This is a genomic window from Paraburkholderia sp. RCC_158 (genome assembly GCF_041355255.1).
GTDB lineage: Bacteria > Pseudomonadota > Gammaproteobacteria > Burkholderiales > Burkholderiaceae > Paraburkholderia > Paraburkholderia graminis.
The window spans coordinates 1-47477 of sequence record NZ_JBFUPM010000032.1 but is presented as its reverse complement, the minus strand read 5'-3'; the positions used below and the strand labels follow the sequence as shown (position 1 = coordinate 47477).

At 60.7% G+C, this 47477-nt stretch carries 43 protein-coding genes and 3 pseudogenes; 31 read left to right on the top strand and 15 right to left on the bottom strand.

The window, feature by feature from the left end; genetic code table 11:
* The 6 genes and pseudogenes from AB6809_RS33610 to AB6809_RS33585 all read left to right on the top strand — a co-directional run.
* Positions 1 to 1495, top strand: a 1495-nt coding sequence (locus AB6809_RS33610; protein ID WP_371028212.1) for a DUF637 domain-containing protein, incomplete at its 5' end; no start/stop codon positions are given.
* A 1-nt stretch (position 1496) separates the two neighbouring features.
* The gene (locus AB6809_RS33605; RefSeq protein WP_371028211.1) at positions 1497 to 1943 is read left to right on the top strand and encodes a hypothetical protein; all 447 of its coding nucleotides are present in this window, start codon (positions 1497 to 1499) and stop codon (positions 1941 to 1943) included.
* 112 nt (positions 1944 to 2055) lie between these two features.
* Positions 2056 to 5200, top strand: a pseudogene (locus tag AB6809_RS33600) (DUF637 domain-containing protein); the annotation flags it as partial.
* Positions 5201 to 5214: 14 nt separating this feature from the next.
* Complete coding sequence (locus AB6809_RS33595) at positions 5215 to 5622, top strand: hypothetical protein (RefSeq protein WP_371028210.1); 408 nt, start codon at positions 5215 to 5217, stop codon at positions 5620 to 5622.
* 301 nt (positions 5623 to 5923) lie between these two features.
* Positions 5924 to 6443, top strand: a pseudogene (locus AB6809_RS33590) (hypothetical protein); the annotation flags it as partial.
* A gap of 278 nt (positions 6444 to 6721) precedes the next feature.
* The gene (locus AB6809_RS33585) at positions 6722 to 7129 is read left to right on the top strand and encodes a hypothetical protein (RefSeq protein WP_371028209.1); all 408 of its coding nucleotides are present in this window, start codon (positions 6722 to 6724) and stop codon (positions 7127 to 7129) included.
* Between the two features lie 162 nt (positions 7130 to 7291).
* Here AB6809_RS33585 and AB6809_RS33580 read toward each other — a convergent pair whose 3' ends face one another.
* Complete coding sequence (locus AB6809_RS33580; RefSeq protein ID WP_371028208.1) at positions 7292 to 7510, bottom strand: hypothetical protein; 219 nt, start codon at positions 7508 to 7510, stop codon at positions 7292 to 7294.
* Positions 7511 to 7669: 159 nt separating this feature from the next.
* Positions 7670 to 8185, bottom strand: coding sequence for a hypothetical protein (locus tag AB6809_RS33575; RefSeq protein ID WP_371028207.1), 516 nt, complete (start codon positions 8183 to 8185; stop codon positions 7670 to 7672).
* A 915-nt stretch (positions 8186 to 9100) separates the two neighbouring features.
* Here AB6809_RS33575 and AB6809_RS33570 point away from each other — a divergent pair.
* Genes AB6809_RS33570 through AB6809_RS33560 form a run of 3 tightly spaced genes read left to right on the top strand, consistent with a single transcriptional unit; the run spans position 9101 to position 10991 of the window.
* Complete coding sequence (locus tag AB6809_RS33570) at positions 9101 to 9553, top strand: hypothetical protein (protein ID WP_371028206.1); 453 nt, start codon at positions 9101 to 9103, stop codon at positions 9551 to 9553.
* Positions 9554 to 9562: 9 nt separating this feature from the next.
* Positions 9563 to 10267: a P-loop NTPase gene (locus tag AB6809_RS33565; RefSeq protein ID WP_371028205.1), complete on the top strand. Its 705-nt coding sequence runs from the start codon at positions 9563 to 9565 to the stop codon at positions 10265 to 10267.
* Complete coding sequence (locus tag AB6809_RS33560) at positions 10260 to 10991, top strand: hypothetical protein (protein WP_371028204.1); 732 nt, start codon at positions 10260 to 10262, stop codon at positions 10989 to 10991. The genes AB6809_RS33565 and AB6809_RS33560 overlap by 8 nt, the downstream gene beginning before the upstream one ends.
* A 327-nt stretch (positions 10992 to 11318) precedes the next feature.
* Here AB6809_RS33560 and AB6809_RS33555 read toward each other — a convergent pair whose 3' ends face one another.
* Together AB6809_RS33555 and AB6809_RS33550 are read right to left on the bottom strand one after the other, a co-directional pair.
* Entirely contained in the window at positions 11319 to 13580 is a 2262-nt protein-coding gene (locus AB6809_RS33555; RefSeq protein WP_371028203.1) for a ParB/RepB/Spo0J family partition protein, read from the bottom strand.
* A 125-nt stretch (positions 13581 to 13705) separates the two neighbouring features.
* A complete protein-coding gene (locus AB6809_RS33550; RefSeq protein WP_371028202.1) occupies positions 13706 to 14539 on the bottom strand; it encodes a DUF932 domain-containing protein in 834 nt (277 codons plus the stop codon).
* Between the two features lie 873 nt (positions 14540 to 15412).
* On the opposite strand from AB6809_RS33550, the gene AB6809_RS33545 reads away from it, so the two are divergent.
* Positions 15413 to 15550, top strand: a complete 138-nt coding sequence (locus AB6809_RS33545; RefSeq protein ID WP_371028201.1) for a hypothetical protein — start codon at positions 15413 to 15415, stop codon at positions 15548 to 15550.
* Positions 15551 to 15997: 447 nt separating this feature from the next.
* Here the strand turns inward: AB6809_RS33545 and AB6809_RS33540 are convergent, their stop codons facing one another.
* The 3 genes from AB6809_RS33540 to AB6809_RS33530 all read right to left on the bottom strand — a co-directional run bounded on the left by AB6809_RS33540 (position 15998) and on the right by AB6809_RS33530 (position 17834).
* The gene (locus AB6809_RS33540) at positions 15998 to 16618 is read right to left on the bottom strand and encodes an SET domain-containing protein (RefSeq protein WP_371028200.1); all 621 of its coding nucleotides are present in this window, start codon (positions 16616 to 16618) and stop codon (positions 15998 to 16000) included.
* Positions 16619 to 16804: 186 nt separating this feature from the next.
* Positions 16805 to 16996, bottom strand: a complete 192-nt coding sequence (locus AB6809_RS33535; protein ID WP_371028199.1) for a hypothetical protein — start codon at positions 16994 to 16996, stop codon at positions 16805 to 16807.
* Positions 16997 to 17579: 583 nt separating this feature from the next.
* Positions 17580 to 17834 carry a hypothetical protein gene (locus tag AB6809_RS33530; protein WP_371028198.1) on the bottom strand — a complete coding sequence of 85 codons (255 nt, stop codon included), beginning with the start codon at positions 17832 to 17834 and terminating at the stop codon, positions 17580 to 17582.
* A gap of 507 nt (positions 17835 to 18341) precedes the next feature.
* On the opposite strand from AB6809_RS33530, the gene AB6809_RS33525 reads away from it, so the two are divergent.
* The gene (locus tag AB6809_RS33525) at positions 18342 to 18593 is read left to right on the top strand and encodes a hypothetical protein (RefSeq protein WP_006053135.1); all 252 of its coding nucleotides are present in this window, start codon (positions 18342 to 18344) and stop codon (positions 18591 to 18593) included.
* A complete protein-coding gene (locus AB6809_RS33520; protein ID WP_371028197.1) occupies positions 18590 to 19012 on the top strand; it encodes a type II toxin-antitoxin system VapC family toxin in 423 nt (140 codons plus the stop codon). Before AB6809_RS33525 ends, AB6809_RS33520 begins: the two co-directional genes overlap by 4 nt.
* A 243-nt stretch (positions 19013 to 19255) precedes the next feature.
* Here AB6809_RS33520 and AB6809_RS33515 read toward each other — a convergent pair whose 3' ends face one another.
* The 3 genes from AB6809_RS33515 to AB6809_RS33505 form a co-directional block, all read right to left on the bottom strand.
* A complete protein-coding gene (locus tag AB6809_RS33515; protein WP_371028196.1) occupies positions 19256 to 19435 on the bottom strand; it encodes a hypothetical protein in 180 nt (59 codons plus the stop codon).
* A gap of 524 nt (positions 19436 to 19959) precedes the next feature.
* A complete protein-coding gene (locus tag AB6809_RS33510) occupies positions 19960 to 21207 on the bottom strand; it encodes an ATP-binding protein (RefSeq protein ID WP_371028195.1) in 1248 nt (415 codons plus the stop codon).
* Positions 21191 to 21931, bottom strand: a complete 741-nt coding sequence (locus tag AB6809_RS33505) for a response regulator (RefSeq protein ID WP_371028194.1) — start codon at positions 21929 to 21931, stop codon at positions 21191 to 21193. The genes AB6809_RS33510 and AB6809_RS33505 overlap by 17 nt, the downstream gene beginning before the upstream one ends.
* 336 nt (positions 21932 to 22267) lie before the next feature.
* Between AB6809_RS33505 and AB6809_RS33500 the strand changes: the two genes are divergently transcribed.
* Genes AB6809_RS33500 through AB6809_RS33490 form a run of 3 tightly spaced genes read left to right on the top strand, consistent with a single transcriptional unit; the run spans position 22268 to position 28203 of the window.
* The gene (locus AB6809_RS33500; RefSeq protein WP_371028193.1) at positions 22268 to 23524 is read left to right on the top strand and encodes an efflux RND transporter periplasmic adaptor subunit; all 1257 of its coding nucleotides are present in this window, start codon (positions 22268 to 22270) and stop codon (positions 23522 to 23524) included.
* Between the two features lie 12 nt (positions 23525 to 23536).
* Entirely contained in the window at positions 23537 to 26737 is a 3201-nt protein-coding gene (locus AB6809_RS33495; RefSeq protein WP_371028192.1) for an efflux RND transporter permease subunit, read from the top strand.
* On the top strand, positions 26737 to 28203 hold the full coding sequence (locus AB6809_RS33490) for an efflux transporter outer membrane subunit (RefSeq protein ID WP_371028213.1): 1467 nt from the start codon (positions 26737 to 26739) through the stop codon (positions 28201 to 28203). The genes AB6809_RS33495 and AB6809_RS33490 overlap by 1 nt, the downstream gene beginning before the upstream one ends.
* A 586-nt stretch (positions 28204 to 28789) precedes the next feature.
* Here AB6809_RS33490 and AB6809_RS33485 read toward each other — a convergent pair.
* On the bottom strand, positions 28790 to 29431 hold the full coding sequence (locus tag AB6809_RS33485) for a TetR/AcrR family transcriptional regulator (protein WP_371028191.1): 642 nt from the start codon (positions 29429 to 29431) through the stop codon (positions 28790 to 28792).
* A 40-nt stretch (positions 29432 to 29471) separates the two neighbouring features.
* Here AB6809_RS33485 and AB6809_RS33480 point away from each other — a divergent pair, with 40 nt between their 5' ends.
* The 4 genes and pseudogenes from AB6809_RS33480 to AB6809_RS33465 all read left to right on the top strand — a co-directional run.
* Positions 29472 to 30392 (top strand): NmrA family NAD(P)-binding protein, encoded by a 921-nt coding sequence (locus tag AB6809_RS33480; protein WP_371028190.1) that lies wholly within the window; start codon positions 29472 to 29474, stop codon positions 30390 to 30392.
* A 152-nt stretch (positions 30393 to 30544) separates the two neighbouring features.
* A complete protein-coding gene (locus AB6809_RS33475; RefSeq protein ID WP_371028189.1) occupies positions 30545 to 31024 on the top strand; it encodes a nuclear transport factor 2 family protein in 480 nt (159 codons plus the stop codon).
* Positions 31025 to 31036: 12 nt separating this feature from the next.
* Positions 31037 to 31522 (top strand): nuclear transport factor 2 family protein, encoded by a 486-nt coding sequence (locus AB6809_RS33470; RefSeq protein WP_371028188.1) that lies wholly within the window; start codon positions 31037 to 31039, stop codon positions 31520 to 31522.
* 685 nt (positions 31523 to 32207) lie between these two features.
* Positions 32208 to 32705, top strand: a pseudogene (locus AB6809_RS33465) (tyrosine-type recombinase/integrase); the annotation flags it as partial.
* A gap of 336 nt (positions 32706 to 33041) precedes the next feature.
* Here the strand turns inward: AB6809_RS33465 and AB6809_RS33460 are convergent.
* Positions 33042 to 34022 carry a GlxA family transcriptional regulator gene (locus tag AB6809_RS33460; RefSeq protein WP_371028187.1) on the bottom strand — a complete coding sequence of 327 codons (981 nt, stop codon included), beginning with the start codon at positions 34020 to 34022 and terminating at the stop codon, positions 33042 to 33044.
* Positions 34023 to 34126: 104 nt separating this feature from the next.
* On the opposite strand from AB6809_RS33460, the gene AB6809_RS33455 reads away from it, so the two are divergent.
* The 4 genes from AB6809_RS33455 (at position 34127) to AB6809_RS33440 (ending at position 37838) form a co-directional block, all read left to right on the top strand.
* Positions 34127 to 34690, top strand: coding sequence for a DUF1326 domain-containing protein (locus tag AB6809_RS33455; protein ID WP_371028186.1), 564 nt, complete (start codon positions 34127 to 34129; stop codon positions 34688 to 34690).
* A 182-nt stretch (positions 34691 to 34872) separates the two neighbouring features.
* A complete protein-coding gene (locus tag AB6809_RS33450) occupies positions 34873 to 35625 on the top strand; it encodes a DUF2182 domain-containing protein (protein ID WP_371028185.1) in 753 nt (250 codons plus the stop codon).
* A 416-nt stretch (positions 35626 to 36041) separates the two neighbouring features.
* A complete protein-coding gene (locus AB6809_RS33445; RefSeq protein WP_371028184.1) occupies positions 36042 to 36650 on the top strand; it encodes a carbonic anhydrase in 609 nt (202 codons plus the stop codon).
* A gap of 450 nt (positions 36651 to 37100) precedes the next feature.
* Positions 37101 to 37838, top strand: a complete 738-nt coding sequence (locus tag AB6809_RS33440) for a GNAT family N-acetyltransferase (RefSeq protein ID WP_371028183.1) — start codon at positions 37101 to 37103, stop codon at positions 37836 to 37838.
* Positions 37839 to 38252: 414 nt separating this feature from the next.
* Here AB6809_RS33440 and AB6809_RS33435 read toward each other — a convergent pair whose 3' ends face one another.
* The gene (locus AB6809_RS33435) at positions 38253 to 39290 is read right to left on the bottom strand and encodes a GlxA family transcriptional regulator (protein WP_371028182.1); all 1038 of its coding nucleotides are present in this window, start codon (positions 39288 to 39290) and stop codon (positions 38253 to 38255) included.
* Positions 39291 to 39421: 131 nt separating this feature from the next.
* On the opposite strand from AB6809_RS33435, the gene AB6809_RS33430 reads away from it, so the two are divergent.
* The 7 genes from AB6809_RS33430 to AB6809_RS33400 all read left to right on the top strand — a co-directional run bounded on the left by AB6809_RS33430 (position 39422) and on the right by AB6809_RS33400 (position 44364).
* Positions 39422 to 40063 carry an HD domain-containing protein gene (locus tag AB6809_RS33430; RefSeq protein ID WP_371028181.1) on the top strand — a complete coding sequence of 214 codons (642 nt, stop codon included), beginning with the start codon at positions 39422 to 39424 and terminating at the stop codon, positions 40061 to 40063.
* Positions 40064 to 40229: 166 nt separating this feature from the next.
* Positions 40230 to 40718, top strand: a complete 489-nt coding sequence (locus AB6809_RS33425) for a glutathione S-transferase family protein (protein WP_132384635.1) — start codon at positions 40230 to 40232, stop codon at positions 40716 to 40718.
* Positions 40719 to 40870: 152 nt separating this feature from the next.
* The gene (locus AB6809_RS33420; RefSeq protein WP_107708010.1) at positions 40871 to 41752 is read left to right on the top strand and encodes an NmrA family NAD(P)-binding protein; all 882 of its coding nucleotides are present in this window, start codon (positions 40871 to 40873) and stop codon (positions 41750 to 41752) included.
* Positions 41753 to 41803: 51 nt separating this feature from the next.
* On the top strand, positions 41804 to 42262 hold the full coding sequence (locus AB6809_RS33415) for a MarR family winged helix-turn-helix transcriptional regulator (protein ID WP_006047415.1): 459 nt from the start codon (positions 41804 to 41806) through the stop codon (positions 42260 to 42262).
* Positions 42263 to 42406: 144 nt separating this feature from the next.
* Positions 42407 to 42874: an SDR family NAD(P)-dependent oxidoreductase gene (locus tag AB6809_RS33410; RefSeq protein ID WP_371028180.1), complete on the top strand. Its 468-nt coding sequence runs from the start codon at positions 42407 to 42409 to the stop codon at positions 42872 to 42874.
* Positions 42840 to 43256, top strand: a complete 417-nt coding sequence (locus tag AB6809_RS33405) for an SDR family NAD(P)-dependent oxidoreductase (RefSeq protein WP_371028179.1) — start codon at positions 42840 to 42842, stop codon at positions 43254 to 43256. The genes AB6809_RS33410 and AB6809_RS33405 overlap by 35 nt, the downstream gene beginning before the upstream one ends.
* 628 nt (positions 43257 to 43884) lie before the next feature.
* A complete protein-coding gene (locus tag AB6809_RS33400; RefSeq protein WP_371028178.1) occupies positions 43885 to 44364 on the top strand; it encodes an ASCH domain-containing protein in 480 nt (159 codons plus the stop codon).
* Positions 44365 to 44942: 578 nt separating this feature from the next.
* On the opposite strand, the gene AB6809_RS33395 is transcribed toward AB6809_RS33400, so the two are convergent.
* Positions 44943 to 45644, bottom strand: a complete 702-nt coding sequence (locus AB6809_RS33395) for a glutathione S-transferase family protein (protein ID WP_371028177.1) — start codon at positions 45642 to 45644, stop codon at positions 44943 to 44945.
* Between the two features lie 199 nt (positions 45645 to 45843).
* On the opposite strand from AB6809_RS33395, the gene AB6809_RS33390 reads away from it, so the two are divergent.
* A complete protein-coding gene (locus tag AB6809_RS33390) occupies positions 45844 to 46419 on the top strand; it encodes a TetR/AcrR family transcriptional regulator (RefSeq protein WP_371028176.1) in 576 nt (191 codons plus the stop codon).
* Between the two features lie 699 nt (positions 46420 to 47118).
* Here AB6809_RS33390 and AB6809_RS33385 read toward each other — a convergent pair.
* Positions 47119 to 47310: a hypothetical protein gene (locus tag AB6809_RS33385; protein WP_371028175.1), complete on the bottom strand. Its 192-nt coding sequence runs from the start codon at positions 47308 to 47310 to the stop codon at positions 47119 to 47121.
* Positions 47311 to 47477 lie beyond the last annotated feature (167 nt).

The window sequence follows — 47477 nt, the reverse complement described above, 5'->3', positions numbered from 1 at the left end:
CTCAGCGCTCTCATTGTCGTTCACATCATTCTGCAAGGTCCCGCAGCATACCAGCCTCCGCTATTGCAACAGAACCCAGCTTGCCTCCGGAAACGGGCTCAGCTTCGGCAGCATGCTCGAGGCAGGCGTGGTTGGGGCGCTGACCGCAGGGGCTTTTTCGGCGTTGGGCGCAGGCTCGCAAGGGCTCCAGCAGATCGGCAGCAAAATTGCCAACGGCACGGCCACTATGGCTGATGTAGGGCAGGCTCTAGTGTCAATTGGAGAGCGAGGGCTCGTGAATGCTGGCGTTAGCACTGCTGTCTATGGTGGGAGCTTCGGAAATGCTCTCGAAAATAGCGTGATCAGCGACGTGGGCGCCATCGGTGCTGCTGTGATTGGTGCAGCATCAACTGATAAGGATTCGGTCCTTGCGGAGAAGAGTCCAGGCTACGTGCTGGCGCATGCCGGGCTCGGGTGCGCGCTGTCGGCTGCCGAGGGCAACGGATGCGCTGGTGGGGCGATCGGTGGGGCTGCAAGCGCCATTATCGCTCCCGTTGTGCGAGACGCATTGTATGACGGGTCGGAAAAAATCATGTCGACCCAGTACTTTGATGGATCGACTGCTCAGACGACTATCTATGACAACTCTGTACTTAACGCGTTGACGGCAGGCGCTGCCACCCTTCTTGGCGGCGCCGCCGCAGGTATGGCGGGGCAAAATGTTTTGGGCGCGGTTTCAGGTGCTGAGAACGAGGTGTTGAACAACACCATGGCCGACAAGACTCGGAACCTGATGAATCATGGTTATGATTTTGTGACGCAACTGGCCAATGGCACACCTCTTAACAAGCAAGACCTCGTCGATACGCTCGCCGGACTCACGGTCGCGGAAAACGATCCTAATCTGTCGCCGACTGAACGCTTAAACATCACCGGTGCGAAACTCGCCGCCTACAATGCTGGTATTAACGCTGGCGTACAGTCGTCGAATAACGTCGGTGCGTTGATATCGGCAGCGATCGGTTCGATGGCGTTTAGTGGCGGTGGCGATGGGCCGATGCTGGGCGCAGGTAGGCCGAGCAACGTATTGCCGACGACGACAGGAAGCCGTACAGCAGTTCCTATTGGGGCTGCAACCAGTGCGACGAACAGTCTCGGCATGCCAATTGGTGAAACGTCGCTGACGATTTCAGGAAAAACAGGTACGTTCGAGTTCGCGGGTACCCAATATCCGCTGCAGATCAATCCTTCCGGCTCCACTGCAGCGACAAATGTGGACGACCCCCAAACATCGGCTTTCTCGTTGCTACAAAATTTGAGTGGGGGGGCAGCAGTTGTTGCACGAGAAGTCTCCGGAGGTACACTCTATCAAGCAACAAACGCAGTTGGTCAAACGTACACATTGCGACCGTTCTCCACGACCTCGGCTCAGACCGGAATACCCGAATGGACATTGCAGGGGCCGAGTGGTTCTTTGCCGGGAGGGGTAAAAGAAATTAAGCTTAGAGGCTTATGACATGTTGATAACGAACGAAGAACTTCATTTGATCGCATCTCGATGCGAGGGCCTGCAATCGATAGCCCACCTCTACGAAGAAGTGTGTGCTCGTCGACCGACTTGCAACGCGGCAGAAGCAAAGGAACTGTTTCTATGTTGTATCCACACTTTGATGCAACAAGGCCGTTTGCGGTTTTTGGGTGAAGGATGGGTGCGGGACGGGGTCGATGAAAATTCCCCCCTTATGTTCGGAGACGAACCCTTCGGTCCATGCGACGTGGTGGTCAATGGACTTCGACAGCCGACTGATCCCAGTCCTAATGGGGTGGTGCAAATGATCGATGCGAAGTGGCCCAGCGAAACTGTTCCAGCCTTCAACACAAAAGAGCAAGGATTCGATCCTGTCTGGTTCGAAAAATGGTATTTCGTTTGGTGCGATGAGACAGGCAGGACAGTCACGTTTTAGCGGAAGTCCTGAAAAGAGGGTCCGGGAGTGGCCCTCTCTTCCTTGTATTTGTCATCGAACAGCGCGGATTGCACCGTTCACCTGGTAGTCCGGCAATTCGCCAATCACCAACGCCGGCGACAATCTGCTTGATCAATCAAAGAAACGTCGAGTGCATCAGTAGCCTGATCGCGGCCGGGAATAGCGCGACCATTTCTGTGGCCCGACCAGTTATCAACTAAGCCCAAACGCTGAACGCCTACTGGCATTCTCACTGGGTGCAGGAGACCGGCGACTTTAGCCCGGACAAGCGTCACGATGTCTGGGCGTGTGGTAGTCCCGAAGAATGCACGGCGCTGTACGGTAGTGCCTACACAAACACGGGCGGCACGATTGATCCGCCAACGCCGGTCGGCAATATCGCTGCGACGATCGAGGCGCCAAATCTCTCCATCACGTCGAACGGCGTCATCCAGAACGTCGGCAATGTCATCGGAACGTCGGTGACGCTGACCGGCCAGAAGCTCATCAACGGCATCACGACCGCGAACACCTACACACCGCGCGTGAATGCGCCGTCCCAGGTAATTTCGCTGAGCCCGGTGAATATGCCGGGTCTGAATCTGTCGACGCCGCGTCAGGTTGGTGCCGCGATTCCGAAACCCGTGGCTGGCCAGGCGTCATATGTTGACCAGTCGCTGGGCGCATCGGCGGTCGGCGGTCTCAGCCCTCAGGCGCTGCTCGACAATCTGCCTGCGAACCTGCAGCCGGGCTCGGCACTGTTCTACTACAACCCGCAAGAAGAAGACCTGGTGCTGCAACAGGCGGCGTTGCAGCAGACTGGCAAGGCCAGCTTCATCGATGGACTGAGCTACGACAGCAAGACGGGCACGTCGGTGACGGAGCAGGAGAAGGCCTATCTGTACCAGAACGCGCTGGATTACGCGAAGGCGAACAATCTGCAACTGGGCGACGCGCTGACGCAGACGCAGGTCAGTGAACTCGACAAGCCGATGCTGTGGTACGTCGAGCAGACTGTGCCCGATCCGTCGTGCACGGCGGTTGGTCATGTGACTTGTCCGGCCATTACAGCGCTGATGCCGCAGCTCTATCTGCCGAGTGACACGAGCGCGATGTCGGCGGGCGGCAATATCCAGGGCACAAACGTCACGCTCAATTTCAACCAGGATGGTAACGGCAGCATCCTGAACACCGGAAGCATCACCGCCTCCGACACGCTGACGGTTAACACGAACACGCTCACGAACCAGGCGAACCAGGTCGACATTGGCCAAATCTGGAGCAAGGTGAAGGGCGGATACATCGACGAAACAGGAACAACGGTTCAGCCGGGCGGCTTCATGAGCGCGGCGAACATGGACCTGAACGTTCAGACGCTCAACCAGATCGGTGGCGCGCTGCAGCAACTCAATGCGGACGGTACGGTAGACCAGGCAGGCACGCAGGCGCTGCTCGCGCAGTTGCAGGTGCAACTCGGCACCAACTTCACGCAGACCACGGTTAGCGACAACATCCATACCGACTTCGTGAAAGACGGTGGTGGGCTACCGACGTTTGTGGTTGCGGCGATTGCGATTGCTGCGTCGATTGTGACGGCGGGCGCCGCTGCTGCGGCAATGGGGGTCGCACTGGCCAGCATGACGCTGGGCGAGTCGATGGTTGTTGGCGCTCTGTCCGCCATGGCGGGAAGTGCTGCAAGCCAACTGGCCTCCGGGCAAGGTTTGAATTTTGGTTCGATCCTGGAAGCGGGGGCGGTCGGCGCGCTCACTGCCGGTATCACGAATGGCATTACCTACAACAGCGCGACCGGTGAGTTTGGGCTCAATGACTTGGGTCAAGGCTTGAACACGCTACCGAAGGGCGTGAGTACGCTGGGTCAACTGGCAGGCATCAGCAATATCGGTAATTCACTGGGACAGGTCACGCAAGCTGGCTCGGTCGCAGCTACCAATCTCCCTGGGCAACTTGCAGCACTGGGGGCGACGGCTACGATCAATGCGGGTGTCGAGACTGCAATCGAAGGGGGCAGCTTTCTCAACAATTTGCAAAGCAGCGCAGTAAGTGATTTGTCTGCAGCAGGTGCATACGCGATTGGTGATCTGAATAACGCGAATTTCTTCGGGACTGGCACGTCTGCAGAGTTGGCTTACATCGCTGCACACGCGGCATTGGGGTGTGCAGGCTCAGCCGCGCTGGGGACGGGGTGTGGCGGTGGTGCCATCGGCGCAGCCGCAAGCGCGGCGTTGAGCCCGGACTTCATCAAGGCGATTGATCCCACAGGTGCAGCCCTGGATTCGGGGCAATTGGCGGCATTGGCGGCATTCGGGACACTTGCTGGCGGTGGGCTCGCAGGCATGGCCGGGCAAAACGCGTTAGGTGGCGCGACGGCTGGCCAAAACGAAGCGCTGAACAACGACGCAGGAAGCGCGGCCCATACGGCAACAGCCGTGAAGAACGGCGGGCTGGCTGGACAGACGCTGCTCCTCCTGTACACCCTTGCGCCCTGGCTGCCGGGAAATCCGATGGGCCAAGCGGTCACTTTCACAGCAACTTCGACGGCGCAGGGTGTTCTTGGGCAGATTCAGTCGCAGAACGGCCGGACACCCCCTGCCGATGCGAATCCTCTAGTGGATGCGAGCAACGGCGGGCATCCTCCGGCGACCGGCGGTGCGGTGGTAACCCCGCCTGCTTATGCTATGACACCAGAAGGCCCAGTGCCTGTAGGGCCCGGCGTCGCGATGCCAGGCGGTTCGCCGGGTAATGCCATTCAATCAAGCGGCAATAACACTGACAGCGCTGGTACGTCGGGTACGAACCAGTTTCCCGCGACAGATGCTGTTTCGGTAACGGGAAATCGTTCTATCGACAAGGCACAGAGTTATGAGAGCGCCGTGCAGGATATGTACAACAACACCCCGTTCGCGGATCGGCAATACACGGCTATCGTGAATGGTCAGCGCGTTAGCGGTGTAGCTGACGACGTAACGATGCTCAACGGGAAGCTTACTGCAGTAGAAGCCAAATTCGCAGACAATTGGTCCACGTCCCTGCGCAATCCAAACAGTCCCAATGGAGCGACCCCATGGGCTCAAGCGGAGCAACAGAATATGGTTGCCCAAGCGCAGAAATATTCTGCTGGCTTCGATGGCGGCGTGGTCTACCATACCAACAGTCCCCAACTCGCGGCTTACTACACCACGGTATTCAACGATGCCGGGATCAAGAATTTCAAGTTCGTGATTACACCGGTCAAATGATCAGGAAGGAAATTATGACCAGCCAGTTGGAGAGGCTAGAGCAAATCTTGGGCGGCAAGTTGGAGAGAGATGACGCGCGAGTGATTCCGGGAACCGTGGCCGTAGACGGCACGGAGTTCATTTACTTCTCGGATGACGGAAAAAATAATTTCCGGAAACAGTTTAGAAATCTTACTGAATTCACCACTCCACCTTACGCCCAGAGCGGTGGCGTTAATGAGCGAGGCTGTGCGATTGCGCTGCCGGACGGGCAATTGTTTCATGCAATCGCTTACCACGGCGATACTGAGGGCTGGCGTAAGGACATCCACGCAGGTGCAAAAGCATTGAGTGTGCTCCTCGCTAAAATTGAAGGTGATAAGTTGGTGGTGTCCGATGGGCGCACGTTTTCGCTGAACGAGTGCAAGATCGCGTTTGATTGACGCTAGAAGTAGTCTCCGCCGCCGTACGGGCTGCTACGCGTCAAATGGCGGGCTTGCTGAAGGGCTACCGAGCCGCCAACCGGACTCGTCGTGCAAAAACCCCATCGCGGGAGTGGCCGCACCCGGTAGCTGTGGCGGCGTGCTGCGACGATTCAGATCAAGGTATTTCACATAGATCGCAGCCGATCGAGGCAATTAAGGCCCTTAATACGATGCTCGTGGACACGCAGAGCGTTCATGGCTTCACAGGCGATATTCGTCTACGACGCGACGCTCGGCCATCTCCGTAAGGCGTCACGTCAACATCATCGCGGGCAACAACATCAGGCTCAATGTATCGGGCGCGATCACCGACAATCTGCCCCCACCAATGCCGGTCACGAGAACTACGGTTCCAAGAACAGTATTTGGGCTGTATGACGGCAGGCGGCTGCAAAGAAAGCTACTGCGAAGGCTACGTCGATCAGCAGTCAGGCAGCTCGTCAGTCATTAGCGCTGGCAACAATCTGCAGATCAACGCTGGCAGCCTGACGAACATCGGGGGCCTCATTGCAGCGGGAAATACGGCGACGATTGCAGTGGCAGGCCCGGTGGTCAACGAAGCGCAGACGCTCAACGCTTACTGGCATTCGCATTGGGTGCAGGAAACGGGGATGTTCAGCAGCGACAAGCGTCACGACGTTTGGGCGTGTGGATCGCCAGCTGAATGTACGGCGCTGTACGGCAGCGCGTATACCAGCACCGGCGGCACCATCGATCCGCCGCAGCCCGTCGGCAATATCGCGGCGACGATTCAGGCGCCCAATCTGTCAATGGTTACGCGCTGGGTATCGCCTGATGAGGCGAGTCAGTGGCTTGCGACCCAGGGCACTGCGATCCCAAGTGGAATTGGGGCGGGCGGTCGTGTGTACGTGACGACACCGGGGGCTCCGCAACATGGGGCACAGGCCCGGTGCAGATCAATTTGGCGGTTCCTCAATCCGCGATCAGCACGGCTGGCAACGCACAATGGGGGCAGATATTCCAACCGATAACGAGCATGCCGATCTACAACACGACGATTGTTGTCCCGAAAGGCGTGACGATTCCAGGGCATTGAATGATGGGCTTTATTGACGTTACGCCTGAGTATGGTTTGGTGATCAGGAAAGACGCGCTGCGGGAGCGCAATGTGTCGCTTGAAGCAGTGCTGGCTGCCTTGAAGGCGGATGCTCCTTTGGACAGTGACGATCGGTTGATCTCGTTTGGGCCGTCGTTTGGCCAGGAAGCTCTTGATGGATTGATCAAAGAGCTTGCGGGCTTAGGGTTGCAGTATTTCGACGACTTCGTTGAGGTAGTGGGCACCTATCCTGAGTGGTGTCGGTTCAGGGTGGGCTACGCAAAAAATAGGAATGGCAAACGCGGCTTGCAGGATAAACGTCCACTCGCGACGAGATCAAGGCCGCCCATCATGATGACGCCTGTATCGACTACGGCGCCGGCGTCGCACAGTTACAAAACTCGTTGATGCAATAGCCCCTGCCTTCGAGACAGTGCGGGAGATCAGAATCGTAATCACATAATCTTGGAAATACGAACGATCAGCGAATTACGAAGTATGCGAAATAGATAATTTGAAGGCGGCTCATGATTTCTCCGCTCCTAAGTCGAAGTTGTAATGAAAGCGTAATTAAAAATATTTGGGTAGCTGTATCGGCCCCTCTCGCCTTCGTCTCGCATCCGCAGCTACTTCCCTGAGTGCTTCGATGCCGGCGTCGGTGAAAGCGGTTATTGCGACCACTTCATTCGGGCCACCACCCAGACTGTCGATTACACCGAGACATCCGTCTTCCGGCCCCAGATTCACCAGAGCAAGTTCCTGCAGCCAGTCCTCGGGTTCTTCAAGCATCCTCGCGACACATGAGATGGTGTAGACGTAAGAGGGTGCGGCCATCAGGCATACCCCCGGGTCGATCCTAGAAACATCGTGGTGGTGGTCGCGTCGACCAGTGGTTGTAGTGTCGGTCAGTTGGGCCTGCGGCTGGGACCAACCCAGGTGCAGCCGCGCTCAGCCCTTGTGGCGTCGGGTCGGCGCGCACCGCGTGAGAATCCGCTGCCAGCCATTTCGTACCCGGGCAGCGTCTGAGAGGATATCAAGGTATTCGTCATGATCAACTCTGTCGTCGGCGGGAGGGGCCTGTTCGGCGTGCTTGCTTAGCAGGGCTTTTCGTTCGCTGGAGCTGGTCGCCAGAGAACTGATGCGGCTCCAGGTCTCGCAAGCCCACGCAAATGTCTCGCGCATGGAATAGTCGATGTCGAGCAGGTAGTCGCTGTGACGGTGCTCGCCCAAGCCGGCCTTTGATCTTCTACAGTTGTGAAAGACGTGCGCTGCCTCGTGAACTACAAAGTCGGCGAACGGGTCGGCCTCACGGAAGTACGTCGCAGAAATGTAGCAGGTCGCTTCCTGGCTCAGACCCACGATGTTGCGAGCGTGCCCGGATAGGGGTGGAACCCCCAGGCTCTCCAGATATATGTTCGCCACGGGCATCGAATCAGGTTGGCAGATTCCTGAGGTGGATTTCATGCTGGCGTAGTTCCTGTTGAGACACGATTCCATCGCGAGAACTGAGATTGATCCGGTTCAGCGGATTTTAGGCGATCTCCATGTGGAAAGCAGCAGTGGACGGTTCACCCGCATGCACCATCGCAGACCCTGGCGCGCCGACATGCCTGGTTCGGGCATTTCCATGCAATGAGGTTAGGCGTTATCGCGCCAGGTAGACGTACCGGTGGAGAAAACCTGTGCGTGCTATGGCGCCCAAAACCGGCGGTAGCCTATCCTGCAATACCGTGTTTTCAATGCGCATTTTGTCGCCCCGCGTAAACGTTTTGCGTTGAGGTTTCCGTCGCCGCGTAAACGTCCGTTCAGGCCCCGCACCATCATGTGCGAACGGGTGAGCAAGGGCGTTGCGTAGAGGTCTTCCTCCTAGAGTAAACGGCACGCGTATGCCTGTGCGTTGAAGGATGCGTAACCCGTGCGTACCGTTGTGTGCATGTCTCGCGAATGGACACGCGTGTAACGTGTTCAGGGTCGGCACGGCTGCGTGCGTATCAGCTCCGCTGACGGTGTCGCAGGCTGTGCGCGTGACTGACCATTGATGTTCGATGCGCTACGCTTGTGTGCGTCCCGAGTTCGTTCCCTTGTTCGATGTGCATATGCTGCGTACCGTTGGTCGACGTCCATGCGTAACCGGGACGATGCCGGTCGAACAGTGTGCGTGTCAGAAGTAAACGGAGATGCGTATGGGAGGATGTGTCGCGCGCGTACGACAGGCGCGAAAAAGTGGCTCGTTCTCACGGGTTCCCGTCGCTTCCCAGGCATTCCCATGTGCTCTTGCCATGCGAAAAAAGGTGGTTGACGCGTGTGCCCGCTGTACGCAGGATGGTGTGACGGTGGTGCTTGATGGCGTGTGCGACGGTGAGCGCAGGAGGGTGACTCATGCCTGTGGCGAGGGTTTATACAAAGTCGCAATGGGAGGCGTTCGCCCGCGCGCTCGATGCGCTACCTGAAAAACCCGAGGCTGAACATGGCGTCACGGTGCGCGATGCGATGAAAGACATGCGTGCACGCGTACGCGCGGCGCAGGCGAAGGGCTACACACTGGAGCAGATCGCGGAGCAGGCGAAACCGCACGGCATCGACATCACGGCGGGAACGATCCGCTACGCGCTGCGCGCAGCCGGGAAGGGCAGCGGTGCCGGGAATGGCACACGCCCGACGTCGGGCGCGCGAGCGGCAGTGCAGGCGGGCGGCGCAGCGGTGCGTCAGCCCGATGCTTCGCCGCGCGCGAATCAGGTCCGCAAGGATGGGGGGAAGACCGTAACCAGACAACCCATGCCGGTGCAGGGCACGCTCGGATTTGCGATCCGGCCCGACACCGACGATCTGTAGGAAGCCGCCATGAACACGACAGTCGACACGACAGTCAATCGCATCTATCTCGTCGGCGGAGGCAAGGGCGGTGTCGGCAAGAGCGTGGTTGCGCTTGCGCTTGTGGATCACCTGCAACGCCGGGGCGTGAACACGGTGCTGGTGGAAAACGATACATCGAACCCGGACGTGATGCGCGCGGTGCACGATGAAATCAATTGCGCATCATTCGATCTGGACGCAGCGGGCGGCTGGATCGACATGGTGAACTACTGCGACGCGCATCGCGATGCGGTCGTGGTGGTTAGCACGGCGGCACGCAATCAGGACGGCGTCACGCGATACGGCGCGACACTGGGCAATACGCTTGATGAACTCGGACGGCGCCTCGTCGTGTTCTGGGTCATCAACCGGCAGCGCGACAGTCTTGAACTGCTGCGGCAGTTCAGCGAAACATTCCCGGATGCGACGGTACATGTCGTGCGCAATGGCTACTACGGCACGCCTGAACGCTTCGTGCTGTACCACGATTCGAAGCTGCGCAAGACTATCGAGGCGAAGGGCCGGTCGCTGGATTTTCCGGAACTGGCCGACCGCGTTGCGGATGACCTGCGCAGCCAGCGGCTGTCGGTACGCAAGGCGGTTGAGACACTGCCCATCGGGCAGCGCGCGGAACTGCTACGCTGGCGGTCGTGCTATGACGCGATGTTCGCGCAGGTGACAGGCGATGCGTGAGCGACGTACGCGGCGGGAGCGGTACCCGCGCCCGCCTGATCCACTCGCGCGGCTGTTCCTTGAAGTGAGTGGCGAGCCGCCGGACGACACGACCCTGCTGCGTATGCGCCGCGTGTCGGCGGCGCTGAACCTGCGTGACAACGACGCACTGTGGTCGGTGCTGGCGGCGCTGGAATACTACGTGCGGCTCTACGAGGCGATACCGGAGCGCGTCCGGCAGGCGGGTGCTGGCGGCGTCGATGCGGCGCGCGCCGAGGCGCAGGCGGCCACGCAGGCGCTGATGGCGCAGCATCGCGATGCGCTCGCACGCTGCAAGGAAACGATCACGCTGGCGGAGAGGCTGACTGCCGAGCACGAGGCGCGCTACCGGGCAGCGCTTGCTGCGCTCAACGATGAAGCGCTTGCTGCGCTCACGCAGCGGGCGGCGAACCGGATTGCGCGTGTTGCCGGGAACCGGCTTGTGGCGGCGACGGCGGTCGCGGCCCGTGAACAACGGCACCGGCTCGACGCGACGCTCGGGTCATTCGAGCAGGTCGCCATGCGGCGGTTCGTGAGGGCGTGCCACGGCCTGGTGGCGGGCGGACTGGTCGTGATGATGCTGGCAGCAGGTGCGGGCGGGGCGGCAGGCTGGTGGGCAGGGCACCATTGGGCTCGGGCAGAGGCCCTGCCGTCTGCGGGAACAGGCGATACCTCGTCGGTATCGCCTTCCATCAGACCGCAATGAATCGCGCAGCATGATGAACCCGCCGGCGCGGCGGCGCATGCGAGCCGCCGCGCCGTGCTGGTCGAAGGCAAATCATCGGAGTGCTGTAACCGCCATCGCGGGCGCGCAGCAATGCCATGTCTTAATGGCTCCCGTGCTGATACTGCGTGCCGGTCGCCTCCACGGCAGTGAGGAAAAGACCGGGCGAGCCCACGGCTTTGGTCGCGAACACGGCCATGCGGATATCGTTGACCATGACGGACTCTCCGGTCCAGGGTGGACGCAGGCGGCAGGGCGTGATGAGGTGCCGCTTCGCCTGCGCTGCCCCGTTGCCAGGGCGGCGGTGGGTTACGCCGCGAGCGGGCCGGACTGCGCGGTGCTCACGGTGCCTATGCTGTCAGCGGTCGGGAAGGGCCATGCTGGCTGCGGACCGGCGGCGACGGGCGCGTCCTGTGCATCGGGCGGGGTGTCGTTGACCCGTTCCGTACCGCGACCGGCCCCGCGCTCCGTGTCGGCGTCCTCGCCTTCCGGCGTATCTTCCGTATCGGCTGCGGTGTGCGCACCGTCGGTGCCGTCCTCATCCTCATGGTCCTCGTCATCGTCGCGACTCTCCCATGAGGGTGCGGCAGGAACTTCCCGGTCGGTAAAGATTTCGGGTACCCAAGCGACTTTCGCGAGCCGCAGTTCGGCGGCGGCTGCAGCGTCGGCCTTCTTCATCTTTTTAAGGTCGGCTGCGGCCGTCGGCGATACCGCTGCAGCGACGACTTCCGCAATGCGCGCCTTGCTGACATGGTCGAAATACGTGGCGCGGGTGGGCGTCCAGTACCCCGTCATGTCGAGGTTCAGCGCGCCTGCGAGCGCGTTGATTGCATGCGGCCTTTCCTCGCCCGCGATCCCGTCAAGCAGGGTGCCGGTGCAGAACGCGAGCAGACCGAGCAGCGTCGTGCCGGGGTCCTGCCTGACGAGCCAGGGCAGCAGGTCGGCCCGTTTCGAGGGCAGTTCCCTGATCCATCGCGCGCGTTGCATCCCGATGGCGTGCCATGCGGGGCTGGTTTCCAGGTCGTCTGCGGCGCGCAGCAGACTGTCGTGATTGTTCGTGCCGGTCAGGGCGAGGAAGTCACGCGCGCACGTGTGCCCGAAATGCCCGGGCAGCGCCTTCGGGACCAGGTGATGCAGCAGCGCGGCGAGCGCCACGGCGGGCTGTGCGGCGAGTTCCGCGCGCATGGCGGCGGTGCGATGCGCGGTGAGGCGCTGGCAGAGCTTCGCGTTGTGGACCGGTTTGACCTTCGGGACTGTTGCGGACACCGTCTCGCCTGCTTCGGCTTCGGGCGTGCCGGTGATATTCGCACCTGCGGCTTCGAGCGCATCGGCGTTCTCGCGGCGCACGAGGCCGCGCTCGATGACGAGCTCGCCCTGCGGTCCGACGATGACGAACGCACCGGCTCCAGTCATCTGCTGTTCGTCCCATACGAGTGCGACGCTTTCGAGCGCGATGAGGGCGGCATTGACGCGCTCGATCTCGTCGCTCAGGCGGTCCGCTTCCTCGTAGGCGCTTTCGTCGTCTTCCGGCAGCGCCTCGAGCTTTTCGGCGAGTTCGTCCTGCTGCGCGGTGAGCGCGTCCATCTGCTGCTGTTCGTCGTCGGTGTACGGACGCTGGCCCGGACGCAGCCTGCCATAGCGGTTCAGTTCGAGAAAGTCGCGCTCGACACGTGTTTCAATCCAGCCCCATCCTTCTGCGCGCACTTCCTCCGCGGCGGCGTCGAGCTTCTGCGCGACGAGCTTCTGCAACAGTTCGGCGTCGGCAATGTACCCGGCGTTTTCGTCGTCGCTGAACAGATCGCGGCGAACGTAGCCGCCCGCTGCTTCGTAGGCGGTAACGCTGACGAAGCGCACGAGCCGGCTGCGGCTCGCGTCGATCTCGTCACGGGTGATGGCCTGTCGCAGATAGTTGGGCTGGCGTTGCCAGTCGTTCGCGTCGAACCAGATACGTTCCTGCGTGTCGTGATCGTCCGCGAGCGCGAGCGCCGCAAGCTGGTCGAGCGTGATCGCATCCTCGCGCAGCAGCGCGAGCAGCTTTGGTGACACGTTGGCGAGCTTCATGCGGCGCCTGACGGTGAGCGGTGATGCGGAAAAGAGCGCGGCGATGTAATCGACGCTGCGCCCTTCCTCGGCCAGCATCCGGTACGCGCGCAGCACGTCGAACGGGTCGAGTCCTTCACGTTCGCTGTTCTCGATCAGCGAAATGGCGAGGGCGTCGCCTTCGCTGACGATGCGCACCGGTACCGGATAGTCGGCAGCGATGTGCTTCTGCTCGAACAGCAGGTCGAGCGCGGCCTCGCGGCGCTGGCCCGCGCAGACGCCATAGCGGCGCTGTTTGGTCCGTCCGCCCTTCATTTCGTGAACGACAAGATTCTGCAAAAGGCCCTTGGCGCGGATGTTGGCGGCGAGGCCCGGAATACCCGAAAGGGGTTTGGTGCGGGCGTTGAGTGGCGAGGGCCGCAGGCTGGAATACGGCACGGTGATGACGGGCTGCTCGTTGCCGAAACTGGTTTCGAGCGGCGATGCGGTTTCAGTGGTTTCTACCACGGCGGTTTCAACTTTGACTTGCATGACTGACTCCAGAAGGTTGGTAAGAAGGTTCCGGGTCGGGTGCGGCAGTACGCATCAGGACTTGACCCGGAAAGGAGTCCTGATCGAATGGACGGGGCGGCGCGGAAACGCCGGGCCTGCGGTACTTACGCCTTCATCTGGCGCATGGCCTCAGCGAGCATCCACAGCGCGCGGTTGAGTTTCACGTTCTGGTCGATGCCGGTGATGGGACGGGTGGACATGGAGCGTCCGCTGCGCGAACGTCCATGCAGCCCGCCTTTGGTGAGGTTTTCCTGGACTCTTTGAAACACTGTCCAGAGGTCGTCCCGGCGATCTTCGAAGCGGCGCGGGGCGAGCAGGCTGCTTTCGGTGATGGGAGCGGGCGTTTCGGCGTCGGTCGGGTCGTAGCGCAGCGCAAGCGCGGAGCGCGCGAACGCGTGCTGTTCGTCGCGCCCGAGCGTGAGGGCCTTCATGCCGTCTTTCTGTTCGCGGATCAGGTCGAAGCCGTCGAGCACGTCGAACGCGCCGTTGATGACGCTCTGCACGATGTTGCCCTTGTGGGGGACGCGGATATCGCGCACGGTGTCCCCGGCCACCATGCCGTTCTGGCAGACAAACCGGTAGGCACCCGCGAGCATCTGATAGCTGCTGGTGCCGTCATGCGAGTTGATCAGGATGATCTCGTTGGCTTCTTCGCCGGTGATGTCGTCGGCGTGCCGCATGCGGATCATGTGCTTGGTGAATTCGCGGCGGTCGTCATGGCGTACGCGCGTCTGGCAGACCATGAACGGCTGGAATCCTTCGTTGCGCAGGCCGCGCAGCACGTCGATGGTGGGGATGTAGGTGTAGCGCTCCGAGCGGCTTTCGTGCTTGCCGTTCGCGAAAATCGAAGGCGCGACCCGGCGGATCTGGTCGTCCGACAGCGGCGAGTCGGAGCGGAGCGTCGGGGAACCGTAACGGAAAGAGGAAGCGAGTTGCATGGCACTCTCCACAACAAAAAAGATTGATCGGTGTTGCGCTGACCGGGCTCCAAGGTTCCGCCCCGTTGTAAGGGTTGGGCTCGTCCTGGTGGAACGCGGGGGTTGGCTTTACCGCCGCCAGTCTCCTGAGTTCGCGCCCGTGCGACTCAAGGAGCCGGTGGCGGGCAAACGTCAAGGAAAAAAGGCGAGGGAGGGGTGCGGGCAACACGGTCCCTCGTCCCTTGACGTTTGCCCGCTATCGGCTACGGTCGCGGGTTGTCGGGCGGGAACCCAGGAGACTGGTGGATGCGAAGCGCCGGGTTTGACCGGGATGAGCCGCCGCGCGGCGAGCGCGAATGTGGAGGCCGCGTGCGGCCTTCACCTGACTGGGATTTAGACGTGTCGGGGTTGGGGTTTTGCGCCAGGGATTGAAGCCCGGGAGGGCCGGGACGCCGCCGGCGGCCCGGTGCGAAGCACGAGAGCCCGCCCCGAGCGCAGCGCAGGGGGCGCCCGGATAGAGTTTCAGGACCGGGATGACACAACCTGCCGCACGATCACCTGACACACGCCGTTGAGGACAACGCCATGGCAGGCGGTGGCGGCGTTACGGTGGACGCGCTTGTTGCGGCAAGGCCTTCAAGGTAGGTACGATGGACCGCCTGTGCCCGCGCCGGTACCTGGCGACAGAGCCGGCATCCTTCACATCGTTGCTAGAATGCCGGACTGGAAAACAGACCGTTACGACCGATGCCTTTGCCAGCCGATGTCGAACTGCTCACGGGTATGAGCATGCATTCCCAGGATGTCATGCCGAACCCGCATGGCCCCGCGACCAGCCGTTCACGGACCAGCGCATTCTCCGGATCGCGCATCCGGTTCCGGGACCACGAACTCATGGTGATCGAGATTGGACCCTTCGCGCATGTGCACGGCACCACCGTGACATTTCGCGCGCAATCGGTGGGCGCGCAGGCCGTACAGGTGGGCGCAATCATCAAGACGCGCTGGGGTATGTGCGAAGTAGTGGCCTGAGCAGACAGGGCAGGCGGGAGGTCCCTCGCTGACTGCCCGCGTGAGGCTGACGCGTGAGCACGGATGCGGCGGAACGCGAGGTAACGCGACGTAGCGCGACGTAACACGGCTAACCGGCTTCGCGCGCTGGCGCAGATCCTTCGCGGCGTTCTGGCCGATCGCATGACGGCGCCCGAGGTTCAGCAGATCGGGAGATAGACGCATCGCCCGCACGGGTGTGCACTATCGGGAGGACTGTGTGAGGCGCAGCCCGTAGGCGGGACGGGTTTTCCTGATCAGCGCCCGGACAGGAAACCGGACGCGACCGGCAGTGTCGACGTGCTCATGCCGGAAGTGCCAGTGGTCTCCCCCGGGTGTTGCCTGGCGGTTACACGGGAGGTTCTCGCCGGGCGCGGCGTCCTGCGAGTTCCCCCGCTCCATGAAGGAGCAGCAATGGGGCTCTCCCCGCTATGCGTCGATCAGGATGTCCGTCATGGTTGTTTGAGCGTGGGTTGCGGTCCGTACTGCCATGTTGGCATGCACGCTGTCGTCGACCACCCTGCCGGCAGCGGCTGGCCTATGCTTTTTTCCTGACTGCCTTCCCCGTCTGGCCAGCATGGTTCCGCGGCAGTCCGGCGCGCCGCAGTGGCAGGCGTACCGCTCCCGAAGCTGGCGCGTATACCGCCCTTCCACGAAGAGCGCATAGTCGATGCTCAGTTCAGCGCCCGCCCGCACCCGCTTCACCGTGCGAATGAAGATCCGGCCGTCGCGGTCTTCGGCTTCGCAATTGGGGCGACACGAATGGTTGATCCATCTGGCGCTGTTCCCACCGATTGCGCCGTCGATAACGGTACCGCCGCCGACGTCGAAGTAGAAGGTGTGGTCCGGCTGTGCCGGATCGCGCGGGTGACGAAGCAGCGCCTCATCCCACGAGATCCGTTCGCCCAGGTACTCGCAGATGAGTTCGCCGGCCGCGAGCGCACGCGTGGCGAATACGCCTCTGCCGTGAACGGCCGACCGCCGTACAGCAATCCTGCTGCGAGGACGCGGAACAGTGGCAGCTTTTAACGAGGTGTCAAAGGCGTTCATCAGCGGTGTCGTCTATGCGGTTGCGAGAGCCGAAGAAGCCAACTCCCGGAAAGAAGCACAGATTGCACGGTAGCAATTCCGTTTGCAACCGGTGCAGCGCGTCGCCTGCGTCAACGCTGCGAAGCAGGGAAAAGCGCCGTGGGGCGTGAACCGGGCTCCCTGCCAGTTGCGTCAGGCCTGCAAGCGCTAGAGTATCCTCAGGTCACGGATTCTGCCGATGTGCGGCGATCGTTTCAGGATCAGGTCTGCGATGAATTCGGGGAGCAGGGCGCGTGGAATGTTCGCGGGAATGTCGTCGACCAGCTGCGAGGCGACGCGCGCGATGAAGTCGTCGGGGGCGTTTGCCAGACTGTGCTCATAACTGACTCGGTACTGCATGATCAGCCGTGCCCCGACGGATATTTTCTGTGCGGCTGATTCTATCAGCAACTCGCGTGGCGGTTGGCGATGAAGCCGGCGGCTCCCGGCGAATGCAGAGAGGGGCTCCCAATGGTCGGCGCAAGTCCGCGGTTAAGAGTCTGGTCTGTGCAGATTGTCCCGGGGCGCATCGCCAGAGAGCACTGCACGACGCCAGCCTACATATGGACGAAGCAGTACCAGCCATGCGCGGGCAGTCTGCCGGTTTTACCGTCAGTGCTCACGCTGCTCACTTCTCCGGTACCCCGACCCGGGACAATGACTCGCTCGCAAGGCACCTGCTGCCTGAGGAGGCGCGGGCGGACTGCCTGTTCCGATATCCGCTCCTCCGCGCTGACTGGTCTCACGAAGCACGTGTTCATCGGTCTGGCGAGGGTGCCCGGTCTGAAAGCCAGGTCGTTGTCCAAAGGGCAGCGTGGCGTGAGTTGTTTATGTGTGTCGGGCGATGGCCCGACGTGTGCGTCGGGGACCTGGCGATTCAGATGTCCTGATCGTCGCCTGGCGCAATCGGCGACAACGCGTCGGTGGCAAGAAAAACGTTCAACTATTCATCGGCCTGTGTAATCCGATGTGAGGGAAGTGTCGAGAGCTGTTCGTCGTGCAGCGACAGAACGTGTTCAAGGGCTCGCCCGTCAGCTTCAGCTAGCGACCAGTCGTTTGCGGCCTTGATGCGTGCCGCGATAGCGTGCAGCGCCGCCTCGGAGATCCGGAAAGGCCCGAGGGAGTGAGGACCATTCAGCGTTGCATGAACGAAATAGGCGAGGTACACGGTCCTGAACAGCCGGCCGATCAGTTCCATATTTCAGTCTCCCGAGCGCAACGCGGCAAGAGCAAGATGGTGCTCGAGTGAGCGACGACGCCAGATCGTCGGCGGGAGCGGCAGTAACATGTCCCGCGTCATCGGCCGTCTACTGCCAGATTGCCTGGGCTTGCGTTGTTTTGAAGTCGGTGCCATCGAATGGTTTTCAGGCAGCTGGCACATTTTACGGCACGCGCAAGACCCGCAGGCCGCAGCTGCAAGAGGGGGCAAGGCGTGCCGGCCAAGAAAAAGTCCAGGATGCACTTTCCCACCGCCGGCGAAATAATCGACCTTCAGGATCGCCGTCAATCTGTTCGCCGGATTTAACCAGTAGCTTATCCATGCTCGTCCACCCGGCATCATGCAGATTCCTTCAAGAATGTTCAAGCGCTCGGGGCATGCAGCAGCATCCGGCTTCGCAAGTCGCGTCTATCCGTGGTCCGCACAGCGGCGCCGGTTGAAAATCTTGCCATCATTGATTAAAATGCCATCAATGATGGAGGAATAATGGCAAGCATGACGATCCGTAACCTCGACGAGCAGCTGAAGACGCGTCTGCGCGTCCAAGCGGCCCAGCACGGACGGTCAATGGAGGACGAGGCCCGGGACATTCTCCGCGCGGCGCTCTCGACCGAATCCATCGGCGGTCAGCGTAACCTGGCTGAGTCGATCCGGCGCCGGATCGAGCCGTTCGGTGGCATAGAGTTGGAATTGCCGCCACGCGACGCGATTCGGGAACGAGTGGACCTCGGCGCATGATCGTTCTTGACACGAACGTTCTGTCTGAGATGCTGAAGCCTGTGCCAGACGTCAGGGTGATGGCGTGGCTTGGCTCACAGCCGCGCGCGGCGCTTTTCACGACGACGGTAACCCGTGCCGAAATTCTCTACGGGCTGCATCTGCTGCCGGACGGTTCCCGCAAGGGAGCTCTATCTACCGCGGTCGAGGCGATTTTCGTCGAGGATTTCGCGGGCCGGCTTCTCGCGTTCGACAGCGATGCAGCGGACGCATACGCAAGGATTGCGGGGGCGCGTAAAAGCGCGGGCAGACCGATCAGTCAGTTCGACGCGATGATCGCTGCCTGCACGCGCTCAAGAGGGGCGGCACTGGCCACGCGCAATGTGAAGGATTTCACCGGGTGCGAGTTTGCAGTCATCAATCCGTGGGCGGAGTCCTGAGTGGGATTCGAACCGTCTTTTGACGGGCTGAAATCGGAAATCGGGCCTCCGAAACAGCAGAGAAACACGGTCTTTGGAATAGGGGTAGAAGTATGGGTAGCGGAACGGCATTTTTTTCAGATCCTTGCTGGTGCAGGCTTTCCGGCTGGTTTGGCGTCCCTCCGTCAACGCTGCAACGGCCGGGAAACAGCAGTGTGGTGTGAACAGGCCGCGTAGCATTGCGTCTGGCCCGGAAGCGCCACATTATCTTCGGATCACGAATGCTCCGATTTGCGGCGATCGTTTCAGGATCAGGTCTGCGATGAATTCGGGGAGCAGGTCACGCGGAATGTTCGCGGGAATGTCGTCGACCACGTGCGACGCGCGCATAAAGTCATGGGGGCCGCTTGCCAGACTGTGCTCATAACTGACGCGGTACTCCATGATCAGCCGTGCCCCGACGGATTTTTCTGTGCGACTGATTTTTGTCAGCAGATAGCGTGCTGATTGGCGATTGGGCTTCGGGTTCCCGTTGAATGCAGACGCAGCGGGCTCTGGATTATCGGGGAAAATTCCGGGTCGGAAGTCCGGCTTTGCAGGGGGGCGGGCGCATCGCTATGGCTGGCTTCGTCCGTTTCTGTCTCAGGGAACGGTTGCGACCGTTTCAAGCGTCGAGCTAATGAAACGACAGCGGTGCCTTCGGACCGATGGCGCGGCAGTGCGCGGCTCTGCGCGGTTGTGATTCCATCGAAGGAAAAGCACGAAGAAGCTGTTGGCAATCGCGGCGCTCGCCGTATTGAGCGCAACGCTGAGCGGATGTTGGTGGGGGCCGCCTCCTGGCTGGGGCGGCGGCCATGGCGATGCGCCACCTGGCGCCGTCGTCGTCCAGGGTCAGTTCGCGCAGGGCTGACACGAAGAAGCCGGTGTGGGAACTGTTGCGAGGGGCGGCGAACGAGCCGCCCCTTTCCTTAAGCAGGAAAACTCATCGACACCACGAACCCGCCGTCGGCCGCATTGTCCGCGTGGAAAACGCCGCCGTTGTATCGCACGAGACGGCGCACGATCGCAAGACCGAGGCCGCAATGTGCGTCGCCGCTTCTTGCTTCGTCGAGCCGTACGAACGGTTGCAATGCGCGCTCGAGTTGATCGCGCGGAATGCCGCCGCCGTGATCGCGCACCGTCAGCGTGAAATGTCCGTTGTGCTGCGACGTCGAAATATCGACGGGCGGCTCGCCGTATGTGAGCGCGTTCTCGATCAGATTGCTGAGAATCCGGTCCAGGTCGACGAGCGGCAAGCCAAAGCCGTCGCCCGCCTGAAGGTCGAGGCGAATCAGCGCGTCGTCGTCGAGACTGTCGCCGTAATGGCGGCGGCAATGGGCATCGACGCTCGCAGCCGGCGACTTGTCGGCGCTCTCGCGCGCGAAATCCAGGAACTGCGTGACGATGCGCGACAACGAGTCCGCGTCTCGAAGAAAGCCGCTGCGGTTGACTTCGTCCGGCAGCAAATCGGCGCGTACCTGGATCCGCGTGATCGGCGCGCGCAAGTCATGCGCGACACCCGCAAGCATCACCGCGCGCTCCTGTTCGGCCAGCGCGAGTTCATGCACCATCTGATTGAAATCGTCGACGAGTCCCTTCACTTCGCGTGGACCGCTTGCCGGCACAACCGGCGCGCGATGCCCGAGGCGAAACTCGCGCGCCGCGATCGCGAGGCGATGCAACGGCCGTTGCCAGTACCACGCGCCGATGAGCGCGAGCATCACGGCGAACACCAGCATCATGGCCGATGCGCCGATAAAGCGGCGCGCCGGCAGCATCGAGTTCTCAAGCTTGAGCCAGCCCGGATTGCCCGCATAACGCACCCACACGTTACCGTTTTCCGGGTCTGCGACCACCTGGCTCCCAGGAGGCAGCTTCGCCCGCAAGTCGTTCTGGAATGGGCCCGAGGTGTCCTGACACGGCGCCGGGCAACCGTATGGGATCGCGTCGCTCGAATTGATTGCCACGATACCGAGCGTCGCCGAAACTTGCGAAGCGCTCACCGCGCCGTTACGTTGAGCCTCGACGGCAAGCAGAAGCGCGCGCTGCGCATGCGCGGTGTCGATCTGTCCGCGATCGCGGTCCACCAGCAGCAACGCCGTGACGTGGACGATAACGATCAGCCCGACCGTCATCAATGCGAGTTGGCCGAATAGCGTGCTAAAGGGATTTTTCATCGTCACTGCTGCCAGGCACGAACATATAGCCGATGCCGCGTACTGTCTGAATCCGCCGCGGGTTGGCGGGGTCGTCTTCGAGCAGACGGCGCAGGCGCCACACCGGCACGTCGATGCCGCGCTCGGTCACGTCGGAGTGCGGCCCATGCAGCAGGTCCACGAGTCTCGAGCGCGACAGCGTTTGCATGGGGTGCTGCGCGAGCACCTCGAGTAACGCGTATTCGCTGCCGGTCAGCTTGAGCGGCTCGTCGCCGCGATACAGCGTGCGGCTCGCGAAGTCGAGCCTGAAGCTGCCAAAGCGCAGCGCCTCTCGCTTCTCGACCGGCGGCGTGGCCGACGCTGCCGGTTGCGCGTGCCGTCGCAGCACGGCGTGAATGCGCGCGAGCAATTCCTGCGGCATGAACGGCTTGCCGAGGTAATCGTCCGCGCCGAGTTCGAGGCCGATCACACGGTCGACGCCCTCAGCGCGCGCCGTCAGCATGATCACGGGAATCGTCTCGCCGCTTGCGCGCAGTTGCCGCAACGCGCTGAGTCCGTCGACGCCCGGCATCATCAGATCGAGTACGACGATGGAGGGCCGTTCGCGTTGGAGCCGGCGCGCCAGATGATTCGCGTCGTGCAATACGGAAATCTCAATGCCGCGTTGCTGGAAAAAGGTTCGCAGCAGGTCGCGAAGGTCGGCATCGTCGTCGACGAGTAAAACCTGGATCGGCGTGTCTGACATGGCTGAGCCCTGCTCGATGGGACGTTGAAGGCGGGCGCGCTGCGCCCTGCCACGATAGCGAAATATAGCGAATCGGTCGGCGCCCGTGCTTTCGCGTTCTTCTGCCGGCTTACCGTTTATTACGGCGCCGTTCTCGGATCGGCGGGCACACCTTATCGCGCCAGCGAAACCGACGTCGTGCGTCATGGCTCGTAATGCTTGCCTAAGCCACCGTAAGACGCCTTTCATTATTGTGGGCCATCCGTTGCCGCTGGCACGGCGTCGCATGGCTTCCACACGAAACCGCGACGCATGCCAGACGGCCCTTTGTCGAACCAGTCGAAGGATGCCCAGAGCATGCCAATCCTGTCCAATCCGTCGGCATCCCCGCGTCGCACGGCTCGCACGTTCCGGTCCACGCTGCTTGCCGCGTCAGTTGCCGCCGCCACGCTGATGCTGGCAGCTTGCGGCGACCACGCGCCTCACGGTCCGCCGCAGATGACGCCCGAAGTCGGCGTCGAAACCATCAAACCGCACACCGTTGTTTCGAATATCGAACTATCCGGGCGGCTGTCGGCCATTCGCGTCGCGGAAGTGAGGCCGCAAGTCGAAGGCATCATCAGAAAGCGCCTGTTTGCCGAGGGCGCGCAGGTCACAGCCGGCGCGGTGCTTTACCAGATCGACGCATCCAGCTACCAGGCGACCTACGATCAGGCGGTCGGCACGCTGGCCAAGGCCGTCGCGACTGCAAACGCCGCGCAAACCAAGGCCGCGCGCTACGCGGAACTGACGAAGATCCAGGGCGTGAGCCGTCAGGATTACGACGATGCCGTTGCCGCGCTTGAAGAAGCGAAGGCCGACGTCGTCGCCGATAAGGCCGCGCTGAAGACCGCCGCGATCAACCTCGGCTATACGAAGGTGGTCGCGCCTATCGCGGGGCGCATCGGCAAATCGAGCGTGACCGAAGGCGCACTCGTTACCGCCGAGCAGACCAGCGCGCTTGCCACCGTGCAGGCGACGAACGAAATGTATCTGGACGTCACCCGTTCTTCCGCCGACTGGCTGCGCCTGCAGAAAGAGTTCGCGAGCGGCCAGTTGCAGCAGTCAGGCATCGACGGCGCCGTGGTTCATCTGGTGATGGAAGACGGCAGCACCTACCCACAGCCTGGCAAGCTGCTGTTCTCCGACATTACCGTCGACGCGACCACCGGCTCCGTCACGCTGCGTTGTGTGTTCCCGAACCCGGATGGCGTGCTGCTGCCTGGCATGTTCGTGCGCGCGCGGCTCGAGGAGGGCGTGAACCACCAGGCGATCACGGTTCCGCAACTCGCGGTCTCGCGTGCGTCCGACGGCTCGGCGAGTGTGCTTACCGCGAGTGCCGACAACAAGGTCGTGCAGACACCGGTCACTGCGGATACGGCGTCGGGCTCGGACTGGATCGTTACGAGCGGCCTGAAGACGGGCGACCGCGTGATCGTGTCCGGTTTGCAGAACGCGCGCACCGGCGCGGTCGTGAAGCCGGTCGAGACGCCCGCCACCGCCGACAACGCAAACGCCGCGAACGCCGCGAACGCCGCAAACGTACCAAACGCCGCGTCGGCCACCCCGAGTTAAAGCGAGATTCTCATGGCAGGCTTTTTTATCAACCGACCGATCCTCGCGTGGGTTATCGCCATTGTCATCGTGATGATTGGCGGCGCTTCCATCACCACGCTTCCGGTCGAACAGTATCCGAGCGTCGCGCCGGCTTCGGTGCAGATCACGGCGACGTATCCGGGCGCGTCCGCGGAAACCGTCGCGACCACCGTGACCCAGGTGATCGAGCAGAAACTGAGCGGCATCGATCATCTGCTCTATATGTCGTCGACCAGCAGTTCGGTTGGCCAGGCGCGCATCACGCTGACGTTCCAGCAAGGCACCAACGCGGACATCGCGCAGGTGCAAGTGCAGAACAAGGTCGAACAGGCGACCTCGTCGCTGCCGGAGACGGTGCAGGAGCAAGGCGTGCAGGTCGCGAAGGCGGCCAACTCGTTCCTGATGATTGTGTCGCTCTCGTCGACCGATGGCAGCATGAGTTCCATCGACCTCGGCAACGTCATCGCGACGCAGATCGAAGACCCGCTTACGCAAATTAACGGCGTGGGCGACGTCACGCTGTTCGGCGCGCAGCACGCCATGCGCATCTGGCTCGATCCAGTGAGGTTGCGGGCCGTCGGTCTCACGACCAGTGACGTCACGACCGCGATCACGAATCAGAACGTGCAGCTTTCGGTCGGGCAAATCGGCGGTTCACCTTCGACGAAAACCCAGGCATTGAACGCGACGATCTCCGCATCGAGCCTCCTGACCACACCCGCGCAATTCGGTGCGATCCTGCTACGCGTGAACAGCGACGGCTCGAAGGTGATGCTGAAGGATGTCGCACGCGTCGAAGTCGGCGCCGACGACTACAGCACCGACTCGCGCCTGAACGGCAAGCCGGCTGCATCGCTTGCGGTGAAGCTCGCGAGCGGCGCGAATGCGATGAGTGTCGCGAAGGCCGTGCGCGCGAAGCTCAACGAATTGAGCGCGCAACTGCCGCGCAATGTCGTCGTCGATTATCCGTACGACAGCACGCCGTTCGTGCGCATTTCGATTGAAGAAGTGGTGAAGACGCTGATCGAAGCAGTGCTGCTCGTCTTTGTCGTGATGTACGTGTTCCTGCAGAACCTGCGCGCAACGCTGATTCCGACCATCGTGGTGCCGGTCGCCTTGCTCGGCACGTTCGCGGTGATGTCGGCGGTCGGCTTCTCCATCAATGTGCTGTCGATGTTCGGCATGGTGCTCGCGATCGGCTTGCTGGTGGACGATGCAATCGTGGTGGTGGAAAACGTCGAGCGCCTGATCACGGAAGAAAAGCTCTCGCCGGTCGAGGCCACGCGCCGCGCGATGAAACAGATCACTGGCGCGCTGATCGGCATCACGACCGTGCTGATAGCCGTGTTCATTCCGATGGCATTCTTCGCGGGAACGACGGGCGCGATCTACCGGCAGTTTTCGGTCACCATCGTCGCGGCGATGCTGCTTTCGGTGTTCCTGGCGCTGACGCTCACGCCCGCACTGTGCGCGACGTTGCTCAGGCGCGCGGATGTCGAACACCATGAAAAGCGCGGCGTGCTCGGCTGGTTCAACCGCGTGCTCGCGCGCGGCACGGACCGCTATGACTCGGCGGTTGCGCGCGTCATCGGCAAGCCGATGCGTTACATGGTGATCTACCTGCTGATTGCTGGTGTCGTCGCGCTGCTGTTCATGAAGCTGCCGTCGTCCTATCTGCCTGACGAGGATCAGGGAAGCATCATTACGTCGATCTCCGCACCGGTCGGCACGCCGGCCGCGCAGACGCTCGAGGTCGTCAAGAAGGTCGAGGCCTACTATCGCGGTCAGCCCGAAGTCGATCAGCTCATTACGCTGACGGGTTTCAGCTTCAACGGCTCGGGGCAGAACAACGCGCTCGCCTTCGTCAAGCTGAAGGACTGGAGCGCGCGGCGCGGCAGCAGCGGGTCGGCGGCCGCGGTAATCCTGCGCGCGAACATGCGTTTTGCCGCTTTGCGCGATGCGCAAATCTTCGCCGTCAATCCGCCGGCGATCCAGGAACTGGGCACGCAAAGCGGCCTCGACTTCGAACTCGAAGACCGCGCGGGCCAGGGGCACGACAAGTTGATGGCCGCACGCCAGCAATTGATGGCGCTCGCAGCCAAAGACACCGCGTTATCCGGCATGCGGCCAGGCGGTCTGGAGGACACGCCGCAATTTCACGTCGATATCGACCGTGAAAAGGCGAGCGCACTCGGGCTTTCCATCGCCGACGTCAACGATACGCTGCAAACGGCGCTCGGCTCCTCGTACGTGAACAACTACGTGGACACCGGGCGGATCCAGAAGGTCTATGTACAGGCCGACGCGCCGTATCGGATGATGCCGTCCGACATTGGACGGTGGTACGTGAAGTCGACCACCACGAGCAGCAGTTCCAGCACCAGTTCAAGCAGTACCACAAGCACCACCGGCAGTACCACCACAACCAGCGGCTACGACGGCCAGATGGTCCCGTTCTCCGCATTCGCGACCGGCAAGTGGACCTTCGGGCCGCCGCAGATCGAGCGCTTCAACCGCACGCTCGCGATGGAAATGACCGCGCAAGCCGGCGCGAACGCCAGCACCGGCCAGGCGATGGCGGCCGTGGATGCGCTTGTGAAGAAACTGCCGGCGGGCTATGGCATCGACTGGACAGGGCAATCGTACCAGGAGCGCGTGGCCGGTTCGCAGGCGATCTATCTGTACGCCATTTCGCTGATCGTGGTGTTCCTGTGTCTCGCGGGTCTGTACGAGAGCTGGTCCATTCCGATCGCGGTGATTCTCGTGGTGCCGCTCGGCGTGTTGGGCGCCGTGCTGGGCGCGCATCTGCGCGGCCTGTCCGACGACATCTATTTCAAGGTCGGCCTTCTCGCGACCATTGGACTCTCCACGAAGAACGCGATTCTGATTGTGGAGTTTGCGAAGGACCTGCAAGCGCAAGGACGCGGGCTGATCGAAGCGACCATCGAAGCGGCGCGCCTGCGTCTGCGACCCATTCTGATGACCTCCCTCGCGTTTGTGTTCGGCGTGTTGCCACTCGTCATCAGCACAGGCGCGGGTTCGGCGAGCCGCCATGCGATCGGCACCGGCGTGATGGGCGGCATGATCGCCGCGACAGTCCTCGCAATCTTTTTCGTGCCGGTGTTCTTTGTCGTCGTGCGCCGTCTGTTCCGCGAACACGGCGACGCCAAGCAACAGGAAGGTGTTGAATGATGAGACTCACACAGGCTGCATGCGCGGTCGCATTCGCGTTCGCGCTGCTCGCGGGCTGCACGCTCGATCCGCACTACGAGCGGCCGGCCGCGCCGATTCCGGCTGCGTATCCGAAAGGCGACGCGTATGAGAGCACGACCGCGGCACGGACCGCCGCGGATGCCGACGCCAGCGCAACGAGCACAGCGAGCACAACGAGCGCAACGACAGCAGTCGCACCCGCGCTCGCTTCCGACACAGCATGGCGAAACTTCTTTCGCGACGAACGCCTGCAGCGTCTGATTGAAATCGCGCTCGCCAACAATCGCGACTTGCGCGTCGCGGCGCTGAACGTCGCGGAATACGAGGCGCAATACCGGATCACGCGCGCTGCACTCGGGCCGTCCGTCACCGGAACCGGCAGCTTGACCCGCGAGCGGACGCAAGGTGCGATTGCAAGTTCGAGCGATGTCAGCGTCGGCACGACCTCGTGGGAAGTGGACTTCTTTGGTCGCCTGCGTAGCCTGAAGCGCCAGGCGCTCGAAAACTATCTTGCAACGGACGCATCGCGGCAAAGCACGCAGATCAGCCTGATCGCGACGGTGGCGACCGACTACCTGACCCTGCTCGCCGACGAACGCCTGCTGCAATTGACCGAAGACACGGTGAAGTCGGATCAGTCCACTTACGACGTGACCAGGCGCGTGCAGCAACTCGGCAACGCATCGCTTCTCGACGTGCAACAGGCGCAGAACTCGCTCGCGAGCGCGAAGGCAAGCCTGGCTTCGTACCGGCGCGCCGTCGCCCAGGACCGCAACAACCTGGCGGCGGTGCTCGGCGCGCCGATTCCCGACGACCTGCCGCCCGCGCGCGCCTTCGACGACGAATCGATGTTCGCGGACATCGGTGCGGGCGTGCCCTCGCTGCTGCTCACCCGCCGCCCGGACATCGTACAGGCCGAGCATGCGTTGAAGGCGGTCAATGCAAACATCGGCGCGGCGCGCGCGGCGTTTTTCCCGAAGATAGAACTGACGGCCACCGCAGGCACGTCGAGTTCGACCCTCTCGAATCTGTTCAAGGCAGGCACCGGCGCATGGGCGTTTGCGCCGAGCGTTTCAGTGCCGATCTTCGATTACGGCAGCAACAAGGCATCCCTCGATGTGGCGAAGATCGAGAAGCAGATCGAGGTCGCCGACTACGAAAGCGCGATCCAGACAGCGTTCAAGGAAGTGTCGAATGCGCTGACGGCGCGCGCCACTTACGTCGACCAGGTGCAGGCGGATCGCGAATATGTAGCGTCGGCGCAAAGCTATTACTCGCTCGCCGAGGCGCGCTACAAGGCGGGCACGGACAGCTTTCTCACCTTCCTCGACGCGCAGCGCACGCTCTACACCGCGCAACAGCAACTCGCGACGGACATTCTTTCGCGGCAATCCAATCTCGTGACGTTGTACAAGGTGCTGGGCGGTGGATGGGAGGGCAGTTGACGTGCTGGGGTGAGAAGATTCGGGAGCCGGCGAGGTGAGAATGTGCGTAACCGTCGGCGCGCGGTGGTGTGCAAGCAGAGCGAATCCAGGAGCGCAGGGCTTGGCCTGGGCTTTCTTTTTAACCGTAAATGGCCACCGTGCTCGAGATCGGCAGACATCTGCCAGTTGAGGTCGGTTGGACAGGGTGCAGGCCAACATTCGGCGAAATCAAGGAGGTAAGGTGGTGAGGAACCGAGTCCCGAAGTTTGTCTATACAAGGAATTTTACAAAGAGGCAGTAATGCTGGCGACTTTCCGCGCCTCATGCGTGGCAAACCCTATTGTTTCATCAACCGCTCGTCGATGAAACGCCACCGCAACCAGTTGATCTGTTGATGGGACCGAATCCGTCGGCGGTCATCAAACCGGTCAGTCAGCCATTTTCAGGTTTGCGGACTGAAATGCCAGTAAGCGCCCGTTGGCGACTTCACCCAATCGGCCAAAAACCAGTCACTCGGGCGCACCTGGCGACAATGGTCAAGATGCCTCAGGGAGGCGGGACCTTGCAACGCGGGATTTCGGCGACTGCCGTTACGCGAACGACCAGTTCACTGAACTGTTGACCCTCCGCGCATTTGCGCATCTCCTTTATTGCGCGATCCGCGTTTGTCCGCGTCTGGCCACGCGGACATCGCAACGTCGATGATGCTGTCAAGCGCTTCGCCCGATGCGCCCGCCTGTGGAAGATTCAAAATGGCCTGCAAGACGCCGAGATAGTACCAGGCGAAGGCGTTAACGTCGGTACCCGGTGCAACTTCGCCGCTCGCCACGCCATCCCGCAGCAGATCCGCGAAGATCTCGCGCTGCCGTGCGACACCAGCAAGTGCTGTCGTCTTTCCTGCCACTGCAAGATCCAGTAGTTCGGCAGTACTTCGCGACAACAGGCAGCCTGCCGGCCGCCGCGATGCGGCCGGCGTAGGCAAGAAATCCCGCAATATTGCTGCCACGCTTCCCCGTGCAGAGTCCACACGGGCTGACCTCATCCGACGTAGCACGCGCTCTGTGTAGACGGCCAGCGCATCGCGGAACAGGCCGTCCTTGTCGCCGAACCGCTGGTAGAGGCTCGAGCGCGATAGGCCGGTGGCTTCCGTGAGCTCATTGATGGACGCCGTCGCATAGCCGTGACGCCAGAAAACGTCGATTGCAGCAGCGATGACGGCGGCCTCGTCGTATTGCGGTTTGCCACTCATAAATCTTCCCCTTGACAAGCTGGAACGATTGTTCCATCATATGTGGACCGATCGTTCCATCATACCTCAAGGGGGCGACATGCTCAATCAGACAGCCCGCGCATCGCGCCCTATGCGCATAGCCGTCGCAGGCGCGACCGGCCGCGTTGGCAATACGCTAATCGATCGATTGGGCATGGATCCGGTCGATGTCGTCGCCCTCACTCGCCAAAGCGCTACAGCGCAGTTTGCGCCGGATGTCACCGTCGCGACGGTGGACTTCGACCGACCGGCCACGCTCGCCGACGCACTTGTCGGCATCGACAAGTTCTTCGTCGCGCACGGCACATCCACCCGGCAGGTGGCGAATGAAATCGCGCTCATTGATGCTGCAGTCGCCGCCGGGGTGCGCCACATTGTCAAGCTGTCCGTCATGGGGCCGGCAACGCAGCTCAATCCATTCGCCTGGCACATGCAGATCGAAGCACACTTGGCTCGCCAGCCGGTGGCGTCGACCGCGCTAAGGCCGACCACGTTCGCCGACGTGCTCAAGCGCGCCGGCGCGCCGGTTGCTGCTGGTAATTGGGCCGGTGCGGCGGGCAACGGAGCCGTCAACTTCGTCGATACGCGAGATGTTGCCGAAGCAGCGCGCATTGCGTTGCTCGAAGACGTTCCCGACGGATCGCAGCGGGCGTATCACCTGAGCGGGCCGCGGAACTGGACGATGCAACAGGTTGCTGAGGAGTTGTCTCGACTGCTCGGACGCCGTGTTGTCTACAACGACCGGTCGCCCACGGAGCATCGCGGGGCCTTGCTCGCAAGTGGCCAGCCGCCGCTGGTGGTAGACCTGCTTCTTGGCCTGGATAGGCTTTTTCGTGAATCTGCCCTCGCGGAGACCACGGCGACTTTCGCAGAATTGACAGGCAAGCCCCCGCGGTCATTGTCTGAGTGGCTGCGTGAAAACCTCACGCTCTTCCAGTGACACGTATCAGCGCTCACACCGGGATGCGTTCTAGCGGTGAGAATGCGGCGGTTTGTAGTCGGGTTGCAATGGCTGGAGGTTCCCGTCGTCTGGCCGTCCTCCATCGCAAATACGGGGATATGAGACTAACCATGACTAATCGATCATTGCGTATGCGGCGCGGCCTGCCGGTTGTTCTGTTGCTATCGTTGCTGACAGGAGCAGGCTGCGCGCAAGCAGCCGGTGTGACGCCCGCCGATACTCAGGCGGTTCGCGCGCTGTTTCTGCAGCAGACGACGGCCGAGACTGCGCATGATCTCCACGCGCTGAGCGGCATGTTCGCTTCTACGGCACCCGGACAGCCAGATGCCGTGTCGTTTGTGGCTCGCGCATATCGCTTTTGGGGCAGGGACGAGGTGCTTGAGCATTTCAGGCAGACTTTCGCCGGGACATGGCGGGTCGAGCCGGATCGGAGTGCGCTGCGCATCATTCCGCTGAACCAGGATACGGTACAGGTGTACGCGCCTACCAAGGTGACCATCGGCGCGCCGGGCCAACCAGAGAAGACCGCGACGTTTCTGATCAACGAATTTATGATCCGCAGCCCGTCCGGCTGGAAGGTTGCAGCGGTGATTCCGGTGCCGGCGCAATAACGGGAGACGCACATGAGCTTACAAAAAGTGCTGGCCTGCTGCGTCGCGGTTGCGGTGATGAGCGACGCGCATGCTGAAGCGCCGCATCGATTTACCGATGAGGACCGGCAAGCGGTCGAAGCGGTTTTCATCCGGCAGGCGGAGGCTGCTACCGCGCATGACATCGATGCGTTCGCCGGCGTGCTCGCCTCGGCGCCGGCCGGCGAACCCGACCCGGTCGTGCTCCTCGCCCGTTCGTATCAGTTTTGGGGCAAGCCGGCGCTGATCGAGCATTTCAAGGACACCTTCAAGGGCGTGTGGAAGTTCGAGCCCGATGTCGCGAAGATCCGCGTTGCTCCGCTGAGTGCTGACGCCGCGCAGCTGTACGCGCCCACTCGGGTCACGGCAGGCGCTTCGGAAGCCACGGCGAAAACCGCGTCGTTTCTCGTCTATGAAACGGCAGTGCGAACGGCCGACGGCTGGCGCATTGCATCAATTGTTCCGGTCCCCGCGCAATAGCAGCGCGTATTGCCTCATATCGCTCTCGTCAGCCAGGCCCGCTGTGCAACAACCGATGGGACGGCAAACAGCATGAGCGATTTTGAGCTACCGGGACGATCGCTGGTGATCTGGGAGCAAAAGGCATGGCGGCGACCTCGCATTCCGTTTCGACGCTTGTCGCTGGGGCGACGCGCGCGCCTAGTGCGAAAAGCCGCGATCGCCATCGTTTACCGAACGGCTACCGTAACCGCCTAGCACGCACGCGGTTGTGTCATTGTCACTCAGCAATCCCGGTGAGCGTTCCGCCAGCGACCCGGGAACGTCCGCTTCAAACGGCTGCTTTGGGAATCGGCCACTGTCCCTTGTGGATCGAGAAGACTCATTCGTCAATATCGAAAGCTGACATTCGCGGACATGTAGTCGCGAATGTCGGCAGAGCGACCTGTAGCGGCCGCACCTTCCTGATCGGCCACCGTTGGTTTAGGCCGATGAACCGCCGACCAACATGATCGCCCGAATGGTCGTCGTAGCCTGAAAGCTGCGGTTGAGTGCGCGCGGTCCCGCGGGATCGTTGTAGGTTAAAGAACGGAACTGCTCGCGCGGTAGGGGCTCCGGCTAAGCGCGATGGTTCGTGAAGGGGCGGCTGCGCGGTTCTGTATGTTGGCGAATGAGGCGATTCGCCTCGTTCTCCAGCAGCCGAATCATGACCTCCCAACCGAACGGCAGCCCGCTGCGTCAGCGCATGATCGACGACCAGCGCATGCGCCAGCTTTCCCCCAAGACGCAGGCCAACTATCAGCGCACCGTGCGCGAGTTCTGCCGATACCTTGGACGCTCGCCTGATACTTCCACCGTCGGGACCTGCGGGGTTACCAGCTGCATCGATCACGGCACGTCACCGGCGTCGTTGAACTCCGCAATCACCGGGCTGAAGTTTTTCTTCGAGACCACGCTCCACGAAGCGGAATTGATGGCCCGGATGCAACCCGTGCGCGTGCCCCGCACACTGCCCGTTGTGCTCCGTCCCCAGGGAGTGGGCGGCTGATCGCCGCAACAGGCAACTTCGAGCACCAGACGGCCCTCTCGGTCGCCTATGGCACCGGGCTACGCGTCAGCGAAATGGCGGCTGAAGGTCAGAGACGTCGACAGCCAACGTATGACTCTGCGCATCGAGCAGGGCAGGGGCCGGAAGGCCCGCCATGACATCAGCAACTGCGGTTGAATAGATGCGTTAGGATTCCTCCGGGAGTGCGCAACCAGCTCGGACTCGCCACTGGCGATCGAATCGAATTCGTCGCGAACCATGAAACCGGGCGTTATCTAGCACTCCTGCCAACCGGTGCATCAAAGGGCTCAGAGGCATCATTGCGGTGCCAGCCAGCGCGATGTCCGTCGAGGATATGAATGCGGCGAACGCCGAGCGCGGGTCGGCGTCGCGATGATCCCGTTCCGCGACCCTGTGACAAGCCACTTCTTCCCGATCACGGGAAAGCGAATTACATCCCGTGCCGTGAATCCCGTTCATGGATCCCCGGCTCTAGATTCGGTTTACGCTAAATCGTCGACGATATTCGCCCGGTGTGAGCCCTGTAACCCTGTTGAAAATCTTGCGGAACGCCCCCGCGTCGCCGTAACCGACCTCCCAGGCAATTGTCTCCGCAGGCAAATTACTGAACTGGAGCATCTCGCGCGCCTTTCCAACGCGTAGCCTCTGACAGTAGTCGATGGCTGTCAGGCCGGTCGCCTTTCGAAATCGCCGCAGGAAGGTCCGTTCTTCCAATCCGGCTCGCGAGACGAGCGATGCGAGAGCCATATCTTTGGCGCCGGTGGCCTGAAGCCAATGTTGGACTTTCAGTACGGCGGCATCGCCATGGGTCAGGTTGGGAGAAAAAACGCTGTAGTAGCGTTGCTCGCGGCCGGGAGGATCCACCAGTAAAAAGCGCGCAGTCTCGGCCATGATGGTCGGCCCTAGAAAACGGTCGACCAGTTTTAAACCAAGGTCAATCCACGCCATCATTCCCCCGGCGCAGATGATATCGCCGTCATCGATGACGAGCTTGTCGGTATCCAGACGTGCATCGGGAAACCGCTGCCGGAATATCTCTGCATGAGCCCAATGTGTCGTCGCCGATCGGCCGGCCAGAAGGCCAGTTTCACCCAGCAGAAACGCGCCTCCGCATATGGAGGCGAGCGTTGCCCCTGCACGATGATGGCTCAGCAGCCAGTCAACGAATGGCACTGCGTCTTCCCGTGACAGCGGTCCGCCAAGGCGCGGCGGCAATATGAGCACTGCGGGTGACCTGTTAGCGTCCCCGGCAATATTGTGGCTTCTGACTGGAGCTTTTCCGGGCGCATCAGGACGCCATTGGCTCACCCTAAGGAAGGCCGTTTGCTCTTTGTGATGCTGCGCGGCGAACCGCTCTGCAACCTCAAATAAATCAATCAAGCCATGTATGGCTGCGAGCTGCGCGCCTGGAAATTCGACGATGCCAATTTCGATTGGAGGATGTGGCGCCATATGTCGATATTGCCTTGGTTAATGTCGATTTCGCCACTGATGATGATCAGGCGTCAGGCTCATGATGTCCAGACAATTTCTCGGACCAGCCAGAAGGGCAGGCAATGACAGACCAGATATCTGAAAACACAGATGTAATTCCAGAATGGCAGATCGCCGGCGAGTGGTTCGACGTGTGCTCGTGCAATTCGCCGTGTCCTTGCACCTTCGCCCAGCCTCCAACCAATAATCATTGCGAGGTGCTTTGGGCTTACAGGATCAATGAGGGGCACTACGGCGCGACGCCGATGGCGGGCCTTAAGGTTGTCCTGATTGCCGGATTTACCGGGAATCTCTGGGACGGCGCGATGCTGAACCCCGGCGTGTTCTTCGACGCCGCGGCCGACGAGGACCAGCGGCAGGCGCTGGTGGCGATCTTCACCGGCCAGGCCGGGGGGTGGATGAAGCAGTTCGTGCCGACACATGTGAGCGGAATCAAGGGCGTCGAGTTTGCCAACATTTCAGTCGAGGTCGACAGTGCGCTCGAACGGTGGAGCGTGGCGGTCGAAGACAAGGTCGAGGCGAGCGGCAGGGCCATGAGCGGCCCGACCTCCGATCCGACGAAACGTCTCCAGAGCTACAACCCGCCGGGGAGCGAGGTCGGTCCGACCGACGCCCCGGTGACCTAGGGCAAGAGCGTGGCGGGCCGCTGGAAAGCGTTCGGCTTTGATCAAAACATCCCGGCCGGTCAGGCCAGCAAGCATATCCCGTTCAACTGGCATGGACCGGACGCGCCATGAGAGCCGTACTGTCCGCTTCGCGATCTGCAGCGTCCGCTCTGGGACGGGGACAGCCGGCCCTCGGCTGGACGATGGCTGTCCTGGCACTCAGCCTTTCGGCCTGGCTCTGCGCGCTAGTGCTCATGGGCGGCATGGACGAAGGGCCGGGAACGCCGCTGCACAATCTGCCGGTCTTTCTCGCAGGCTGGGTGGTGATGCTGACCGCAATGATGCTACCGTCCGAACTCAACTACATTGCAGCGTTCGCTGCGGTGCTCAGGTCGCGCGACAGGGCATCCGCCGCGCGTCCGAGCGTCATGACCAGCTTTGTCGCCGGCTACGGCATAGCCTGGGTCGCCTACGGCCTTGGGGCCTATCTTCTGGACCTGGCCATTCGGGCAGTCAGCCCGGAGATGATCGCGTGGAATCGCGCAGGACCGTCGCTGGCCGGCTCGGTGCTGATCATTGCGGGCCTTTTTCAGGTCTCGTCCCTGAAGCAGGTTTGCCTGACGGGATGCCGCACGCCTCTCTCGTTTTTCGCGCGCTACTGGCGGGAAGGCAATTTGGGTGCTGTCACGATGGGCTTCCGGCACGGACTGGTTTGTGTCGGTTGTTGCTGGGCGCTCATGGCAGTGATGTTCGCTGTCGGCGCAATGAGCCTGACCTGGATGGCGTTGCTGACGCTGTTCATGTTCGCCGAAAAAGTCCTGCCGAAGGGCCAGAAGCTGGCAACTCCGATTGCTTCCTTCTTGTGCGTCATGGGGATCTGGATCGCCGTGTCCCCCGGGACGGCGCCTCTTCTCAAGGATCCCATGATGTTCGCCAGCATCTGTCGTGGGCTATGACGAAGTGGCGAAAAATTGCAGAAATCTGTTGAGCGAAGAAGGCCGCGGTGTAGACAAGACGCCGGGAGCAGTAGGCAGGAACTGACGCGAAATTGTCATTTCAGCCAATGCCGTTAATGCGACGATTGGGGCCTCAGCAGCCCTATCAATACGATCGGATGCCACCACGCTCGATCGCTGGGCGCGGGACAGATGCTGGCGCGCTTCGGCTGGTCGGTAGTGAACGCAACGATTTTGCCGTTTCTTGCGCTTGCCGCGGTAGCGACCTTGACGTTTGCACGGTCGCAAAGGCGCGCGTCGGCTGCGTTGTGCGTGCGATCGAATTGCAGCAAACGCGGAGCATGGAGATTATCGATACACAAGAGGGTACGACTGCCTTCACCACACACTGAGAAGCAGGTAACTGGAGCAAATATATGCCGAACTTCAATGATTTCCAATTCAGGAAGCAGCCTTGGTACGACGCATCCACTATCCGCGACCTGATACCCACGTTCATCCCGATGAAGACGATCGTGGTCTACTGCTTCGATCCTCGGGCAAGCGAAATTCCGAAGAATGTTGCCGAGCATTTTGGGGAGATTTACCCCGGCGAGAACATCATCGACGAACATGGCAGCCGGGTCGGACATACGGCGACCTTGTTTACCGTATCTAACGCGGGTGGCCGGGCTGTCGCCGCGCTGCAATCGGTTTCGACAATGGAGTTTCTCTTCCGGATGCAGAATGTCGTCGTGGTACACCACTCTTTCTGCGGCGCGACGGCCTTCACCGCGGATGGCATTATCGACGCGTTCCATCACGATCATGGCGCGGATATCTCGAAGTCGTACGATCACGATAGCCTCTGCATCGAGGATTACGAGAAATCGCTCAAATACGACGTTGAGCTACTTCGCGCTAGCCCAGGTGTGCCGAAACATTTCAATCTCTATGGCTTGTTCTACAACATTGATACCGGCGAGTTGACTGAAGTAGTGCGAGACATTCCAGCCCGGGAAGCCAGCATAAACAAGCGGGCGTGACGGTCCGGCAAAGCGCTGCCTGCCGGGCCCATCTATCTTCTCAGGGGTCTGATTCTGGTCACTCAGCGGTCGTCCCGATGGCCGCGAGGCCGGCATTGACGGTGGCATATTTCGCGCCGTGCCCCTAAAACCGTCATCCACTTTCAGCCAAACGAGGCCAAATTGGAGTGAGAGGTACTCGGGCGACTGCGGAAAGCTACTGGCGGGGCTGCATCCGGCTCGTTCTGAGGGCTGGTGACATGTTCGGACGTTGATTCAGAAAGGAAAGATCGATCGAGCTACTGAAGGTGCCAGGCGTTGAATCATCGTGTGAGGCCTCTTTGAGATCGACCGAGCGGCCGACGCCCTTCAGCGTTCTACTCTGGAGCGCGCCGCTGCCTTTGAGCGGATGCAAGCCGTATCAAAGATACCGACCGAATCAAAAAATCCATCAAACCTCAAGAGTACGCCATGGAGCCACCTAAAACTGACGTAGTCGGAGCAGCAGATATCGAATCCGATGAGTATCTTGCCAACGTAGTCTGGGCGTCTTTGTCGGAAGCGCCGCAGGAGTGTGTCGAACGTTTTAAAGGCGGCGCGAGATACCGGCGAGAATTTGCGCCCTTTGGCGCTGCGCGTGAATATAGTGCAGAGAGCGTCGCCCAAATCGCAGCCATGTTGCCGCCCGGTCAGAGCCTTATCCTCTTTACTGCGATGAAACCAGAGATACCTTCTGGCTACGCTGTGACGCTCGACGCCAACGGCCACCAGATGATTGCAGAAAAAAAATTTCGGCAGTCTTCCGACGCCCGAGTTGTCCGCCTTGGACCCGACGACGTTTCGGATATGTTGCAGCTGGTCGAGATTACTCGACCGGGTCCTTTCAATTCGCGCACGAATGAGTTGGGCAACTTCTTCGGTATTCGCGAGAAAGGGCGACTTGTGGCCATGGCGGGAGAGCGCATGGCCGCGGGCAGGCACGTGGAGGTCAGCGCCGTATGTACGCATCCGGATTGGCGTGGTAAGGGGTTGGGACGACTGCTGGTGGAGCATGTATCGGCGTCGATCCAGCAACACGACCGCATCCCGTTCTTGCACGTCTTCACGACGAATACTCCTGCTATTCGCCTGTACAGAGAGCTTGGCTTCCGGATTGCGCGAACTCTCCACGTGACAGCGATCGTACACTCGCCGGCTGGCGAAAGCTGAACGACGAATTGCTAGAGCATGACCAGATAGCCAAGCGTCGGTGGGTCGGGTGTAGCGGCCCAGATAGTCGAGTACGTGTCGGGTGTCGCATAAGGGAGGCTTCGCATAGGCTATCCACTCGGCTTATGCGGCCGACGTGAGAAAGGCGGCGAACGCCTGCACGTTGGCGACCGGTTGATCCTCCTGGAAGAAGCTCGCCTTCGATGTCGATGCCCGCTGCTTCTGCCTGTGTGCTGACCGACATTAACCCCGTGAGCGTTTGCATAGCGGAGTTGTCGCGGCAGCACTCGCGTGCTCGCGGGAACGATTACCTGCGGGGTAGCTATCAGACCGGGCCATACAGCAGGCTACGAGCGCCGATTCCGCAGTATGCTCTGCGCAGAACTAAGCACCTTCATGCTCAACCGGCCAATGCTAGCCGACCTGAGATAGCTCGCTGCTTGTCGCGAACCGCCGCGCGTAATCTTTTGGGCTTACCCCGAAGCGGCGTGCAAATGCCTTCCTTAGGACGTCGACGCTGTGATACCCGCTCCGACGACAGATCTCTTCCATCGATCGCTCCCCGAGTTCAAGCGAACGACAGACCGATTCGAGCCGGACGCGTTCGACGTATCTCGAGGGAGTGGTCTGCAATTCTCGATGGAAGATGCGCATCAGCGTCCTGACGCTGGTTGACAGGCGGGTTGCCAGTATCTCGACCGTAAGGTCCATATGCAGATGCTCACCGATCCAGAGGCACAATTCGTCCAGACTTGAATTATGCGTACGCTGTGACTGAAGTGCGACGCTAAACTGCGCCTGTCCTCCGGGACGGCGTAAAAACAGGACCAGATTTTTGGCAATCTCCAAAGCGAAGTCATTTCCCAGGTCTTCGCTCACAAGGGAAAGCGCGAGGTCTATTCCCGACGATATGCCCGCCGACGTGTACACATTGCCGTCTTTCACCCAGATCGGATCCGGATCAACCTGTACCTTGGGATAGTGCTCCGCCAGGCGCCGTGCCATGCCCCAATGAGTCGTCGCCCTGCGTCCATCCAGAACGCCTGCAGCAGCCAGGGCAAACGCTCCGACACATATCGAGCACACGCGCCGTACTGTCTGCGAACGCATTCGGATCCACTCTATGGCTGTCTGATCAAGTTGGTCGAATGTTCTGGAGCCCGCAGTCACGAGCAGCGTGTCGATCGGTTTGTTCGCACTACGCTCCTGTTCGAGAGTGCGATGCCCCATGAGCCCAATACCTGTTTCGCTCTCCAGATGCACATCGGCAGCCGCGCAGACCAGTTCGAGTGCATAGGGGGCAGTTTTGCCGCCGTGCAACTGATTCGCCCACGCGAATACTTCCGCTGGGCCGATCACGTCCAGCGCGTCCACCGGAGGCAAGCCCAATATCACAACCCGCTTGGCCGTTGCACCTGCAGGCGGGTCGAGCGGCTTCGTCCGTTTGCTCATAGAGGCGCATTCGCATGTTCATGCATAGGCAGCAATTGTGGCACGAATCGCCCAGAAACTGTCATTTCTGCCGTCCTCCAACTCTCTAGACTGGACCTGCTATGCAACTTCACATGTCCGGAGGACATGCCATGCGTGAACCTGTGATTGTCGGAGGAGTTAGTGCTCCGGACTCGGACATCGCCGCCAAAGCCGCTTCGCTCGTCGAAAGGGTCCATTCCACACCGATGATGCATCACGTGCATCGGACATGGTGGTTCGCCGAATTCCTCGGCAGGAGGCGAGGTCTGAAATACGATCGCGAAGCGGTGTACCTCGCGTCCCTGCTTCACGATCTGGGCCTTACGGATGAATTTGCCGCAGACCAACGCTTTGAAGTGGACGGCGCCGATGCGGCCAGCCGCCTTTTGCTGGCCCATGGCTACCCGGAATCGAAAACGGAACTCGTATGGGACGCAATCGCGCTTCACTCTGCTGGCGGCCTCGCCGACCGCAAGCAGCCAGAAATCGCTCTCGTCTATATGGGCGCCCATCTCGACGTCTTTGGACTCTTTCTGGACGAAGTCACGCCCTCACTCATCGATGACACGCTCGCGCTCTACCCCCGTCTCGGATTTAAAGCGGTGTTTACCGAAGCGTTGGCTGAAGTTGCGAGAAAGAAACCCCATACGACTGTGGGCACTGGCATCGCCGATATCGGGCGTCGCCACGTACATGGTTTCGACGTTCCGAACGTGTGCGACCTGATCAATGATGCTCCGTTTGAAAGCTGACATCACGCGTCGCTAGCGCGCACTCTGCCTGGAACACGACAGATGTGGCGCGCGAAGCGCGTTTCTGCGCTCCTCTCTTTCGCGCTCGGCCACGGTGTCAGTTGATGTTGGAAGGGCGCGCTTATGAACTAAGGCGCTGGCCCTGAACGTTGTGGGAGATCCGCTCGTGGCAGCAGTCCGTCTTCACGGAGCGCAAACAGGCAACAGCCGAAGAGCGGCCATTGCCCTGGCGCAGGCGGATTTCATCCTCGCCCAGTCAAACGCGATCATGCTGTATGCAGCGAGTCGATCTCGCAAAAGGCTAATACCTGATTCGGGCCCGGCAGCAGGCCTGTTTTTCGAGCGCCTGTTCTATTTCGTCACTGAAGTTATCGCACCCAACCGCAGCGCTTTTTCCCTGACACGGGAAGGTGACGAACACAGCGCCGGATTTTTAGCCGGCCGCTCGCTCGAGGCTCTCGTTCAGGCCGAACGATTCCTCAGTGACGCCCCATACATGGCGGGCGACGGCTTCACACTCGTCGACATCGGGGCCTACACGAGCGCCTTTGCAGTGCGGTATGAAATCGACTGGCCTGGATTGCCGTTGCTCAATGCCTGGTTCACGAGGATCCACGCGCTGCCCGGCGTCGTTCGTGGCAGGGGAGCGTCCTAGCGCGGCTCTCATTCAAGAACGGCAAGGTCTTACGATTCCACCCGAAAATTGCCTGCCGAGCCGTCAGCGTCAAAAAGAACTTGCAACTAGGAGCATATGCTTCTATATTGACTGCAAGGAGCATATGCTCTTAATTTCAAAGGATCAAGATCATGAACGAAACGACCATTCTTGTAAGCGGAGCAACCGGCCGTACCGGCGGTGCGGCCATCGACGAACTGCTCCGGATGGGCAGGCGTGTACGCGCTTACGTGCGCTCGGACGACGAGCGGGCAGCGGCGCTGAGGGCGCGTGGCGTTGAAATCGCCGTCGGCGATTTCTCCAACATCGATGACATCCGTGCGGCTATGGAGGGTGTCAGTTCCGCCTACTTCCTTCACCCGATCGCACCTGGGATTCTTGGCGCTGCAGCCTATTTCGCGCAGGCAGCGAAGGAAGCTGGCGTCACTGCGATCGTTAACATGTCGCAGATTTCGGCGCGGCGAGAGTCGACCAGCCATGCGGCACAGGACCACTGGATTTCGGAGCAGGTCTTCGACTGGTCGGGTGTGCCTACGACGCATCTGCGGCCCACCTTCTTTGCGGATTGGCTCGTCTACCCGCATTTCGCGAAGGAAATCTGGGCCAGAAAGAAGATTGATTTTCCCTTTGCGAACGGCCGCCATGCCCCGATCAGCACCGACGACCAGGGACGGGTTATTGCCCACATTCTGGCGAATCCCGCAGGCCATGGCGGCAAGACTTACACTCTCCACGGCCCCGTGGAGATGAACCATACGGAAATCGCTGCAGCGATGAGCGAGGTGCTCGGCGTGGCGATCGAATACGTTCCGACATCGATAGAAGATTTCAAGCGACAGATGGAGCAGGTGTACAAGTTCCCTCCGTTCCTTGTGCAGCACCTTGTCGAAGTCGCGCAGCACTATCGGGAAGGGGTGTTTCAGGGTACTAACGATGCCGTCGAGAAGATCACCGGCACGCCGGCGCTTTCCGTCCCAGCTTTCATTGAGAAGTATCGCAGCGCTTTCGCCTGACGAACGCGCAAAGAGCGTGGGCAATTTAACTAACGTTGAGGAGGAAACGAGATGCCGCCGGAAAACCAACCCATCGGGGTCGATCAATGCAACTGCTTTGCGGTGAGGAAGGCGGCACGTCAGATCTCGCGTCTTTACGACGCCTGTCTCCAGCCATCCGGCCTTCGCATCACGCAATTTCTTATCCTGGCGACCTTGAATGAACAGCGGAGCGCCTCGGTCAATGCCCTGGCCGAACGCCTCGACATCGAACGGACCGCGATGGGAAAGATGATCGGTTTTCTGGAGCGCGATGGTTTTGTGACGATGCGGCCGTCTCCCACGGACGGTCGCATTCGAATCGTCGAACTCACCCCGGAGGGAGCGGGTCTTTTTGAACGGGCGGCGCCGCTCTGGCGCGAGGCGCAGCATCAGTTCAGCGTCTTGAACGGGCCGAAAAATGTGGCCGTGCTGCGTCGCAGTCTTGCGCAGATGAAGGTCGACAATGGGACGGCATCTTCGCTTGAATGATCGCTTTTCTGGCTGTTTCGTCGACTGTGCGGTTCGAATCGACAGTACCTTGCGTTGCGATCTCAAACGTAGCCCTGCGGCAGGTCAGCTTTGCAAGCGGCAGACTGACGGCGGGAACGACTTAACCATACAGAGGACAATCTAATGTCGAAGACATGGTTCATCACAGGTGCAAGTAGCGGTTTTGGACGCGAGCTTGCAGAGCTCCTTCTCCAGCGCGGCGACCGCGTCGCGGCGACGGTTCGCAAACCCAATGCTCTCGAGGACCTTGCCGCGCAATATGGCGAACGTCTTTGGGTCGCGATCCTTGATGTCACGGACAGCTCAGCGGTGCGTAGGGTCATCGACCGCGCGTTTTCGGAGCTGGCGCGTATCGACGTCGTCGTAAGCAACGCGGGCTATGCCTTGTTCGGCGCCGCCGAAGAAGTCGGAGACGCGCAGATCGAGCGGCAGCTCGATACGAATCTGCTTGGTTCGATTCAGGTTGCGCGTGCGGCGATCCCCAACCTGCGGCGGCAAGGTGGCGGGTCGAATCATCCAGATTTCGTCGTCAGTCGGCCAGGCGGCGTACCCGACCATGGGCGTCTACGCCGCCACCAAGTGGGGCATTGAGGGCTTTTTCGAAGGTACGAGGCCGGAGATCGCCCCGTTTGGCATCGAAGTGACGCTGGTCGAACCTGGCGCATCGCGCACCAGTTTCGCCTCATCGAGCGCGGACATGGCGCAGGCATTGGACGTGTATGACAAGACGCCTGCAGGAGAATTTCGCCGCATGACGGCGACAGCCGGCCTCGCCATGTTTCCGGGCGATCCACGCAAGGTTGCTTCGGCGATCATCGCATCGGCGGACCAGCAGCCAGCGCCGAAGCGGCTGACGTTGGGGAGTGACGCGTACGCACTCGTTCATAAAGCCCTGACTGAGCGTCTCACCATGCTCGAGGCCCAAAAGGAACTGGCGCATTCGACCGATGTAGACGGTTTGCGGCATGGGTAGCCGCTGGGCTCAGGCACTGCATACCAGCCGGCTGATATGCAGTGCGGAGCGGCCGGTTCGGAAGCTGAGGTCATCGTAGATGGACTTGGCGCAGCCATCGAAGTCGCCGATGTTCTGTGCACCGTCGATAGCTGCGATCCGCTCATGAAGCGCGTTCACAGGCATGACGACGAAAGTGTTCTGCTCAAGTCGTGCCGCTGACGGAATATGCGGACCGGGTGACGTGCAGTAAGCGGTCGACGAAGGACACCCTTCCATCGAGCGGCTGATTCACAGATTGACATCAGCACCCGGTGTAAAGACAAATCAAGATGGCTAACTCGTCAACTTCTTAACGATGGAACTCCGCCCTCGCTTCCAGTGACCTGAAGAGCGGCGTTCTTAAAGACCGCATACGACGTGCAATGCAAATCTACACAGTCGAAGCGATGCACGCTGAGGTCTGTCCGCTGCCGTTGCGGGAAACCGTCCAGCCAAAGCCGCCGTCAGTGTTGAGAGCGCATCAATCGCCGAAACAGCCGTCAGTGATCGGCCATTTTGAGACATTCGACAACACCCCATCAATCGTCGACAATCACCGCGCGAGATTCCGATACCGATAGATGCAATCGAAAGGATGCCGAAATAGATGGGCAGAAGTGTAGACGAGCTAGTCACCGACTTGGCCGAACAAGACATACATCTACCTAAAGGGTACGTTCGAGTTGGTGGATTTGGGGATTCGGAAGCACTTTCGGAGTCGCTGATCGCACTCATTCGTGCTGGCGTAAAACGTGGTACCTGCAGTCTGGCTTGGTCGTGGGAGTTCGACGGTGAGTCAATTCCTGAGGCTGGAGACATTGAAATAGTGCTTGACTGGCATGGTCGACCGGCGCTCGTTCTACGAGTCACTGAAGTACATATCGTGCCTTTCGATTGCGTCGGTGCTGAATTCGCGGCTAGCGAAGGAGAAGGCGATCTTTCACTAACGCATTGGCGGACGGAGCACTGGCGCTTCTTCACAGATGAGTGCAGCCGAATTGGTCGGGTGGCTGGCAGTTCGATGCCTCTCATATGCGAGAGCTTCGAGGTCCTTTACACGGTTACGCCCATTCAGCGACGCGAATGACTGCTCACTGGGATACTGAACGTCCCTTCCGGGTCGGAAGTACGCGCTGGCGACTGTCCGCTCGTAGGCCGCGAGATTCCACTGGCCGCTTTCCGGCGATGAAACTGAAGGGCGGGATGATACTGCCCGAGCCGATGCGGACCTTCGCGATTGTCGATAGCGGCCATTGGAATCTGCCATTCCACGTCGCACTTGGGAAAGTGGATCCGGTCGCTGCGACGGCGGGCAAATGCCAGGAATTGCAGAACGCTGGCCTGTCTGTCGATATTCACATAGTTCACATAAATCTAACGTTGTTCATTGGATCTGGACATTTGTCGCGACCTTTAACGGCCCCATCGATAGCACCGGTGAGAGCACTCAGTTGCGAGCGTCAGGAGGCGGCCGCGAGCGTAGAGGGCAGCCGTCCACCAAAGAGACAGGCCGACTCGGTTGCGCTGGAAGAGGAAAACGCCCGCAGCCAAGGCTTAGGGGCGTTTTATGTCATCTACCGTTTTGCCCGGTCAAAGGCAATACATCGAAGCGGCGACAAGAAGGTTGTTGACCTTCAGCAGGAAGTTTTAACTGTTCTCCGGCGTTCACACCGGAGCGTTATCGAGCTCCGGAATGCCACTTTGGCGGTCGGCGTAGGCGGCCTTGAAGCTCGGGCGTTGTTGCCAACGCTTCCAGTAGGCATCAAGAAATTCGAAACGCTCGTCGAGCGGAGTGGCGTTCACCGGGAACTTCGAAAACGCTATTGCGGTTGCCAGCGTGATGTCTGCGAAGGTCGGTTCCTGGCCGCCGAGCAACCATGCGCGGCCGTCTGACAGATGCTTGTTGACCAGCGCGGCGTGGGCCAATGCTTCCTTGCGGCAATGCTCGCCCCATGCCTCATTCTTCGTTAGTTCGAGCTTGAAGCCGAGCCCAGTGTGCAACACATGGAAGGCGGTGACAATTCGGTACAGGATGTGTACCCAAATGCGGTTGTCCCACATGTTGTCCAAGCCTTGCTCTAGCGGAGTCTCGCCCATGATCTTTCGACCCGGATAGCTCTGGTCGAGGTATCGAACGACGGCGGCTGTTTCTGAAATAAAGCCACCATCAGCAAGCTGAAGCGTCGGCGTTTCGCCCCACGGATTCATTTTCAGGTGACGCCAGCCACGCTGTTCGCCGACCGGCGTCATGTCGTAGATGGTCTCGTCAAACTGCGCGGCAATGCCCTTTTCGTACATGAACAGCCGCAGGCGTTGCGGGTTGGGGAAGGCCGAAGGCGAAGTGAAGAGTTGAAGTTTCGAAGACATGGTGCGGCTCCTAAAGATTCGAAAAGAGTCTTTGCTGCCGCAGTTATCTACCTGCCACATGGTAGTCTCGCAGCGATCAAAAAAACCAACTGACGTTGGTGTGGCCCTTCAACCAAGTAAATCTACCTGTCACTTGGTAGGTTGCAATTTATCGGATAGAATTCGACCTGTCAACACTATTTTACTGAGGGGTCTTGTTGTGAAAAGTGACGGTGGCTCGAATTCAAGAGAGCAAATCCTCGCCGCCGCGACCAGGGTCGCCGGTGCACACGGCTACGGCGGCCTGAATTTTCGTGACATCGCGGCAGAAGTCGGCATCAAAGCTGCCAGCGTCTATCATCACTTTCCCTCGAAGGCCGACCTGGGCGCCGAGGTGGCGAAACGCTATTGGGAGCAGTTCTCCGCGATGCTTGCCGCCAGATTGGCCGCGTCGGGCGACCCGATCGTATGTTTGCGCGAATACCCTGATACCTTCCGGTCGGCGCTTCAGAATGACAATCGCATGTGCTTGTGCAGTTTCATGGCTGCCGAGTACGACGACCTGCCAGACACAGTGAAGAAGGAAGTTCAGACGTTCGCCGATGTCAACATCAGTTGGCTGGCGAAAGTGCTCATCGCAGCCGGCGGGGTGGCAAAAGAAGAGAGTGAAGAACGGGCTCGCGCCATCTATGCGGCTATTGCTGGCGCTCAGCTCATGGCGAGAAGCCGTTCTGACATCACGATTTATGATTCGGTAGTCCGGAACTACCGTCAGGCCGGCCTTCTCCCGAGTTAGGGAAGCCGGCGCCGTCCAGACAGGCGCAAGCTTTCAGAGCGCACCACCGGAGGAGCACGCGCGAGTAGCGAACGGCGCCAATGCGCCGGCATCCGTTACTTCGATGCCGAATGCAAGTAGGTCGTTCAGACAGATATTGCATTGCTAACAATCTATGCGGCTCCGTCGGACGTCTCAAAATGGCCGATTTGGTGAGGTCGCCATCGGCCGCTTACTGGCATTCCGGCCCGCAAACTTGAGATTGGCTGACTGACCGGTCTGGAGCAAGTTGTCTGGCCGGAGTGGGTCGTCAAGACTCGTTCATACTTCCGGACCGACATTCATCTGCAACGCATCGCCAATGACAGCAGAACGGCATGTAGCAGCTGCACGGCGCCTGACCAGCGAGCGCTGGCAAAGGCCGAACGACAGGCGACAAGGCGCCCCGTGGATGAGCCGGGCATTCGGTTACGCCCGCAAACGGCTTCTGTCTGTCGACGCCATGCCCGGCTTTCCGCGACGCGGCTACCGAAAATACGGTGCAGGCAGGGCGCCGTCCAGCGCCAAAGCAATGTTTGCGGGAAACTTCAGGCGAAGCTGAGCGTGGACGACTCGCTCTATCATACTGTGCAGCACGATAACCGCGTCAACGCTGCAACGCCCCGAAAACAGCAGTGTGGTGTGAACAGGCCGACTAGCATTGCGTCTGGTCGGGTAGGGCTACAGTGTTCTCAGGTCACGGATCCTGCCGATCCGGGATGATCGTTTCAGGATCAGATCTGCGATGAATTCGGGGAGCAGGGCACGCGGAATATTCCCGGGAATGTCGTCGACTACCTGAGAGGCGACGCGCGCAATAAAGTCGTCGGGGGCGCTTGCCAGACTGTGCTCGCAACTGACTCGGTACTCCATGATCAGCCGTGCTCCGACGCATATTTTCCGTGCGATTGATTCTGTCAGCAGTTGGCGTGACGATTGGCCATCAAGCCGCCGGCTGCGCGTGTGTCAAACGCAATCTCAAGTTGATACAGCTTCGGACGCAAACGCAATTTGAATTTGATACACCTGCGTATACGGTT

Bases quoted from the DNA above. Each gene is read 5' to 3' on its own strand.
- AB6809_RS33595 (WP_371028210.1), top strand. From the start codon at position 5,215: ATGACCAGCCAGTTGGAGAGGCTAGAGCAAATCTTGGGCGGCAAGTTG.
- AB6809_RS33535 (WP_371028199.1), bottom strand. From the start codon at position 16,996: ATGCAGTACCGAGTCAGTTATGAGCACAGTCTGGCAAACGCCCCCGAC.
- AB6809_RS33500 (WP_371028193.1), top strand. From the start codon at position 22,268: ATGCCAATCCTGTCCAATCCGTCGGCATCCCCGCGTCGCACGGCTCGC.
- AB6809_RS33580 (WP_371028208.1), bottom strand. From the start codon at position 7,510: ATGCTTGAAGAACCCGAGGACTGGCTGCAGGAACTTGCTCTGGTGAAT.
- AB6809_RS33400 (WP_371028178.1), top strand. From the start codon at position 43,885: ATGGGCAGAAGTGTAGACGAGCTAGTCACCGACTTGGCCGAACAAGAC.
- AB6809_RS33575 (WP_371028207.1), bottom strand. From the start codon at position 8,185: ATGAAATCCACCTCAGGAATCTGCCAACCTGATTCGATGCCCGTGGCG.
- AB6809_RS33445 (WP_371028184.1), top strand. From the start codon at position 36,042: ATGCCGAACTTCAATGATTTCCAATTCAGGAAGCAGCCTTGGTACGAC.
- AB6809_RS33530 (WP_371028198.1), bottom strand. From the start codon at position 17,834: ATGGAACTGATCGGCCGGCTGTTCAGGACCGTGTACCTCGCCTATTTC.
- AB6809_RS33520 (WP_371028197.1), top strand. From the start codon at position 18,590: ATGATCGTTCTTGACACGAACGTTCTGTCTGAGATGCTGAAGCCTGTG.
- AB6809_RS33435 (WP_371028182.1), bottom strand. From the start codon at position 39,290: ATGAGCAAACGGACGAAGCCGCTCGACCCGCCTGCAGGTGCAACGGCC.
- AB6809_RS33470 (WP_371028188.1), top strand. From the start codon at position 31,037: ATGAGCTTACAAAAAGTGCTGGCCTGCTGCGTCGCGGTTGCGGTGATG.
- AB6809_RS33565 (WP_371028205.1), top strand. From the start codon at position 9,563: ATGAACACGACAGTCGACACGACAGTCAATCGCATCTATCTCGTCGGC.
- AB6809_RS33490 (WP_371028213.1), top strand. From the start codon at position 26,737: ATGAGACTCACACAGGCTGCATGCGCGGTCGCATTCGCGTTCGCGCTG.
- AB6809_RS33540 (WP_371028200.1), bottom strand. From the start codon at position 16,618: ATGAACGCCTTTGACACCTCGTTAAAAGCTGCCACTGTTCCGCGTCCT.
- AB6809_RS33570 (WP_371028206.1), top strand. From the start codon at position 9,101: ATGCCTGTGGCGAGGGTTTATACAAAGTCGCAATGGGAGGCGTTCGCC.
- AB6809_RS33430 (WP_371028181.1), top strand. From the start codon at position 39,422: ATGCGTGAACCTGTGATTGTCGGAGGAGTTAGTGCTCCGGACTCGGAC.
- AB6809_RS33510 (WP_371028195.1), bottom strand. From the start codon at position 21,207: ATGAAAAATCCCTTTAGCACGCTATTCGGCCAACTCGCATTGATGACG.
- AB6809_RS33525 (WP_006053135.1), top strand. From the start codon at position 18,342: ATGGCAAGCATGACGATCCGTAACCTCGACGAGCAGCTGAAGACGCGT.
- AB6809_RS33405 (WP_371028179.1), top strand. From the start codon at position 42,840: ATGGGCGTCTACGCCGCCACCAAGTGGGGCATTGAGGGCTTTTTCGAA.
- AB6809_RS33385 (WP_371028175.1), bottom strand. From the start codon at position 47,310: ATGGAGTACCGAGTCAGTTGCGAGCACAGTCTGGCAAGCGCCCCCGAC.
- AB6809_RS33395 (WP_371028177.1), bottom strand. From the start codon at position 45,644: ATGTCTTCGAAACTTCAACTCTTCACTTCGCCTTCGGCCTTCCCCAAC.
- AB6809_RS33455 (WP_371028186.1), top strand. From the start codon at position 34,127: ATGACAGACCAGATATCTGAAAACACAGATGTAATTCCAGAATGGCAG.
- AB6809_RS33415 (WP_006047415.1), top strand. From the start codon at position 41,804: ATGCCGCCGGAAAACCAACCCATCGGGGTCGATCAATGCAACTGCTTT.
- AB6809_RS33585 (WP_371028209.1), top strand. From the start codon at position 6,722: ATGATGGGCTTTATTGACGTTACGCCTGAGTATGGTTTGGTGATCAGG.
- AB6809_RS33560 (WP_371028204.1), top strand. From the start codon at position 10,260: ATGCGTGAGCGACGTACGCGGCGGGAGCGGTACCCGCGCCCGCCTGAT.
- AB6809_RS33485 (WP_371028191.1), bottom strand. From the start codon at position 29,431: ATGAGTGGCAAACCGCAATACGACGAGGCCGCCGTCATCGCTGCTGCA.
- AB6809_RS33420 (WP_107708010.1), top strand. From the start codon at position 40,871: ATGAACGAAACGACCATTCTTGTAAGCGGAGCAACCGGCCGTACCGGC.
- AB6809_RS33475 (WP_371028189.1), top strand. From the start codon at position 30,545: ATGCGGCGCGGCCTGCCGGTTGTTCTGTTGCTATCGTTGCTGACAGGA.
- AB6809_RS33410 (WP_371028180.1), top strand. From the start codon at position 42,407: ATGTCGAAGACATGGTTCATCACAGGTGCAAGTAGCGGTTTTGGACGC.
- AB6809_RS33505 (WP_371028194.1), bottom strand. From the start codon at position 21,931: ATGTCAGACACGCCGATCCAGGTTTTACTCGTCGACGACGATGCCGAC.
- AB6809_RS33460 (WP_371028187.1), bottom strand. From the start codon at position 34,022: ATGGCGCCACATCCTCCAATCGAAATTGGCATCGTCGAATTTCCAGGC.
- AB6809_RS33545 (WP_371028201.1), top strand. From the start codon at position 15,413: ATGGTGATCGAGATTGGACCCTTCGCGCATGTGCACGGCACCACCGTG.
- AB6809_RS33550 (WP_371028202.1), bottom strand. From the start codon at position 14,539: ATGCAACTCGCTTCCTCTTTCCGTTACGGTTCCCCGACGCTCCGCTCC.
- AB6809_RS33515 (WP_371028196.1), bottom strand. From the start codon at position 19,435: ATGGAGTACCGCGTCAGTTATGAGCACAGTCTGGCAAGCGGCCCCCAT.
- AB6809_RS33555 (WP_371028203.1), bottom strand. From the start codon at position 13,580: ATGCAAGTCAAAGTTGAAACCGCCGTGGTAGAAACCACTGAAACCGCA.
- AB6809_RS33495 (WP_371028192.1), top strand. From the start codon at position 23,537: ATGGCAGGCTTTTTTATCAACCGACCGATCCTCGCGTGGGTTATCGCC.
- AB6809_RS33450 (WP_371028185.1), top strand. From the start codon at position 34,873: ATGGCTGTCCTGGCACTCAGCCTTTCGGCCTGGCTCTGCGCGCTAGTG.
- AB6809_RS33440 (WP_371028183.1), top strand. From the start codon at position 37,101: ATGGAGCCACCTAAAACTGACGTAGTCGGAGCAGCAGATATCGAATCC.
- AB6809_RS33605 (WP_371028211.1), top strand. From the start codon at position 1,497: ATGTTGATAACGAACGAAGAACTTCATTTGATCGCATCTCGATGCGAG.
- AB6809_RS33480 (WP_371028190.1), top strand. From the start codon at position 29,472: ATGTGGACCGATCGTTCCATCATACCTCAAGGGGGCGACATGCTCAAT.